The sequence below is a fragment of the Micromonospora sp. ATLC16 genome (assembly GCF_057196645.1).
Genome location: NZ_JBXUOW010000014.1, coordinates 53,877 through 94,621, shown reverse-complemented (window position 1 = coordinate 94,621; position 40,745 = coordinate 53,877). Strand labels below are relative to the sequence as shown.

General features: G+C 72.6%; 38 protein-coding genes, 2 pseudogenes and 1 riboswitch. Of the genes and pseudogenes, 26 read left to right on the top strand and 14 right to left on the bottom strand.

Annotated elements, in window-relative coordinates; genetic code table 11:
• The 3 genes from AC2CHE_RS08915 to AC2CHE_RS08905 all read right to left on the bottom strand — a co-directional run.
• A partial coding sequence (locus AC2CHE_RS08915) for a thiamine pyrophosphate-dependent enzyme (protein WP_484504420.1) occupies positions 1 to 1,843 on the bottom strand: 1,843 nt, incomplete at its 3' end.
• Between the two features lie 37 nt (positions 1,844 to 1,880).
• Positions 1,881 to 2,372 carry a MarR family winged helix-turn-helix transcriptional regulator gene (locus AC2CHE_RS08910; RefSeq protein WP_484504412.1) on the bottom strand — a complete coding sequence of 164 codons (492 nt, stop codon included), beginning with the start codon at positions 2,370 to 2,372 and terminating at the stop codon, positions 1,881 to 1,883.
• A gap of 129 nt (positions 2,373 to 2,501) precedes the next feature.
• Complete coding sequence (locus AC2CHE_RS08905; RefSeq protein ID WP_484504411.1) at positions 2,502 to 2,906, bottom strand: secondary thiamine-phosphate synthase enzyme YjbQ; 405 nt, start codon at positions 2,904 to 2,906, stop codon at positions 2,502 to 2,504.
• 162 nt (positions 2,907 to 3,068) lie between these two features.
• Between AC2CHE_RS08905 and aceE the strand changes: the two genes are divergently transcribed.
• Positions 3,069 to 5,813, top strand: coding sequence for a pyruvate dehydrogenase (acetyl-transferring), homodimeric type (gene aceE, locus AC2CHE_RS08900; RefSeq protein ID WP_484504410.1), 2,745 nt, complete (start codon positions 3,069 to 3,071; stop codon positions 5,811 to 5,813).
• Between the two features lie 136 nt (positions 5,814 to 5,949).
• A complete protein-coding gene (locus AC2CHE_RS08895; protein ID WP_484504409.1) occupies positions 5,950 to 6,201 on the top strand; it encodes a hypothetical protein in 252 nt (83 codons plus the stop codon).
• Between the two features lie 96 nt (positions 6,202 to 6,297).
• Here AC2CHE_RS08895 and AC2CHE_RS08890 read toward each other — a convergent pair whose 3' ends face one another.
• The gene (locus AC2CHE_RS08890; RefSeq protein WP_484504408.1) at positions 6,298 to 6,744 is read right to left on the bottom strand and encodes an SRPBCC family protein; all 447 of its coding nucleotides are present in this window, start codon (positions 6,742 to 6,744) and stop codon (positions 6,298 to 6,300) included.
• A 186-nt stretch (positions 6,745 to 6,930) separates the two neighbouring features.
• Between AC2CHE_RS08890 and AC2CHE_RS08885 the strand changes: the two are divergent.
• The 3 genes and pseudogenes from AC2CHE_RS08885 to gltX form a co-directional block, all read left to right on the top strand.
• A pseudogene (locus AC2CHE_RS08885) lies at positions 6,931 to 7,231 on the top strand (family 1 glycosylhydrolase); the annotation flags it as partial.
• A 90-nt stretch (positions 7,232 to 7,321) separates the two neighbouring features.
• Positions 7,322 to 7,474: pseudogene (locus AC2CHE_RS08880) on the top strand (MFS transporter); the annotation flags it as partial.
• Positions 7,475 to 7,524: 50 nt separating this feature from the next.
• Positions 7,525 to 8,934: a glutamate--tRNA ligase gene (gltX, locus tag AC2CHE_RS08875; RefSeq protein WP_484504407.1), complete on the top strand. Its 1,410-nt coding sequence runs from the start codon at positions 7,525 to 7,527 to the stop codon at positions 8,932 to 8,934.
• A gap of 30 nt (positions 8,935 to 8,964) precedes the next feature.
• Here gltX and AC2CHE_RS08870 read toward each other — a convergent pair whose 3' ends face one another.
• Positions 8,965 to 9,135, bottom strand: a complete 171-nt coding sequence (locus AC2CHE_RS08870; protein WP_484504406.1) for a hypothetical protein — start codon at positions 9,133 to 9,135, stop codon at positions 8,965 to 8,967.
• 224 nt (positions 9,136 to 9,359) lie between these two features.
• Between AC2CHE_RS08870 and AC2CHE_RS08865 the strand changes: the two genes are divergently transcribed.
• Positions 9,360 to 10,007: a hypothetical protein gene (locus tag AC2CHE_RS08865; protein WP_484504405.1), complete on the top strand. Its 648-nt coding sequence runs from the start codon at positions 9,360 to 9,362 to the stop codon at positions 10,005 to 10,007.
• A gap of 74 nt (positions 10,008 to 10,081) precedes the next feature.
• Here the strand turns inward: AC2CHE_RS08865 and AC2CHE_RS08860 are convergent, their stop codons facing one another.
• Entirely contained in the window at positions 10,082 to 10,447 is a 366-nt protein-coding gene (locus AC2CHE_RS08860; RefSeq protein WP_484504404.1) for a hypothetical protein, read from the bottom strand.
• Between the two features lie 96 nt (positions 10,448 to 10,543).
• Here AC2CHE_RS08860 and AC2CHE_RS08855 point away from each other — a divergent pair, with 96 nt between their 5' ends.
• The 5 genes from AC2CHE_RS08855 to fabF all read left to right on the top strand — a co-directional run bounded on the left by AC2CHE_RS08855 (position 10,544) and on the right by fabF (position 15,411).
• A complete protein-coding gene (locus tag AC2CHE_RS08855; protein ID WP_484504419.1) occupies positions 10,544 to 11,863 on the top strand; it encodes a PucR family transcriptional regulator in 1,320 nt (439 codons plus the stop codon).
• Between the two features lie 78 nt (positions 11,864 to 11,941).
• A complete protein-coding gene (locus AC2CHE_RS08850) occupies positions 11,942 to 12,922 on the top strand; it encodes an ACP S-malonyltransferase (RefSeq protein WP_484504403.1) in 981 nt (326 codons plus the stop codon).
• The gene (locus AC2CHE_RS08845; RefSeq protein ID WP_484504402.1) at positions 12,919 to 13,860 is read left to right on the top strand and encodes a beta-ketoacyl-ACP synthase III; all 942 of its coding nucleotides are present in this window, start codon (positions 12,919 to 12,921) and stop codon (positions 13,858 to 13,860) included. The genes AC2CHE_RS08850 and AC2CHE_RS08845 overlap by 4 nt, the downstream gene beginning before the upstream one ends.
• Before the next feature lie 83 nt (positions 13,861 to 13,943).
• The gene (locus AC2CHE_RS08840) at positions 13,944 to 14,183 is read left to right on the top strand and encodes an acyl carrier protein (RefSeq protein WP_007072348.1); all 240 of its coding nucleotides are present in this window, start codon (positions 13,944 to 13,946) and stop codon (positions 14,181 to 14,183) included.
• A gap of 1 nt (position 14,184) precedes the next feature.
• Complete coding sequence (gene fabF, locus AC2CHE_RS08835; RefSeq protein WP_484504401.1) at positions 14,185 to 15,411, top strand: beta-ketoacyl-ACP synthase II; 1,227 nt, start codon at positions 14,185 to 14,187, stop codon at positions 15,409 to 15,411.
• A 104-nt stretch (positions 15,412 to 15,515) separates the two neighbouring features.
• Here fabF and AC2CHE_RS08830 read toward each other — a convergent pair whose 3' ends face one another.
• The gene (locus AC2CHE_RS08830; RefSeq protein ID WP_484504400.1) at positions 15,516 to 17,249 is read right to left on the bottom strand and encodes a glycoside hydrolase family 3 protein; all 1,734 of its coding nucleotides are present in this window, start codon (positions 17,247 to 17,249) and stop codon (positions 15,516 to 15,518) included.
• A 62-nt stretch (positions 17,250 to 17,311) separates the two neighbouring features.
• Complete coding sequence (locus AC2CHE_RS08825; RefSeq protein WP_484504399.1) at positions 17,312 to 17,803, bottom strand: DUF3145 domain-containing protein; 492 nt, start codon at positions 17,801 to 17,803, stop codon at positions 17,312 to 17,314.
• A 305-nt stretch (positions 17,804 to 18,108) separates the two neighbouring features.
• Here AC2CHE_RS08825 and AC2CHE_RS08820 point away from each other — a divergent pair, with 305 nt between their 5' ends.
• Positions 18,109 to 18,438 carry a hypothetical protein gene (locus AC2CHE_RS08820; protein ID WP_484504398.1) on the top strand — a complete coding sequence of 110 codons (330 nt, stop codon included), beginning with the start codon at positions 18,109 to 18,111 and terminating at the stop codon, positions 18,436 to 18,438.
• Positions 18,439 to 18,566: 128 nt separating this feature from the next.
• Here the strand turns inward: AC2CHE_RS08820 and AC2CHE_RS08815 are convergent, their stop codons facing one another.
• Positions 18,567 to 18,758: a hypothetical protein gene (locus AC2CHE_RS08815; RefSeq protein ID WP_484504397.1), complete on the bottom strand. Its 192-nt coding sequence runs from the start codon at positions 18,756 to 18,758 to the stop codon at positions 18,567 to 18,569.
• A 172-nt stretch (positions 18,759 to 18,930) separates the two neighbouring features.
• Here AC2CHE_RS08815 and AC2CHE_RS08810 point away from each other — a divergent pair, with 172 nt between their 5' ends.
• The 5 genes from AC2CHE_RS08810 to AC2CHE_RS08790 all read left to right on the top strand — a co-directional run bounded on the left by AC2CHE_RS08810 (position 18,931) and on the right by AC2CHE_RS08790 (position 24,827).
• A complete protein-coding gene (locus tag AC2CHE_RS08810; protein WP_484504396.1) occupies positions 18,931 to 19,854 on the top strand; it encodes an alpha/beta fold hydrolase in 924 nt (307 codons plus the stop codon).
• 115 nt (positions 19,855 to 19,969) lie between these two features.
• Positions 19,970 to 22,057: a HelD family protein gene (locus AC2CHE_RS08805; RefSeq protein ID WP_484504418.1), complete on the top strand. Its 2,088-nt coding sequence runs from the start codon at positions 19,970 to 19,972 to the stop codon at positions 22,055 to 22,057.
• Between the two features lie 81 nt (positions 22,058 to 22,138).
• On the top strand, positions 22,139 to 23,056 hold the full coding sequence (locus tag AC2CHE_RS08800) for a cation diffusion facilitator family transporter (protein ID WP_484504395.1): 918 nt from the start codon (positions 22,139 to 22,141) through the stop codon (positions 23,054 to 23,056).
• Between the two features lie 152 nt (positions 23,057 to 23,208).
• Positions 23,209 to 23,340, top strand: a riboswitch (cyclic di-AMP (ydaO/yuaA leader).
• Between the two features lie 4 nt (positions 23,341 to 23,344).
• Positions 23,345 to 24,496 carry a coiled-coil domain-containing protein gene (locus AC2CHE_RS08795; protein WP_484504394.1) on the top strand — a complete coding sequence of 384 codons (1,152 nt, stop codon included), beginning with the start codon at positions 23,345 to 23,347 and terminating at the stop codon, positions 24,494 to 24,496.
• A 109-nt stretch (positions 24,497 to 24,605) separates the two neighbouring features.
• Positions 24,606 to 24,827, top strand: a complete 222-nt coding sequence (locus tag AC2CHE_RS08790) for a hypothetical protein (protein ID WP_484504393.1) — start codon at positions 24,606 to 24,608, stop codon at positions 24,825 to 24,827.
• A gap of 28 nt (positions 24,828 to 24,855) precedes the next feature.
• On the opposite strand, the gene AC2CHE_RS08785 is transcribed toward AC2CHE_RS08790, so the two are convergent.
• Positions 24,856 to 25,221, bottom strand: coding sequence for an STAS domain-containing protein (locus AC2CHE_RS08785; RefSeq protein WP_484504392.1), 366 nt, complete (start codon positions 25,219 to 25,221; stop codon positions 24,856 to 24,858).
• 338 nt (positions 25,222 to 25,559) lie between these two features.
• Between AC2CHE_RS08785 and AC2CHE_RS08780 the strand changes: the two genes are divergently transcribed.
• The 4 genes from AC2CHE_RS08780 to AC2CHE_RS08765 all read left to right on the top strand — a co-directional run bounded on the left by AC2CHE_RS08780 (position 25,560) and on the right by AC2CHE_RS08765 (position 27,860).
• Positions 25,560 to 25,700 (top strand): hypothetical protein, encoded by a 141-nt coding sequence (locus AC2CHE_RS08780; RefSeq protein WP_484504391.1) that lies wholly within the window; start codon positions 25,560 to 25,562, stop codon positions 25,698 to 25,700.
• A 197-nt stretch (positions 25,701 to 25,897) separates the two neighbouring features.
• A complete protein-coding gene (locus tag AC2CHE_RS08775) occupies positions 25,898 to 26,311 on the top strand; it encodes a hypothetical protein (protein WP_484504390.1) in 414 nt (137 codons plus the stop codon).
• Positions 26,312 to 26,544: 233 nt separating this feature from the next.
• Complete coding sequence (locus AC2CHE_RS08770) at positions 26,545 to 27,234, top strand: BON domain-containing protein (protein WP_484504389.1); 690 nt, start codon at positions 26,545 to 26,547, stop codon at positions 27,232 to 27,234.
• Positions 27,235 to 27,308: 74 nt separating this feature from the next.
• Positions 27,309 to 27,860 carry a DsbA family protein gene (locus AC2CHE_RS08765; protein WP_484504417.1) on the top strand — a complete coding sequence of 184 codons (552 nt, stop codon included), beginning with the start codon at positions 27,309 to 27,311 and terminating at the stop codon, positions 27,858 to 27,860.
• 91 nt (positions 27,861 to 27,951) lie between these two features.
• Here the strand turns inward: AC2CHE_RS08765 and AC2CHE_RS08760 are convergent, their stop codons facing one another.
• Positions 27,952 to 30,681: a winged helix-turn-helix domain-containing protein gene (locus AC2CHE_RS08760; RefSeq protein WP_484504388.1), complete on the bottom strand. Its 2,730-nt coding sequence runs from the start codon at positions 30,679 to 30,681 to the stop codon at positions 27,952 to 27,954.
• A gap of 245 nt (positions 30,682 to 30,926) precedes the next feature.
• On the opposite strand from AC2CHE_RS08760, the gene AC2CHE_RS08755 reads away from it, so the two are divergent.
• The 5 genes from AC2CHE_RS08755 (at position 30,927) to serS (ending at position 36,290) form a co-directional block, all read left to right on the top strand.
• Positions 30,927 to 31,364 (top strand): hypothetical protein, encoded by a 438-nt coding sequence (locus AC2CHE_RS08755; protein WP_484504387.1) that lies wholly within the window; start codon positions 30,927 to 30,929, stop codon positions 31,362 to 31,364.
• Positions 31,361 to 32,515, top strand: coding sequence for an alcohol dehydrogenase catalytic domain-containing protein (locus AC2CHE_RS08750; protein ID WP_484504386.1), 1,155 nt, complete (start codon positions 31,361 to 31,363; stop codon positions 32,513 to 32,515). Before AC2CHE_RS08755 ends, AC2CHE_RS08750 begins: the two co-directional genes overlap by 4 nt.
• A 42-nt stretch (positions 32,516 to 32,557) precedes the next feature.
• Complete coding sequence (locus AC2CHE_RS08745) at positions 32,558 to 33,745, top strand: saccharopine dehydrogenase family protein (protein ID WP_484504385.1); 1,188 nt, start codon at positions 32,558 to 32,560, stop codon at positions 33,743 to 33,745.
• A gap of 33 nt (positions 33,746 to 33,778) precedes the next feature.
• Positions 33,779 to 34,870 (top strand): DNA polymerase III subunit beta family protein, encoded by a 1,092-nt coding sequence (locus AC2CHE_RS08740; protein WP_484504384.1) that lies wholly within the window; start codon positions 33,779 to 33,781, stop codon positions 34,868 to 34,870.
• Between the two features lie 139 nt (positions 34,871 to 35,009).
• Positions 35,010 to 36,290, top strand: a complete 1,281-nt coding sequence (serS, locus tag AC2CHE_RS08735; protein ID WP_484504383.1) for a serine--tRNA ligase — start codon at positions 35,010 to 35,012, stop codon at positions 36,288 to 36,290.
• Positions 36,291 to 36,464: 174 nt separating this feature from the next.
• Here the strand turns inward: serS and AC2CHE_RS08730 are convergent, their stop codons facing one another.
• The 3 genes from AC2CHE_RS08730 to AC2CHE_RS08720 are packed head-to-tail and all read right to left on the bottom strand — an operon-like array spanning position 36,465 to position 40,373.
• Positions 36,465 to 37,055 carry a TlpA family protein disulfide reductase gene (locus AC2CHE_RS08730; RefSeq protein WP_484504382.1) on the bottom strand — a complete coding sequence of 197 codons (591 nt, stop codon included), beginning with the start codon at positions 37,053 to 37,055 and terminating at the stop codon, positions 36,465 to 36,467.
• A gap of 55 nt (positions 37,056 to 37,110) precedes the next feature.
• Positions 37,111 to 38,571, bottom strand: coding sequence for an NADH-ubiquinone oxidoreductase-F iron-sulfur binding region domain-containing protein (locus tag AC2CHE_RS08725; protein WP_484504416.1), 1,461 nt, complete (start codon positions 38,569 to 38,571; stop codon positions 37,111 to 37,113).
• Between the two features lie 2 nt (positions 38,572 to 38,573).
• A complete protein-coding gene (locus AC2CHE_RS08720) occupies positions 38,574 to 40,373 on the bottom strand; it encodes a ferric reductase-like transmembrane domain-containing protein (protein WP_484504381.1) in 1,800 nt (599 codons plus the stop codon).
• Positions 40,374 to 40,745: the final 372 nt, after the last annotated feature.

Sequence of the window (40,745 nt, the reverse complement as noted above, 5' to 3'; positions counted from 1 at the left end):
CCCGGGGCACGGCGTCGGGGCCGGCGGCGCGGGCGCCCGCGTCGGCGACCGCCAGGGCGACCCGCACCGGGCGGCGCGGTGCCAGCGGGGCGATCACCTCGGCGGCGTCGGCCAGCTTCGGCTCGTCGAGCACCTCCTCGGCGATCCGGCGGACCTGCCAGCCGATCTCGTCGTAGCGGTCCAGCAGTTCCGGCCCGCTGGCCAGGCCCGCATCGACCAGCCGCCGGGCGGTGGCCACCACCGGATCGCGGGCCACGTCGGCGGTGATCTCCGCGACGGGGCGGTACGCGCTCTCGGCGTCCGCACCGGCGTGTCCCATCAGCCGGACCGTGGTCAGGTGCAGCACGGCCGGACGTCGGTGCCGGCGTACCCAGGCTGCCGCCTCGGCCGCCACCTCGTAGGTGCCGACCAGGTCGGCACCGTCGGCGGCGAAGTACCGGATGCCGGGCTTGGACCGCAGGGCCGTCGCCACCCACCCCTGCGGCGACCGGACACTGATGCCGAGCCCGTTGTCCTCGCAGACGAAGAGCACCGGGATGCGCAGGCCGGTGTGGTCGTACCAGCCGGCGGTGTTGAACGCGGCCGTGGCGCTGGCGTGGTTGATCGAGGCGTCCCCGAACGAACAGACCACGATGGCGTCGGCCGCCCAGGGCGTCGGCTCGGGTTCCGCGCCGGGTCGGTTCGCTTCTCCTCGGGAGTCCAACCGACGCAGCCGTTCCACGGCGAGACCCATCCCGACCGCGCGGGGCAGGTGCGATGCGATGGTCGAGGTCGTCGGGACCACCGCGAGGTCGGCGCGGCCGAATACCTTGTGCCGGCCACCGGCGATCGGCTCCTGGCTGGAGGCCACCATGCCGCGCAGGACGTCCCGGGCCGCCTCGGCGTACGCCCGGGGCAACGGCCGCTTGACCCCCGTCGTCCGGATCCCGTCGGAACCGGCAGCATCCGGCCCGGGGATCGGCGTGGTCACGGTGGCCGGTCGGGAGTCGGTCAGTGGCACCGCTGCCGGTCGGTCCCCGGCGGCGGCTGCCCGCCCCTGCGGGTGGACGCCGGAGTCGGCAACCGGCGGCAGGTCGGCGGGGTCACCGTCCCTCTGGTCGATCACCGTCGGGTCGGACCCGCCGCCGGACGGGTCCGCGTCGTTGGACAGATCCGCGCCGCCGGACGGGCTCGCGCCGCTCAGCGAGTCGGTCTCCCCGGTGACCGGACCGCTCGCCGGCTCGCCCGGCGTTCCGGGGGCAGCTCCCCGTCCGCCGGTCTCCGGCAGGTCCGAGGCGGGCGGCTCGCCGGATCTGTCGGAAGGCTCAGCCTCGGCGGAATGGCCGGTACCCGCGGCGTCCGTAGCCTGGCCGGCCCGCGCCTCCGCGGCGGTCCGGGCGGACATCTGCCCCGGCGGCACAGCCGGCGCGGACGGCGGAACAGCCGGCGCGGACGGCGGCACAGCCGGCGCGGACGGCGGAACAGCCGGCGCGGAGGGCTGCGGCGTCGGCGCGGACGGGTCGGTCTGTGCGGCGCGGACGCAGTAGAAGGCGCCGGAGCGGTAGTGCAGCAGTACCGGGTCCGTGGGCCGCAGGGCCGCCGCCACCGCGGCATTGCCCTCGTGACCCGCGGAGCCGATGGTGTAGTAGCCCTCGCCGAAGCTGCGCAGCCAGCGACCGGCCAGATCGAGTTGCCGGCTGGTGACCTGGGCGTCGAAGAGGTCCAGCAGTTGGGCACCGGTCAGTGTGCTGTCCTCGGCCACCGGCCGCGTCGGGTCGCCGCGGCGCCGTGGCGCGGCGAGGGCGGCCAGGGACTCCCGGAACCGGTCGTCGAGATCCTGCGGGGTGGTCACGTCCGACAGCATTACCGACCGGGGCACGCCTCGCACAGTCGAGTGTCCCTCACGCCTGCCCGGTCTGGACGCAGTCCGCCGGGCAGCCGCCATCGGAAACCTTCCACACCAGATCACGCAGGGCGGCGAGTTCCTCGTTGTCGAGCGGGGTCAGCAGCCGGGAGTCGGAGAGTACGAGATGGACCCGCTGGCGCATCCGCCGACCGGCGTCGGTCACCACCAACGTCTTCTGCCGCCGGTCTGTCGGGTCGACCCGGCGCTCGACCAGCCCGGCCTGCTCCAGCTTGTCGACCAGAGCGGTGACGTTGGACCTGTCGCAGCGCAGCTGGTCGGCGAGCTCGCGGGCGGGCAACGGACGGTCCGGGTCGAGCTGGTACAGCGCGCGGGCCACGGCCGGGGTCAGGCCCAGCGCGGCGATATCGAGACCCTGGTGGTGCCGCAGGACGGCGGCGACGTGCATGATCCGGCGTACCGTCTCACCGGCCAGCCGGGCGCGGTCGGCCGGTTCGGGGCCAGCCGGGGCGATGATCGGCCGTGACATGGTCACATCCTAGGTGGCGGGCCCCTGCGACCTCGTCCGACTGGAGACGGTGTCGGGCTGCCGAGAGGTGCGTCGGGTCTGCTCCGCTCGGCCGTGTTCGGACATCGTGCGGCGACGAGGGGAACGGGATCAGCCGGACAGGAAGGAGAAGCGGACCTGCCGGGTGGGATTGTCGCCGTTGGTGTCGACCAGGCAGATCGACTGCCAGGTGCCCAGGGCCAGCCGCCCGTCGAGGACCGGCAGCGTCGCGTACGGGGCGACGAGGGCGGGCAGCACGTGATCTCGGCCGTGTCCCGGTGAGCCGTGCCGGTGCCGCCACCGCTCGTCGGTCGGCAGCACGGCGTCCAGCGCGGTGAGCAGGTCGTCGTCCGAGCCTGACCCGGTCTCGATGATGGCCACACCGGCGGTGGCGTGCGGCACGAAGACGTGCAGCAGCCCGTCGCCGCAGCCGGCGACGAACCGCTCGGCCTCGGTGGTGATGTCCCGGACGGTCGGCCGGGAACCGGTCCGGACGGTGATCAGCTCACTGCGCACACCCGCATCCTTCCGTACTGGGCAGCGGCCCGCCGAGACCGCAGTGAACTGGTTAGTAACTGTGTCGAGCGTCGCCCTTAGGTCGGGTGGACGTGACGGCGAGTGCCACGACGGGGCAGGATAGCGCTAGAGACCTACCCACACACTACCGAGGGAACGCCTGTGGCCACGGAACGCAAGCGCCCGGTGATCACGGCCGGCCTGCCGAGCCAGCTTCCGGACATCGACCCCGAAGAAACCAGCGAGTGGGTCGAGTCGCTCGACGGTGTCATCGGCGACCGTGGCACCAAGCGAGCCCGCTACGTCATGCTGCGGCTGTTGGAGCGCGCCCGGGAGCGCCAGGTCGGCGTGCCGTCGCTGACCACCACCGACTACATCAACACCATCCCGCCGGAGCGCGAACCGTGGTTCCCCGGCGACGAGCACGTCGAGCGCCGGATCCGCGCGTACGTGCGGTGGAACGCGGCGATGTTGGTGCACCGCGCGCAGCGGCCGGAGATCGGCGTCGGTGGCCACATCTCGACCTACGCCAGCTCGGCCTCGCTCTACGAGGTCGGCTTCAACCACTTCTTCCGGGGCAAGGACCACCCGGGCGGCGGCGACCACCTCTTCTACCAGGGGCACGCCTCCCCCGGCATGTACGCGCGGGCGTACCTGGAAGGCCGGCTCAGCGAGAACCAGCTCGACGGCTTCCGGCAGGAGTTGTCCCACCCCGGCGGTGGCCTTCCCTCGTACCCGCACCCCCGGCTGATGCCGGACTTCTGGGAGTTCCCCACGGTCTCCATGGGTCTGGGTGGTCTGAATGCCATCTACCAGGCCCGGTTCAACCGGTACCTGCACCACCGGGGCATCAAGGACACCTCCGACCAGCACGTCTGGGCCTTCCTCGGCGACGGCGAGATGGACGAGCCGGAGAGCCTCGGTGCGATCGGGATGGCCGCCCGCGAGGAGCTGGACAACCTCACCTTCGTGATCAACTGCAACCTGCAACGCCTGGACGGGCCGGTACGCGGCAACGGCAAGGTCATGCAGGAGCTGGAGGCGTTCTTCCGGGGCGCCGGCTGGAACGTGATCAAGGTGGTCTGGGGGCGGGAATGGGACCCGCTGCTCACCGCCGACACCGACGGCGCGCTGGTCAACCTCATGAACACCACGCCCGACGGCGACTACCAGACCTACAAGACGGAGTCCGGGGCGTACGTGCGGGAGCACTTCTTCGGTCGTGACCCGCGTACCCGCAAGATGGTCGAAGGGCTGACCGACGACGAGATCTGGAACCTCAAGCGGGGCGGGCACGACTACCGCAAGCTGTACGCGGCCTACAAGGCGGCGACCGAGCACACCGGCCAGCCGACCGTGATCCTGGCCAAGACGATCAAGGGCTGGACGCTTGGCTCGCACTTCGAGGGCCGCAACGCCACGCACCAGATGAAGAAGCTGACGCTGGAGAACCTGAAGACCTTCCGCGACCGGCTCTACCTCGACATCCCGGACTCGGCGCTGGAGGAGAACCCCTACCTGCCGCCGTACCTGCGGCCGGACGAGAAGTCCGACGAGATGCAGTACCTGCACGAGCGGCGCAAGCAGCTCGGCGGCTACCTGCCGAGCCGGCGGACCAGTGTCAAGCCGCTGACCATCCCCGGCGCGGAACGCTTCGCCGACGTCAAGCGCGGTTCGGGCAAGCAGAAGGTGGCCACCACGATGGCCTTCGTACGCCTGCTCAAGGACCTGATGAAGGACAAGGAGTTCGGTAAGCGCTGGGTGCCGATCATCCCTGACGAGGCGCGCACCTTCGGCCTGGATTCCATCTTCCCGACCGCCAAGATCTACTCGCCGCACGGCCAGCGGTATACGTCGGTGGACCGGGAGCTGTTCCTGTCGTACAAGGAGTCGACCGCCGGGCAGATCCTGCACGAGGGGATCAACGAGGCCGGTTCGGTCGCCTCGTTCACCGCGGCCGGCACGTCGTACGCCACCCACGACGAGCCGATGATCCCGATGTACATCTTCTACTCGATGTTCGGGTTCCAGCGCACCGGCGACGGCTTCTGGGCCGCCGCCGACCAGATGGCCCGGGGCTTCGTGCTCGGCGCCACCGCCGGCCGCACCACGCTCAACGGTGAGGGGCTCCAGCACGAGGACGGGCATTCCCTGCTGCTGGCCGCCACCAACCCGGCGGTCATCGCATACGATCCGGCGTTCGCGTTCGAGATCGCGCACATCATGGAAAACGGCCTGCACCGGATGTACGGCGCGGAGCCGGAGAACGTCTTCTACTACCTCACCGTCTACAACGAGCCGATTCACCAGCCGGCGGAACCCGACGGCGTGGACGTCGAGGGCATCGTCAAGGGCATCCACCGCTACTCCCCCGCGCCGTCGGTGGACGGGGACGCTCCCCGGGCGAACCTGCTGGCCTCCGGCACCGGCGTGCAGTGGGCGCTCAAGGCGCAGCAGTTGCTGGCGCAGGACTGGGGGGTGGCCGCCGACGTCTGGTCGGTCACCTCGTGGACCGAGCTGCGCCGCGACGCGGTGGAGTGCGAGGAGTACAACCTCCTGCACCCGGGCGCCGAGCAGCGGGTGCCGTACATCCAGCGCAAGCTGGCCGACGCCGACGGCCCGAAGGTGGCGGTCAGCGACTGGATGCGGGCGGTGCCGGACCTGATCTCCCGGTGGGTGCCGGGCGACTGGACGTCGCTGGGCACCGACGGCTTCGGGCTGTCCGACACCCGGCACGCGCTGCGGCGGCACTTCCACGTCGACGCCGAGTCGGTGGCGGTCGCGACGCTGCGGCAGCTCGCGCTGCGCGGGGCGGTGCCGGCCCACGTGCCGACCGAGGCGGCCAAGAAGTACGCGATCGACGACGTCAACGCCGCCCCCGTCGGCGAGACCGGCGGCGACAGCTGAGCAGTTCCACTCCAAAGGGCCCGGCGCGCACACCGCACGCCGGGCCCTTCCACATCCCCACCCACCCCACCCACCCCCAGTCTCGTTGATCATGAGGTTGGCGGCGTTTTGAAGATCGACTACTGCCGCCAACCTCATGATCAACAGAGCTGGGGGTGGCTCGGGCACGCCGGGCGGCCGGTCGACGACCTGCAACGGCATCTGGGCGCGTACGGGCACCTGGCGGCGCTGCGCCAGGGCGATCTGGCGTATTTCGGCGGCGGCCAGCCAGCCCAGCTCGGTGGTGGCGTTCGGCGTCACCGTGCCGTCGGCCGGCACCTACCGGCCGTTCTTCGAGTTTCGGCACCTGGACGAGGTACGCATCGCCGCGTTCACCGTGAACGTGTGAGTCGCGCTCCGGCACCGACGAGCGGTGGCGGCCCGGGTGCCCCTGGCGGGGACACCGGGGCCGCCACCTTCGCGGGTGACGCCGGGACGCGGCCCGTCAGCCGACGGCGGCCAGATCGGTCAGCCGGGCCAGCGAGTCCTCCAGGTCGGCGCCGACCCGACGCAGGCCGAGCCGGAGCAGGGCGGCCTTGACCGGGCCGGCCGGCCAGCGTACGACGATGAGCCGCACGACCGTGCCGCCCTCCTGTTCGTCGGGTGTGAGCTGGACATATATCTCGGTGCGCGCCTCCGCTCGGGCACCGGCGCCCTTGGCGCGCTCGCGCCAGCCGATCAGGGTCGGCTCCTGATAGGCGATCACCTCGGCCTCATGCGCGGCACCGCGTCCGGCCTGGACCAGCTGCCGCCGACCGAAGCCCTCCCCCGAGAGGACCTCGGCCGCACGGACCCCGGCCAGCCAGGCCGGCAACTGCTCGGCCCGCTGCACCACGTCCCAGACCGCTTTCACCTGCGCCGCCACGTGCGCGCTGCGTTCCACGAGGATCATTTCCGTCTTCCTCCAGTGAGGACATCCCGCAATATTCGGCACTCTATGCGCAAAAACGGACGTATATGGACGGGTTCGTAAAAGACACGCCGAAAGGTATTGCGCCTGGCCGCTCGGGAGCCTATGGCGCACGGTCTCGCAGCCCCCTAAAGTTCCGAGCACGTCTCGCGTTCACCGGGAGGGCGCATGCTGACCGCACCGATGCCCGAGTTCCCCACCGGCTTCCGCTGGGGCGTCTCCACCTCCGCGTACCAGATCGAGGGCGCCGGCGGAACCGACGGACGTGGACGTCCATCTGGGACACGTTCGCCCACACCCCGGCCGGATCGTCGACGGCAGCACCGGCGACGTGGCCTGCGACCACTACCACCGGTTGCCGGTCGCCACCCTCTTCCACTGGGACCTGCCCCAGCCGTTGGAGGACGCCGGGGGCTGGCTGAACCGGGACACCGCACACCGCTTCGCCGAGTACGCGGACGTGGTGGCCGCCCGCGGTGCTCGGCGCGCTGGCACTGGCCCTGCTGGCTCAGGCCCGCACCGTGCTCGGGGTGACCGTCGGCTGGGTGGCCGCTCAGGCAACACCGCCGGCTCCGCGCCCCAGGTGCTCGGTCCGGCCGTCTCCGCCCCGATCGTGGTGCACCTGGGCGGATACCCGGCGCTCTACGCGACCACCGCCGCGGTGACCCTGCTCGGTAGCGTCCTGGTCCTGAGGATCCGCTCGGTGCCCTGAGGCGTACCCCTTGGCCGGATGCGGTAGCGCGTCGCCGTAGGCTGGAGGTCGTGACGGTACGTGTGCGCTTCGCCCCTTCCCCGACCGGTATGTTCCACGTCGGCGGTGCCCGTTCGGCACTCCAGAACTGGATCTACGCCAGGCAGCAGAGCGGGGTGTTCGTGCTGCGCATCGAGGACACCGACGCGGCCCGCAACAAGCCCGAGTGGACCGAGGGCATCCTCTCCGCGCTGGACTGGATCGGCATCGAACGGGGCAGCTACGAGGGGCCCCACTTCCAGTCCTCGTACGCCGGTGAGCACCGGGCCGCCGCGCGGCGGTTGTACGAGGCGGGCCGGGCGTACTACTGCGACTGCACCCGCGAGGCGGTGCAGGCCCGCACCGGCAACCAGTACACCGGTTACGACGGCTACTGCCGCGACCGGGCGCTGTCGCCCGGTGAGGGCCGGGCGCTGCGCTTCCGCACCCCCGACGAGGGCGCCACGGTGGTGACCGACCTGATCCGGGGCGAGCCGACCTTCGAGAACAAGCTCATCGAGGACTTCGTCATCGCCCGGGGAGACGGCTCCCCGGTCTTTCTGCTGGCCAACGTCGTGGACGACATGACGATGGGGATCACGCACGTGATCCGGGCCGAGGAGCACCTGCCGAACACCCCGAAACAGCAGTTGCTCTGGGACGCGCTCGGGGTGAAGCCACCGATCTGGGCGCACGTGCCGGTGGTGGTCAACGAGAAGCGGCAGAAGCTCTCCAAGCGCCGCGACAAGGTCGCCCTGGAGGCGTACCGCGACGAGGGGTACCTCGCCGAGGCCATGCGCAACTACCTGATGCTGCTCGGTTGGGCACCCTCCGGTGACCGGGAGATCGTGCCCTGGTCGGTCATCGAGGACGAGTTCCGCCTGGCCGAGGTCAACCCCTCGCCCGCGTTCTTCGACGAGAAGAAGCTGCGCGCGTTCAACGGTGAGTACATCCGGGCGCTGCCCGTGGCGGAGTTCATCGAGGCGTGCCGGCCCTGGCTGACCGGCACCGGCACCATCGCGCCGCCACCCTGGCAGCCGGCCGAGTTCGACCCGGCCGTGTTCGCCGCGGTGGCCCCGTTGGCGCAGACCCGGATCGCGGTGCTCAGCGAGATCGTGCCGAACGTCGACTTCCTCTTCGTCGAGTCCCCGTTGATCGACGAGGCGGCCTGGACGAAGGCGATGAAGGAGGGTTCGGCGGAGTTGCTCGACGCGGCCATCGCCGCCTTCGAGACGGTCGATTCGTGGGACGCGGAGACGCTCAAGGCAACGCTGGAGGCGGTCGGCGCGGAGCGCGGCCTCAAGCTCGGCAAGGCCCAGGCACCGGTGCGCGTCGCGGTCACCGGCCGTACCGTCGGCTTGCCGCTGTTCGAGTCGCTGGAGGTGCTCGGGCGCGAGCGCGCCCTGACCCGGATGCGCGCGGCCCGGGTCCGTCTGGTCTGACTCGCGGCGGACCCGCCGGGCCATCCGCGCTCAGTCGCGGCGGGCGGCGCGGCGGCGGATCGGTCGGGCAGCGGCCAGCACGGCCAGCAACAACAGTCCCGCGACGGGCGACCGTACCGCCGGCATCGACAACGACACGCCGAACGCCACGCCCAACACCACTGCCCAGGAAAGCGTCGAACGCGCTACCCTGCCCCCCATCACGGCCCCCGCAAAGGTAAAATCCGCCCACTGCGTCGCGGCTGGTCGTTGACCGAGTCGCAATCACAGATAGTTCCAATTAGTGTTCCATCAGCTGCAACCGATCGGCGTTCCGCGGAGTCTTTGAGTGGGTACCTGTCCTGTGGACACGGTCACCACCGTCGGCCTTCCAACGTGTGTGACCCCTGCAGCACGGCCACCCATCGACGGGGCGAGGAGGCGGCATGGTCCGACGGATGAGGCGACTGGCGGGTGCGACGGCAGGTGCGGTGGCGGCGCTGCTGCTGTCGCTCACCTCTGCCGAGGCGGCCGGGGCGGCGCCGAAGAAGCCACCGGCTGGCGTGGACATCACCGGGCACGGGCTGGCCGAGCCGTTGCGCCTGCGCGCCGACACCCACCCCAGCCATGTCGTCGCCGTCATCGAGCAGGTCAACCACAAGGGCCTGGTCCGCCAGTCCGGCGGCCCGGAGAAGGACGACCTCGGTCCGAAGTACACCGTCCTGGTGCTGGCCGGTGACGCTCCGAAGCAGACCTACGACCTGTACCCGAAGGCGGTCGGCGGACCACGCGTGTACCGCCCGGCGAAGCAGCCCGACCGGAAGGTCAGCGCGGCCTGGTACCTCGGACGGGTCAGCATGTCCGAGACGCTGCGCACCGCCGGTGTGCCGCTGGAACGGACCTACGAGGCGGTCAGCGGGGGTGCCGGCGGGGGTGAACGCATCATTCCGGAGGACGCGCTCGACCCCGCGCAGGACATCAACGAGGCGTTCAGCGAGCTGCGCCGCCTGCTCCTGCTCAACGTCGTGGTGGTGCTGGTGATCACCTTCGGGCTCGCCGGGATCGCCCTACTGATCCGTCGCCGCACCCGCTGACGCCATCTCCCGGCGGGGGTTCGCGGTCCGCCGGGCGAACGCGCCGCAGCAGCCTGGCTTGCCTGCCCGGCCGCTCAGCACCAACGACCCGGCGGGCGTTCCCGCCGCAGGCTGCGGTGGGCCGGACGAACCGGACCGTGCCGGTGCGCACCGGCCCAGCCGGGCAGGTCGCTGCGGCACCCGCCGGCTGTCGGGTCACTCTGCCCGGCCGGGGACGAGTCGATGGCGCGCGGGCGGGGCACCGGTGGGTCGCCACCGCGCTGCCGGCCGGCGGCGGGATCGTCCTCGGGACGTTCCGCCATCCGACCGGTGCCCGGCTCGACCGGATGCGCCAGGCCGGGCGGCCGACGGTGGTGCTTGGCGAGGGCCGGCTGCTCGTGCGGGCCCGGTCGGCACGGCTCCCCCTGGGCACAGCCGTGGTCGGCCTCCCCGTACGCCATCGGCGTCTCCTCACGCTCGCCCTCACCCGTCGGCGCCCACCCGACGTGCCCTGTCACCGTACTGGCCGGCTCTGACCGGCGGCGCAGCGCGTACCGATTGACCTGCCGGCGGTGCCGTTGTCGACGCCTGCCGTCGAGGGCCAGCTCAGCGCATGTCAGGCTAGGCGGGTGAGCGAGTCGGGTGGCACGGACCTGTCAGCCACGCTGCGCCGGATCGAGCGGGCGGCCGGCGCGCTGGCCACTGCGAGCGTGGTCCGGATGGACGAGACCCTGCTCTGGTTCCGGGAACTGCCGGCCGATCAGCGCTCCTGGGTGATGCTGGTGGCCCAGGCCGGTGCCCGCTCACTGGTCCAGTGGTTGCGCTCCGGCGGCGGGGCCGCCGAGGGCACCCAGGAGGTTTCCGACGAGGTGTTCGCCACCGCGCCGCAGGCGCTGGCCCGCTCGATCACCCTCCAGCAGACCGTCGCCCTGATCAAGGTGACCATCGACGTGGTCGAGGAGCAGGTCAGCGACCTCGCCGCCCCCGGCGAGGAGCCGCAGCTGAGGGAGGCGGTGCTGCGGTACTCCCGGGAGATCGCCTTCGCCGCCGCCCGGGTCTACGCCCGGGCCGCCGAGTCGCGCGGTTCCTGGGACGCCCGGTTGCAGGCCCTGTTGGTGGACGCGCTGCTGCGCGGCGACTCGCCGGACGTGCTGGCGAGCCGCGCCGCCGCGCTCGGCTGGACGGACGCGCCACCGGTGGCGGTCGCGGTCGGTCCCTCCCCCGGCGGCGAGGTCGCCGCGGTTCTGCACACCGTCTATCGGCAGGCTCGGCGGATCGGTGTCGAGGTGATCGGCGGCGTGCACGGCGACCGCCTGGTGATCGTGCTCGGCGGGGCGGCGGACCCGGTCGCGGCGACCGGCAAGCTGCTCACCGCCTTCGGCGACGGGCCGGTGGTGGTCGGTCCGGCGGTGCCGAGCCTGGACGAGGCGACCGAGTCGGCCCGGGCGGCGTTGGCCGGATACCGGGCCGCTCCGGCCTGGCCGGCGGCGCCACGCCCGGTGCACGCCGGTGACCTGCTGCCCGAGCGGGCCCTGGCGGGCGACGCCGAGGCCCGTCGGCGGCTGCGCCACGACGTGTACGCGGTGCTGGTCCGCGCGGGCGGTGAGCTGCTGGAGACGTTGGACGCCTTCTTCGCCGCCGCTGGCACGCTGGAGAGCGCCGCCCGAGCGCTGTACGTGCATCCGAACACGGTGCGCTACCGGCTGCGGAGGATCTCCGAGGTGACCGGTTTCAGCCCCCTGGCGCCCCGGGACGCCTTCGCGTTGCGGGTTGCGCTGACGGTCGGCCGGCTCGATCCGGTGGTACCGACCCAGACATTGGCCCCACCAGTCAGTAAAAGTTCACAGCAGGGTGATGACCAGCGTCAGTCTTTGTAGGATCCCTCCAACTGACCTAGTGCGGTTTGGTGCCAGCCGGCACAGCGCAACCCATGGGTATCCAGGAGAGTCATAGACGTGCTCGCCGTACTCTGCCCCGGCCAGGGTTCCCAGAAACCCGGCTTTCTGACCCCCTGGCTCGACCTGCCCGACGCCGAGGCTCGACTGCGCTCCTGGTCCGAGCTGGCCGGCGTCGACCTGGTGCACCTGGGCACCACCGCCGACGCCGACGAGATCCGGGACACCGCGCGCACCCAGCCGCTGCTGGTCGCCGCCGCGCTGCTCGCCGCCGCGCAGCTGCCGATGCGCCAGGCCGCGGTGACCGCCGGGCACAGTGTCGGTGAACTCGGCGCGGCTGCGCTGGCCGGAGCGCTACCGGCGGAGGCGGCGATCACCCTCGCCGGCGTACGCGGCCGGGAGATGGCCGCCGCCTGCGCGCTGGAGCCGACCGGCATGGCCGCCGTGCTCGGTGGCGACGCCGGCGAGGTGACCGCCGCGATCAGCGCACACGGGCTGCACGCCGCCAACCGCAACGGCAAAGGCCAGGTCGTCGCCGCCGGGGCGCTCGACGGGTTGGAGAAGTTGGCCGCGGAGCCCCCGGAGCGGGTCCGGGTCGTCCGGTTGCAGGTGGCCGGCGCGTTCCACACCCCGTACATGGCTCCGGCGGAGGCGGCGCTGGCCACCGTCGCCGCCGGGATCACCCCGAACGATCCGGACCGCATCCTGCTGTCCAACCTAGACGGGACAGCTATCGACAGCGGTCGCGAGCTGCTCGAACGGCTGGTCCGCCAGGTCACCGCCCCGGTCCGCTGGGACCTGTGCATGGCCACTCTCGCCGGTCTCGGCGTGACCGGCGTGATCGAGCTGCCGCCTGCCGGCACGCTCGCCGGCCTGGTCAAGCGCGAGCTTGCCGGTGCCGGCGCGCCGGAGATCGTCACCTTGAAGACCCCGGACGACCTGCCCGCCGCCCAGGAGCTCATCGCCCGGCACGGCACGGTCAACGGAACCAGTCCGCACACGTCTCGCGACAACACCGACGCTGGGGAGGCCTCGTCATGACGGGCAGCCGTATCCTGTCCCTCGGGCACTACCAGCCGTCCCGGGTGGTGACCAACGACGAGATCGCCCAACTGGTGGAGACCAGCGACGAGTGGATCCGGGACCGGGTCGGCATCGCGGCCCGCCGGATCGCCGGTGAGGAGACGGTCGCCGACATGGCCGCCGCCGCGGCGGACAAGGCTTTGGCGAACTCCGGCCTGACCGCCGCCGACATCGACCTGGTCGTGGTCGCCACCTGCACCTCGATCGACCGCAGCCCGAACGTGGCCTGTCGGGTGGCCGCCAAACTGGGGATCAGCGTTCCCGGGGCGTACGACGTGAACACCGCCTGCTCCGGCTTCGCGTACGCGCTGGGCACGGTCGACCACGCGATCCGCGCGGGCGCGTCGCGCAACGCCCTGGTGATCGGCGCGGAGAAGCTGTCCGACTTCACCGACTGGACCGACCGCTCCACCTGCATCATCTTCGGCGACGGCGCGGGCGCGGCCGTGGTCGCCGCCGCCGAGGACGAGCCGGCGGGCGTCGGCCCGGTGGTGTGGGGCTCGGTGCCGGAGCGCGGCGACGCGGTACGCATCGAGGGTTGGCGGCCGTACGTCGCCCAGGAGGGTCAGACGGTGTTCCGCTGGGCCACCACGGCGCTGGCACCGCTCGCCCTGCAGGCGTGCGAACGGGCCGGTGTCGATCCGTCGGAGCTGGCCGCCTTCATCCCGCACCAGGCGAACACACGGATCATCGACGGCATCGCGAAACGGCTGAACATCCCACAGGCGATCATCGCGAAGGACATCGTCGAATCCGGCAACACCTCCGCGGCCAGCATCCCGCTGGCCCTGTCCAAGCTGGTGGAGCGTCGTGAGGTGCCCTCCGGCGCACCGGTGCTGCTGTTCGGCTTCGGCGGCGGCCTGACCTACGCCGGTCAGGTCGTCCGCTGCCCCTGATACCCCCACGGCGCGCGGCGCCGAGGAGCGACGGGTGGCGTCGCCGCCCCGTCGAGAGAACCCGATGAGAGGAACCAACCGCAATGACCCGTGACGAGATCACCGCCGGCCTCGCCGAGATCCTCGAAGAGGTTGCCGGGGTGAACCCGGACGACGTGGCCGAGGGGAAGTCCTTCACCGACGACCTGGACGTCGACTCGCTCTCCATGGTGGAGGTCGTGGTCGCCGCCGAGGAGAAGTTCGGCGTCAAGATTCCCGACAACGAGGTGCAGAACCTCAAGACCGTCGGGGACGCCGTGAGCTACATCGAGGCGCAGTCCTGACATGAGTCGCATCGACGTCGTCGTCACCGGGCTCGGCGCGACCACCCCGCTGGGCGGGGACGTCGCGTCGACCTGGGACGCCATGCTCGCCGGCCGCTCCGGGGTGAGTCCGCTCGCCCAGGAGTGGGCCGCGCAACTGCCGGTCCGGATCGCCGCCCAGCTCGCGGTCGACCCGGCCGGCCTGCTGGACCGGGTCAAGCTGCGCCGGTTGGACCGTTCCGAGGCGATCGCGCTGATCGCCGCCCATCAGGCCTGGTCGGACTCCGGCCTGGCCGACTCCGGGCTCGACCCGGAGCGGCTCGGCGTGAGCATCGGCTCGGGCATCGGTGGGGCGGTGACCCTGCTCGCCCAGGACGACATCCTGGAGGCGTCCGGTCCACGGCGGGTCTCCCCGCACACCATCCCGATGCTGATGCCGAACGGCCCGGCCGCCTGGGTCGGCCTGGAGTTGGGTGCCCGCGCGGGCGTGCACGCCGTGGCCAGCGCCTGCGCCACCGGCGCGGAGGCGATCGCGCTCGGCCTGGACATGATCCGTGCCGGCCGCGCCGACGTGGTGGTGGCCGGCGGCACCGAGGCGGTCATCCACCCGCTGCCGATCGCCGGCTTCTCCTCCATGCGGGCGATGTCGACCCGCAACGACGAGCCGGAGCGGGCCTCCCGCCCGTGGGACAAGGGTCGCGACGGCTTCGTGCTCGGCGAGGGCGCGGGCACCGTCGTGCTGGAGCGCGCCGACCACGCCGCCGCCCGGGGTGCCCGGGTGTACGCGAGGCTCGCCGGCGCGGGCATCACCTCCGACGGCTTCGACATCGTCCAGCCACACCCGGAGGGTGCCGGCGCGATCCGGGCGATCGCGAAGGCGATCTCCGACGCGGACGTGGCGAAGTCCGACATCGTCCACGTCAACGCGCACGCCACCTCGACTCCGGTGGGCGACTTGGCGGAGATCACCGCGTTGCGGGCCGCGCTGGGCGACCATCCGGTGCTCACCGCCACCAAGTCCATGTCCGGTCACCTGCTCGGCGCGGCCGGCGCGCTGGAGTCGATCGCCACCATCCTGACGATCCGCGACGGCGTGGTGCCGCCGACGATCAACCTGGACGACCCGGACGACGGTCTCACCCTGGAGGTGGCGGCCAACAAGGCCCGGCACATGGACGTGCCCGCCGCCCTGAACAACTCGTTCGGCTTCGGCGGTCACAACGTGGCGCTGGTCTTCACCCGGCCCTGAGCCAACCCCCGTTGATTGTTGATCATGAGGTTAGCGGCAATAGTCGATCTCTGGGCTGCCGCCAACCTCATGATCAACTGCGTGGGAGTGGGGGTGGGATGGGGTCAGGACGAGCAGGTGGTGGGGGGTAGGCCGGGGATCTTGACCGGGGAGCGGCCCGTCGGGCGGGTCTTGCCGGCAAGCACGTCGGCCAGCGCGGTCATCGAGGCTCGGCTCGACGAGTAGGTGGCCAGCAGCGTGGCCGACTTCGCCTTGGCCAGCACGTACGGGGTGTCCATGGCGACCGTGACCGCCGCGTCGGTCCGCAGGTCCTTCGAGCCGTCGCCGTAGCCGACCAGATGCACGACGGCGCCACCGCTGGGCACCACCTTCACGCCGGCCGAGGTCAGCGCCTCGGTCAACGCCGCCCGGGTGTGCGCCCGCCCGCCCGACGAGGTGACGGTCACCGGACCACGGACGCCGGTGGTGTCGCACCGGCCGCGCAGCACGGACACCGCGCCGGCAGCCAGCGCGTCGACCGCCTCGCGGTGCGCCGGTGCGCCCAGCACGGACAACTCCGGTGCGGGTGGGTCGCCCAGGGTGAACTTCATGGTCAGCACACGGGTGGCCGCCTCGACCAGCCGGCTGCGGGGCAGCGTGCCGTCGCGCAACGCGGTCAGCAGCCCCTCGTACGCCTGGCCGACGTGCGGCGGCATGAGGATCAGGTCGTTGCCGGCCTTCAGCGCCCGCACCGCCGCCTCACCGGGCGGGAAGCGCCGGGCCGGCGGCATGTTCATCCCATCGGTGATCACCACACCCTGAAAACCGAGTTCGCCACGCAGCACCTCGGTGAGCAGCTTGTGCGAGAAGGTGGCGGCCACCCCCGGGTCGACCGAGCGCACGTCGAGGTGGGCGGACATCACGGCGAGCGCGCCGGCCTCGATGCCGGCGGTGAACGGCGGCCACGCCTCGGCCGCCAGCTTGCTGCGGGACTGGGCCAGCTGGGGCAGATCCTTGTGCGAGTCGACGGCGCTGTGGCCGTGGCCCGGGAAGTGCTTGAGGGTCGCGGCCACCCCGGCGGTCTGCAACCCGCGTACCGCGCCGCCGACCTGGTCGGCCGCCTGCTGGGGATCCGAGCCGAACGAGCGGGACCCGATCACGGTGCTGCCGGTCACCAGCACGTCAGCCACCGGCGCGAAGTCGACGTTGATGCCCATGGCGGTCAGTTCGGTGCCGGCGGCACGCCAGGCGGCCTCGGTCAGGTCCGGGTCACCGGCGGCGCCGGCGCCGAGCGCGCTCGGCAACAAGGTGACCCCGTCGGTGATCCGAGTGACCACCCCGTACTCCTGGTCGGTGCCGATCAGGAAGGGTGCCGCGCCAGCGGGCAGCCGCCCGGCGGCCTCGCGCAGCCCGGTGGTGAGCCTGCGGACCTGCTTCGGGTTGTCGACGTTGGTGGTCTCCTGGTTGCCCTGGGTGGGGTCGTCCGCGCTGAAGCCCACCAGGATCAGCCCGCCCAGGCGGTACCTCTCGACCATCTCGGCGGGTGTGTCCACTCCGGCCAGCTTCCGGTTACCGGCCGCCGAACCGGTCGACACCTTCGTCGCGTGGTCGCCGTACGCGTACGGCATCAGCACCTGGCCGACCAGGTCCTCGTCGGCAAGTTCGGCGACGAGCGCGGCGGCCCGGGTGGCCGGGTCCTCGGATGGGACGCTGGACGGCGGCGCGGGCTCCGTGACCGGGGTCGAGGCGGGGCCCGCCGAGGGGCGTTGGCCAGCCTCGGAACAGCCGGCGACGAGCAGCGCGGTCACCAGGACGAACGCGGTGGCGACGCGCCGAGGGGTAGTCGACACGCCGACCATCCCACCAGTTCACCGCGTACCGAGCAACTCGACCGCCGCCTGCGCGGGGCCGGCGCACCTGCCTATCCGACCCGGGTGAGCAGGGTCACCGGCGCGCCGTCCCCGGCGTGGCGGTACGGCTCCAGTTCGGCGTCCCACGCGGTGCCGAGCGCCTTGTCGAGGGCATGTGCCAGGGCCTCCGGCGCCCGTGCGCCAGCCATGATGCTGCGTAGCCGGTCCTCGCCGAGCTGAATGTCCCCGGCGGCGCCCACGGTCGCCCGGAACAGGCCCCGGCCCGGCACGTGCATGAAGCGCTCGCCGTCGACGCCGGGACTGGGCTCCTCGGTGACCTCGAAACGGATCATGGGCCACTGCCGGAGGGCAGCGGCCAACTCGGCGCCCGTTCCCGGGCTACCGGACCACCCGCACTCGGCCCGGCGGGCGCCGGGATCGACGGGCTGTGCCGTCCACTGCAGGTTGACCGGCGCGACGAGGACGCGCGCGATCGCCCACTCGACGTGCGAGCACACGGCGAGTGGGGTCGAGTGGACGTATACGACGCCACGCGTTGGCACGGTGACCTCCCGGAGTGCGAGGTGCGTCTTCCCCTACGACCTCGCCCGACCCGGGCTTGTGGAACACATGATGACTGCTGTGACGGATGGTACGCCAGGGAATCGGAAAATCCGCCGCTCGGAATACCCGGACAGGTGACCGCGGTTCCACCTCGTGACGCCGCGATGACCAGCCGGCATCGTGGCTCGTGTACAGTTCCATCGGCGGCCTGTGCCGCGTAAGCCTCCGCGGGTCTCGCCTTACCCGGCGTCCGCAACAGCCCCCGGACGTTCCGTCCTCCGTACGTCTTTCAAGGAGTACCTCCGTGGCGAGCAACACCTCTAAGACCGCGCGCGCGTCAGTCCGGGCCGGCCAGGCTGGCCAGGGTGGCGCCCTCAGCGTGCTGGGCGAGTTCAAGTACGTCATCCCGCTCAACGGCGGCAAGCACGCCTACGTGCGGAACCTGACCAACGGCAAGACGGCGCACCTGCGCACCGACTCCGAGGCTTTCGTCGAGGAGATCCGGGTGCTGGCAGCCGCCGGCCACGCCACCAAGATCCGCGCCGAGCTCAACGGTCTCAACGCCGCCCACCCGGGCGACGGCTGGGACGCCACCGAGAAGCGCCTGGTCGAGGCCGGCGTCTTCGAGGCCTGATCGGCCGAGGGCCGCGGTGTCCTCTCCGTACCACCTGTGAACGCCCGTCGGGTCTCGCCCGTCGGGCGTTCGCCGTCTCACGCCCGTTCCGACGGGTCCAGCAGGACGACCTCGTCGGCGGCAAGGTCCTAGACGGCTCCGGTGACGGCGACCCGGCCGACGGCGACCCGGCCGACGGCGACCGACGGCGCCAGCCTCGGGTCGGCGCGCAGCGTGGCCACGGTACGGATCGCGTGCCGGCGGACCGCGAGGGGCAGCAGGTGCGGATCGTCCAGCCCCACCTCGCTGACCGCCGGCGCGATCCGGTCGATACCGCCCAAGCACCACGGCGTACGGCTGCTGGTCGCCGGAGGCGGTCGCGGCCGCCGCCCGGGCGGAGCCGATCGACGAGATCTTCTCAACACCCCGGTTGACGTGTTGTCATGACGGGTAGCCGGTGTTACCACCGGGTATACCCGTTGTTACGCATCCGTGCGCCGTGGGGAGGTGGCGATGCCAGAGCCGACCGAGGTACGGCTGGGCGACGACGTACGCCTGCACGTGGAGACCGCCGGCCCGACCGACGCCGAGGTCACCGCCGTGCTGCTGCACGGCTGGACCCTGGACGGGCGCAGTTGGCACCGGCAACTGGCCGCCCTCCGCGAGACGTTCGGCTCGGTCCGGGTGGTCACCTACGACGCGCGTGGGCACGGCCGGTCCAGCTGCATGGCGCTGCCCACGGCCACCCTCGCCCAACTGGGTGACGACCTGGCCGCGGTGCTGGACGCGGTGGCGCCCACCGGCCCGGTGGTGCTGGTCGGCCACTCGATGGGCGGCATGACGATCATGGAGTACGCGCACCGCCACCCGGACCACTTCTCCCGGCGCACCGCCGGTCTGGTCTTCGTCTCCACCACGGCGGAGGGGCACACCCATACCGTCTATGGTCTTTCGCCCCGGATCGCCCGGATAATCCGGCTGGCCGAGACCACCGGAGCCGGGGTTCTCGCCCGCTGCGGCGCGTGGCGACCGCCGCTGGCCCTGTTGCGCGCCCTCCGCCCGAGCATCCGGTGGATCCTCTTCGGGGACCGTTGCGACCCCACGGACATCCGGCTGGTCACCTCGGCGGTGGCCCGGGCCTCGCTGCGGTCGATCGGCGGGTTCCGGGCCTCCATCGGCACCCAGCACCGGCTGGCCACGCTCACCGCGTTGGCACACCTGCCGGCGGCGGCGCTGGTGGGCGACCGGGACCGACTCACCCCACCGCCGTGCGCGGAGTCGATCGCCGCCGCGCTACCCGCCACCGAACTGACCGTGTGCCCCGGCGCCGGGCACATGCTGATGATGGAGCGGCCCGAGGAGGTCAACGCCGCTCTGGCCGGCGTGTTGCGCCGGGTTCTGGATGACCTCCCGGCCCGACAGCACGTCCGCCCCTGACCGCCCCACGCAGTGCCGTTCCGGCCAGGTCCGACGCGGGGCGTAATCTCGTGCGGTTGGCCGGGCGGCGTCACGAGGAGAGCGAGCGGTGGACCAGAGCATCCTGGATCGGGAGATGGCCGCCGAGCAACGGCATCTCGACCGGGTGTACGCGCGACTGGCCGAGCTGCGCCGATCCGCGGTTCGCGCGGAACGGGACGGCTACCGGCTCGCCCGGGTCGGCAACTTCGGTGCGCTGGTCGAGCGGGACGCGATGGTCTTCCACGCCGCACAGCGACGTCACCTGCTCGACGCCGAGTACGAGGGGCTGGTCTTCGGCCGACTCGACCTGCGGGACGGACAGACCCTGTATGTCGGGCGACTCGGCATCCGCGACGAGAACGCCAGCACCCTCGTCGTGGACTGGCGAGCCCCGGCCGCCGCCGCCTTCTACCAGGCCACCCCGGCCGAGCCGCTCGGCGTCGTCCGCCGCCGGACGATCCAGTCCAGCGGTGAGCGGGTCACCCGGATCGAGGACGACCTGCTGGACCCGGACGCCGCCCCGCCGGACATGCCGGTGGTCGGCGACGGTGCGCTGCTGGCCACCCTGTCCCGGACCACCGGTCGGGGCATGCGGGACATCGTGGCCACCATCCAGCGCGAGCAGGACGAGGCGATCCGCTCCCCCGGTTCGGGGGTGACCATCGTCTCCGGCGGCCCGGGCACCGGCAAGACGGCGGTGGCGCTGCATCGTGCGGCGTACCTGCTCTACGCCGACCGCAGCCGGTACGCCGGTGGCGGCATCCTGGTGATCGGCCCCTCCGCGGTCTTCGTCGAGTACATCGCCTCGGTGCTGCCGTCGCTGGGCGAGGACACCGCCACCCTGCACTCGCTGGGCACCCTGTTCCCCGGGGTGGTGGCCACCCGCACCGACCCGCCGGAGGTGGCGGCGGTCAAGGGTTCGCTGCGGATGCGCCGGGTGCTGGAACGGGCGGCCCGGGACGCGGTGCCCGACTCCCCGACCGAGTTGCGCCTGCTGTACCGGGGCACGCTGCTGCGGTTGGAGCGGGCCGAGCTGGACGCCATCCGGGACCGTGCGCTGCCCCGTGGCGCCCGCCGCAACGAGGTGCGTCGGGCCGGCTTCGACGGTGTGCTCGCCGCGCTCTGGTCGCAGGCCCGCCGGCTGGGCATCACCGGGCTGCCCGAGCAGCGCGCCTTCGAGGACGAGCTGATCGACCGGACGGACTTCCGCGACTTCCTGAAGGCGTGGTGGCCCCGGCTGCACCCACGGCACGTACTCGCCTGGTTGGCTGATCCGCAGCGGCTGCGCCGGTACGGCGGGGGCCTGCTCTCCGGCACCGAGATCCGGCTGCTCGGGGCGGCGTACCGGGGGCTGGCCACGGAGGGCCCGACCGCCGCCGACGTCGCGCTGCTGGACGAGTTGGACGCGCTGCTCGGCAAGCCGATGCGCCCCGCCCGGCCGAAGCGCGACCCGTTCCAGTTGGCCGGTGGGGTACGCGAGCTGAGCACCTTCGCCGACCGGCAGCGGGCTACCCGGCAGGCCGCCCGGGAACGGCCCGAGGACTACCGCGACTACGCACACCTGGTGGTCGACGAGTCCCAGGACGTCTCACCGATGCAGTGGCGGATGGTGGGCCGACGCGGGCGGCTGGCGTCCTGGACGGTGGTGGGTGACCCGGCGCAGACCGCGTGGACCGGAGATCCGCAGGAGTTGGCCCGGGCCCGCGACCAGGCGCTGGGACGCCGCCGCCGGCACCGGTTCACGCTCACCACGAACTACCGCAACTCGGCGGAGATCTTCGCGGTGGCGGCGGCCGAGATCCGGCGGGCGTACCCGGATCTCGCGTTGCCCACCGCGGTCCGTTCCACCGGGATCGACCCGCTCTCGTTCGAGGTGCCGGCAGCCGAGCTGGAGACCAGCGTCGTGACGGCCACCAGCGCCCTGCTCGGCGAGGTCGAGGGCACCGTCGGCGTGATCACACCGGTGCCCCGGCGGGACCAGGTCGCGGCCTGGTTGGGGGCGCTGGGCGGGCAGCGGTTGCAGGTGGTGACCAGCCTGGAGGCCAAGGGCATGGAGTACGACGGTGTGGTGCTGGTCGCCCCGACGGAGATCCGGGCGGAGCCCGGCTCCGGGGTCCGAACCCTTTACGTCGCGCTGTCCCGGGCCACCCAACGGTTGACCACCGTCGACCCGACCGGTTGAGCCCTAACACCCGACGATTGCACACATAGCGATGTTGGCATAGCTCCCTCCCCGGCCTGGCGGACGACGCAAGGTGTCTGGGTGGGCGCCGGCCAAGACCACCACCATGCTGCGGTGTCGAACGCCGCACACCGCCACTCCGGCCGGCTGTGGGCGGCGTTCGCCCTGCTCAGTTCGCTGATGGTGGTTGAGGCGGTCACCGCCTTGCGGACCGGCTCGTTGGCCCTGCTCTCCGACGCCGGGCACATGTTCACCGACGTGCTGGGCATCGGGATGGCCCTCGCGGCCGTAGCCGCCACCCGGCGGGCCGACACGGACCCGCAACGCACCTTCGGGCTCTACCGACTGGAGGTGCTCGCGGCCCTGGCCAACGCCGTCCTGCTCTCCGGCGTGGCGGTGTACGTGCTGGTCGAGGCGGTACGCCGCTTCGGCGATCCGCCCGAGGTGCTCGCCGGCCCGGTCCTGGTGGTGGCGGCACTCGGCCTGCTCGCCAACGTCGCCGCGTTCGCCCTCCTGCGTCCCGGGGCGCGGCAGAGCATCAACCTGCGCGGGGCGTACCTGGAGGTGTTGGGGGACCTGCTCGGGTCGCTCGGCGTGATCACGGCCGCCGCGCTGATCGCCGTCACCGACTGGTGGTGGGCCGATCCGCTGGTGGCCGTCGCGATCGCCACGTTCATCCTGCCCCGGACGTGGCGCCTGGGCCGGGCCGCGGTACGCATCCTGGTCCAGGCCGCTCCGGAACACCTTCAGGTCACCGCGGTGCACGACCGGCTGGCCGCGGTCCCGGGCGTGGCCGGCGTCCACGACCTGCACATCTGGACGTTGACCTCCGGCATGGAGGTCGCCTCGGCGCACCTGACCGTACGCCCGGGCACCGACCTCGGCGCCGTGCTGGCGGCGGCCCGCGCGGCACTGCACGAGGACTTCCAGATCGAACACGCGACCCTCCAGATCGAGCCGCGATCGGATCCCGGGCCCTGCGGGGCGGCACAGTGGTGACCAGATGAATCAGACAAAAAGGTATATTCGCCGCTTTTACTCTGGTCTACTGGTCAACAACCGAACACCAGCAGTACCAGCAGCTGCACCGGTCACCTGGGCACCGGTAGGCTCTGACCCGGCCATCGCCAGGCGGCACCCACCGGTGCCGGCGGCGGCCGCCGCCTAATCGCCCGCCAGGGCGAACCGGGGAACCGCGTTCCTGGGGTGTATCCGCGCAAGCGGAAGGGATCTTCCGTCCCGAACCCGTCAGCTAACCCGGTCGGCGGCTGACGGAAGGACATGTGCATGCCAGCAGTGGCAACGGTAAGACCGGCCGCCCCCACGGTGGCCCTGATCGCCGCCGCGCTCGCCCTCGCCCTCGGGGTCGCGCTGGCCCCCTTCACCCCCGCCGCCGCGGCACCGCCGCCATCGCGGGCGGCAGCCCCGGGCGATGTGGACGACGAGGGTGGCACCCCGGCCCTGCGCGCGCAGCTGGAGGCAGCCAGCAAGGGCTACCTCGACGCCAAGACGGCGCTCGACCGCTCGGTCAAGCGCCAGAAAAAGCTTGCCGAGCAGCTCAAGACGACCGAGAGCCAGGTCGCCGAGCGCGGCACAAAGGTCGCCGAGATCGCCGCACAGGCGTACCGCACCGGGCGGCTGGGCGCCGCGTCGGCGCTGCTCAACAGCGGTTCACCGGCCGGCTTCATGGACCGGGCGGCGGCGCTGGACGCGGTGGCCGCCAACGAGGACCGCGCGTTGCGTGAACTTCAGACCGCCCGGGACGAGGTCAGCGCCACCAAGCAGGCCCTGGACGTGGAGATCCAGGAGCAGCGCAAGCAGGTGGCCGTGATGGCCAAGCGCAAGGACCAGGCCGAGCGAGCGTTGACCGTGGCCATCGAGCGGGACGAGGCGGCCGAACGGGCGCGGGCCGCCAAGCGGGCCGCCGAGCGGGCCGCCGAGCGCGCCGCCAAGCGGACCGCCGGACGGGCCGCCCGCCCACCGTCGCGTAGCAGCGGGTCGAGCCCTACCGCCAAGCCCGCCCCCCGCAACTCCAACGGGTCGTGGCCCTCGGAATCGTGCAGCGTCAACGACCCGACCCCGGCCAACGGCTGCATCACCCCACGCACCCTGCACGCGCTGAAGCAGGCCAAGTCGGCCGGCTTCACCAGGTACGTCTCCTGCTACCGCCCCGGCGGCTCGGGCGAGCACCCGAAGGGCCGGGCCTGCGACTTCGCGGCCCAGAAGAAGGGCTTCGGCGGGGACGCGACCGGAGGTGACCGGACCTACGGCAACAACCTGGCGGCGTACTTCGTCAAGAACGCCGACCGGCTCGCGGTGCTCTACGTGATCTGGTACAGGCAGATCTGGCTGCCCAGCAGCGGCTGGAAGTCGTACAGCGGCGCCCGGGGTGACCCGTCCAGCGACCACACCAACCACGTCCACCTGTCGGTGTACTGACCTGCTCGTCACGCCGGGTGAACCACTCTTCACGAGCGGTTCACCCGGCGTTGCGTTTCCCGTCGGCCGGCGGGGCGCCCTCCCTCGACGCGTCTTCTTGGTTACCGTCGTGCCAGGAAGCCAGGCCACCCTGGCGACCTTCGGCCAGGTGCAAATGACCGTCGCCGAGTCCGGACACGGCTTCGTGCGCACGTCTCTCGAGGAGTCGGGCCAGTCGGTACAGCCCGGTACGGACCTGGCCCTGCTCGCCGACGGCTACGCCTCGGTGACCGCGGTGCGGGCGGTCACCGAGGTGGCCGACGTGGACCTGTCCGGCCTCGGCACGGAGTGACCCGGGCCCGTCGGCCAGTCACGGCGGGTCAGACCCCGGGGAGCACCTCGGGGGCCGTGGCGGCCCCGGCGTAGTAGGGCTCGGGCGCGCCGAAGAGACCGAGCAGGCCGGTCACCCAGAGCTGCCGGTGGACGAACCGGCTCGGCTCGGTGACGATCAGCTTCACTCCACTGACCTCGGCGGTCTGGAAGCCGGCGACCATCGCGCTGATGCCCACCGAGTCGATGAAGGTGACCAGCCGCATGTTGAGCTCGATTCGGGCCGGCCGCCCCTTGACCAGCACCTCGGCGATGGCCTCTTTCACCTCGTACGCGGTGTCGACGTCGATCTCGCCCCGAGGGGCGATCTCGATGACACCACCGGTCCGAACCGTCTGCAGGATCGACAGGCTCACGCGAGCACCTCCACTCGCCCGTACGACGGGCGCCTCATCAGTACGCGGGCCGCGACCGACAGTATTCCTTCAACCGCCTCGGTCGCCACCCCTCGGGATGAGCAATTCACGGATCCGGGCGCAACAAATCACCCATATCCGAACTTTATTGGCCTTATCACTGAGCGCTAGGCTGCCGCCTACGCCGCCGAACCAGGGTAGCGGGCCGACGCCGTTCCCGTCGTTTCCCAGCACTGCCGGCGTGCCCACAGACAACGGCCCTGACCTGCGCTGGACGCGCGACGGTGGCACGGTGTGCCTAGCATCACGGGTGACCCTGTGACGGGAGGACGACATTCATGCTCCGCAGACTCGCCGCGCTCGCCGGAGTCAGTGCCCTACTCGCCCTCGTACTGGCCTGCGGGTTCGGCGGCGGTGACGGCGATGACGACGACGATGACTTCGCCCGTGCCGCGGTGGTGGCGGTCGTCGTCCGCTGACCCCCCGGTGCGGCGAACCGGGTCCGGCCTGGACCGCGCCCCGGGGACGCACTGCCCTTCCGGTCGGGGCGAGAGTTTCGATGGTTTGCATCCAAGTCGGTGTGGGCACAGGCTCGGATGCGAACCGCCAACGGCCGGACAACGCCGCCGACAGCTGATGCGTGCACCGGCTCCGGCACTGTCGAGGAGGGAACCACATGTTCGGAACACATCTGCTGGAGCGCCGCAGCAAGCCGGAGCGGATCGCGGACCAGGCGTGGCAACACCTCGTCTCGGCGGTGAGCAACGCCGGCGACAGCATCCGCGATACCGCCCGCACCGCCCGCCACAGCTCCGCCGGTTTCGCCGACGACGCCGGTGATCTGGTCGAGTCGGCCGCCGAGGAGGCGCGTCACCGGGCCAGCCGCGCCTTCGACGCGCTCGCCGGACGCCGCCCGGCGCTGCCGTGGACGTTGCTGATCGGCGCCGCCCTGGTCGGTGTCGCGGTCGGCTGGGCCGCCGGCACCGCCGCACGTGCCGCCGGGAGCCGTGACCGGGCCCTGGAGGACATCGAGTTCGTCGACGTGGACCGCCCCGACTCCCCCACCGACCCGACGAATCCCGTCAGCTGACGGTCTCCGTGACGACGGGCCCCACCGACCGAGGCGGTCGGGCGGGGCCTGTCGTGCTTGTCATCCCTCCGCCTCTCACCGGCCGGAACCCTCCGAGCGGCTCCGGTCGGGGCGGCCGGCCTCGTTCGATCCGGGTGAGGCCAACTCACCCGGACGGTCACTAGGCTCGGTCGCGGCGGACCAGGCATGCCGGCCCGCCGGTCCGCGCCGTCACGGTGAGAGGGGAGCGACCGATGGCCAGCATCTCGACGATCAACCGCATCGACCAGGACATCCAGTCCGCGGTGCTGGACGAACTCGACTGGGAGCCCCGGGTCCGGCCGCACGAGATCGGGGTGGCCGTCACCGAGGGCGTGGTGACGCTGACCGGGCGGGTGGACAGCTACGCCAAGAAGTGGGCGGCCGAGCGCGCCGCGCACCGGGTCGCTCAGGTGCGGGCGGTGGCCAACGACCTGGCGGTGCGACTGGTGACCGGCGCCGAACGCACCGACCCGGAGATCGCCGCCGCGGTCCGGCACGCCCTGCAGTGGCAGGCGTTCGTGCCGGTCGACGCGCTCGACGTCACGGTTTCCCAGGGCTGGGTCACCCTGCACGGCGAGGTCGAGTGGGAGTACCAGCGCCGCGCCGCCGCACAGGCCGTCGGCCAACTGAGGGGCGTACGCGGTTTCAGCAACGGCATGAGCGTCCGGCCTTCGGTACGCCCGGATGGCGCCCTGCTGGCCCGGCGCATCGTCGACGCGCTGGCCCGCAACCGGGCCACCGACGCGGAACAGGTGACGGTACGCGTACACGGCGACACGGTACTGCTCGGCGGACTGGTGCACTCGATGCCCGAACGCGCCGAGGTGGAGCGGGTCGTCTGGTCCGCCCCCGGCATCCGTGAGGTGCAGAACCACATCGCGGTCGCCCCGGTGCTCCGCTGAGTCGCCGGAACCACCCGGGTCGGGTGAGTCGCGCTCACCCGACCCGGTCCGAGGCTGGTGGTATGACCGACCAGCTGACCACGCCCCTACAGGTCACTGCGCGACTCCGCGCACCCGTCACCGAGCACGACCACATCCGTGGTCCGCTGGACGCGCCGGTGACGATCGTCGAGTACGGCGACTTCCAGTGCCCCTTCTGCGGCCTCGCCCACGCCAATCTGACGGAGGCGCTGCGGCAGCGCGGCGACACCGTCCGCCACGTCTACCGTCACTTCCCGATCACCAACACCCACCCGTACGCCGAACGGGCCGCCGAGGCCGCGGAGGCCGCCGGGCGGCGGGGTCAGTTCTGGAAGGTGCACGACTGGCTCTACGAGCACCAGGACCAGTTGGATCCGGTGCACCTGACGCTCGGTATCGAACAGCTCGGCCTGCCCGTCGACGAGGTGGAGGCGGAGATCGGACGGCACGCCCACGGCGACCGGATCCGGCACGACTTCGTCGGCGCCATCCGTAGCGGCGTGGACGCCACACCCACCCTCTTCGTCAACGACATCCGCCATAACCGCGATTTCGCCCCAGCCACCCTCCTCACCGCCATCGACACCGCCAACCCCCGAGCCTAGTTGATCTTGAAGTTGTAGTCGCGCCACACCGCGGCGGGGCACACCAACTCCATGATCGACGGAGATCGGGAGGCGGGCGGGGGTGGGCAGGTCAGATCAGGTGGAGTTGGCGGGCGCGGCGGACGGCGTCGCGACGGCGGGTGGCGTCGAGTTTGCGGTAGATGTTGCGGACGTGGGTCTTGACCGTGTTGACGGAGACCGACAGTTCGGCGGCGATCTCCACGTTGGACAGGATGCTCTGGAGGTAGCGCAGGATCGTCAGCTCCCGCTCGGTGAGCGGCTCGTCCAGCGGCGGCACCGCCGCGTCGGCGGTGGCCGGACCACCCGCCGGCCCGGCCGGTGCGTCGACCGCGCGCACCAGGTCACTCACCAGTGGCCAGTGGGCGGTGCCGGAGTCGAGGTGGGCGGTGAGCAGTTCCCGCAGCCCCGGCTCGGCCTGTCGGAACGGGCGACGGTAATCCTCCGGAGCGGCCAGGTCGAGCGCCTGCTCCAGCAGCCGGCCCGCCCGACGGTCGTCACCGGCGCGGATGGCCAGCACCGTGGCCAGCAGCGCGGCGTCGAGGCGTACCGGCAGCGGCCAGTCGGCCGCCGGTGCGGCGGTCCAGTCCGGCAGCAGACGGTCGGCGGCAGGTGGGTCACCAGCCCGCAGTTCGGTCCGGGCCGCCGCGACGGCCAGCGCCGCCGCCGCACCGGTCGTCGGCCCCGACGACGGCTCACCGGCCAGTTCCCGGGCGGTCTGCACATCGCCCCGCGCGCTGTGCAGGTCCAGTTCGGCGGCGCGCAGCCACGAGCCCAGCTCACCGCCGCGCGCGCCCCATCCGGTGCGGGCCTCCACCAGCAGCCGGTGACCGACACTCGACGCCCCCTCGTCGAGGCGCAGATACGCGCGGCACCAACCGGCCACCACGCCGGGCACCGGTTCCGCCCCAGCCGGCGCGGCCAGGCCCAGGTGCGCCTCGGCCTCCGCCGGCTGGTTTCGGTGCAGCGCCACGACGGCCAGCGCCAGATGCGCGTACCCGCAGTCGAGCAACGCCGCCCAGCCCTGACCGGACGGCAGGGCCAACGCCGCCCGGGCCAGTTCCTCGGCGGCGCGCAGCTGCCCACGCTGCGCCGCCACCAGGGACCAACGGCTGGCGCAGACCAGTTCGGTGCGCGGACGTGCCGCCTCCCGGGCGGCCGCCAGCGCTTCGGCGAAGCCGGTCGCCGCCCCGGTCAGGTCGCCGTCGTCCAACGCCAGCAGGGCGAGCGCGGTGCCGGCCACGGCCCGCACGTCGGCGTCCTCACCGGCGTGGGCGGCCCGTGGGTCGCCGGTCGGTTGTCCACCATCCGTGGCGAGCAGCCGGGCGGCGGCGTCGCGTACGGGCTGCGGGTCGCCGGCCAGTCGGGCCAGGGTGAGTTCGACCGCGGCGACCAGCCGGTCGAACCGGGACCGACGCGGTTGCGGCAGCCGGCGGGTGTGCCCGCCGGCCAGCCGCAGGAAAGCCTCGGCAGCCCCGGTGTCGCCGCCGAGGGCCCGTTCGGCGGCGCAGGCCAGCGCGAGTTCCGGGTCGCGTTCCACCGCCTCCGGCGGGGGTGGCGCGGGCACCGGGCCGCCGCCGGCCGGTCGCTCGTAGGGCACCAGTTCCGGCCACCGGACCACGAACAGATCGGTGGCGGAGGTCCAGTCACCAGCGGCGAGCGCGTGACGCAGAGCGGCTGTTGGTCGGCCGTTGCCGGCGTACCATCCGGCCGCCCGCAGGTGCAGGTCGCGCAGTTCCGCCGGGGGCAGCCGGACCAGTTCGCGGTGCAGCAGGTCGGCCAGCAGCGGATGGCACCGGTACCACACCGGCCGGCTGCCGTCGTGGTGGAGCAGACCGTTGTCGTCGGCAATGGCGCGCAGGCGTTCCTCGGCGTCCGCGTCCCCGCTGAGCGCGGCGGCCAGGCCGGCGCAGACGGCATCGACGACCGCCGCGCGGCGCAGCAACTCACGGTCCGTCGACTCCAGTCCGGCCAGCGGCTCCGCTCGCAGGTAGCCGGCGACCTCCGGCTGGTCGGCGCCGAGTTCACCGATCCAGCGTTCCGGATCCGGCTGGTCGCGCAGGGCGAGGGCGGCGATCCGCAGCATGGCCGCCCATCCCCCGGTCCGCTGCCACAGCCGGGCCACCGCCGCGGCCGGCACCGCCACCCCGTGCGCGGTGAGCAGGTCGGCGGTCTCGTCGCCGGTGAAAGCCAGGTCATCCGGGCCGATCTCGGTCAACTCCCCGGCCAGCCGCAGCCGGTGCACCGCCAGCGGCGGGCCGGTCCGTCCGGCCGCCACCAGCCGTAGCCGCTGCTCGCTGTGGCGTAGCAGGAACTCCAGACCGGCCAGCGCCGCCGGTTCGGTGATCCGGTGCAGGTCGTCCACGATCAGTACCACCGGCCGTTCCCGGGCGGCGAGGGCGGCGGCGACGATCTCCAACTCGTCCGGTCGCGGTGCCCGGTCGGGCAGCGGTGTCTCCGCCGGATCCGCCACGGAGCGCAACGCGGCGCCCAGATACGACCAGAGGCGGTCCGGATCGTCACCCGCCTCGACCGACACCCAGGCCGGTGCCGGGGCCTGCGGTTCTGCCTCCTGCCGCGTCCGTCGCCAGGTGGCGAGCAGCGTGGTCTTGCCCCAGCCGGCGGGTGCCCGGAGCAGAGTGACCGGGCGGGTCACCGCCTCGTCGAGCAACCGGGCCAGCCGGGGCCGCAGCACCATCGCTCCTCCCGGCACGGCGGGCGCGAGGCGAGAAGCCAGCAGGGGTGGGCCGCCCGGTGCGCGGACCGCCGCGTCGGCCCGGACGGTGCTGCGGTCATCCGGCATCCGGCCCACCCCCACGGACGCGTGTTTCCTCCCCCGGTCCTACGGCGAACGGTTACCCGACCCGCGCCGGTTCACCCCTTCCGGGGGAACCGGGTTCACCCGGCCAGCGGCGAGGCTGGCAATGAGCTGGGCGGACGCGTCGCGGATCCACCCGGCCACCCACCGACGCCGTTCGGCGGGACGGACCACCCGGTGCGCAAGCGGGATCGGAGGTACGAGTGGGACAGGTCGGGACTGTTGTCGCGGTGACCGGTGCCCTCGGCGTGGCGGTCGCCAGGGCCGCACGCACCGCTGTCACCCGGCGGCGGCCCCGGTCCGTCCGACACCCGGAAGGTTGGCAGGTGGTGACGGTCGATCGGCCACCGGAGCAGGTGCTGCCGACCGGGGCCTGGCCGCCGCCGCTCCGCCGCCTCGACGGCGCCGTCGAGGTCGCGGTGGCACGCGCACCGGGCGGCCGGGGTACCGAGCTGGCGGCCCGGCCACGACCGCACGCTGCCTGGCCCGGACTCGTCGCGCACCTGCTGGGCGACGATCCTGGCCTGCTGGTACGGCAGGCGCTCTGGCAGGTCAAACAGCTGGCCGAGACCGGCGAGGTGCTGCGTGCCGACCGGACCACCGGCGAGCGCGGGCCGGTGGTACCGCTCGACATTCCCCGGTCGCGAACGAACGGGCCGCCACGGTGAAAGCGCTCTGCTGGACCGCTGGCGGCGAGCTGGCCGTGCGCCAGGTGCCCGATCCGGAGCTGCGCAACGACCACGACGTGATCGTCCAGGTGCGGCGCAGCGCCACCTGCGGTGCCGACCTGCCGCTGCTGACCGGGCAGGCGCCGGGCCTCGCCGCCGGTGACGTGCTCGGCCACGAGTTCCTCGGCGACGTGGTCGAGGTGGGCGCCGCGGTGCGCCGGCACCGGGTCGGCGACCGGGTGGTGGTCTGCGCGTCGGTCGCCTGCGGCGCCTGCTGGTACTGCCGGCGCGGGCTCCCCTCGTGCTGCGACAACGGCAGCAGCGACCCGGCCGCGAGCGAGGCGGAGTGGGGGCACCCGGTGGCGGGCGGCTTTGGCCAGCCCCGGGCCGCAGGTGGTTTCGCCGGCAGTCACGCCGAGTACGTCCGGGTGCCGTACGCCGATGTCGGGGCGTTTCCGGTGCCGGAGTCCGTCGGCGACGACCGGGCCGTGTTCGCCTCGGACGCCGCACCGGCCGGCTGGCTGGGTGCCGAGGGAGGCGAGGTGCAGCCCGGTGACGTGGTGGCGGTGTGGGGCGCGGGTGCGGTCGGTCAGCTGGCCGCCCGGGCCGCCTGGCTGCTCGGCGCCGAGCGGGTGGTCGTCGTCGACCGGCACCCCACGCGGTTGCTGCTGGCGCGGCAGCACGTCGGCGCCGAGACCATCGACCGGCGGGACACCGACGTCGCGGCGCAGCTGCGGGAGTTCAGTGGTGGGCGGGGACCCGACGTGTGCGTCGAGGCGGCCGGCGGTCCGGCGGGGGAACACCGCTCACTCGCCGACCGGTTCACCGGCCGCGCCCGGGTGCCGGAGGCGGTCCGGGAGGCGGTGTACGCCTGCCGCAAGGGTGGCAGCGTATTCGTCCTCAACGGCGGCGTCCGGCATGTCGACGCCTTCCCGGCCGGCGTCGTCGTGCACAAGGGACTGACCGTGCGCGGTGGACGCCAGCACGGCCAGCGGCACATCCCGATGCTGCTGGACCGGATGGCTCGCGACGAGCTGCGTACCGAACACCTGGCCACGCACCACTTCCCGCTGGAGCGGGCCACGGAGGGGTACGCACTGTTCCGGGACCGGCCCGAGGAGTGCCTCCGCGCCGTGTTCACCCCGCACTGACCGCAACGGGCAGATCGGCCGCGGCGGTGGCATGATCGCGGGATGGCTGCCCAACGGTCGTACGACGTGGTGCTGTTCGGGGCGACCGGGTTCACCGGTGGGCTCACCGCCCGCTACCTGGCCCGGCACGCGCCGCCAGGGCTGCGCTGGGCGATCGCCGGCCGCAACCCCGACAAGCTGGCCACGGTCCGGGACCAGGTGGCCACCATCGACCCGGCGCTGGCCAAATTGCCGCTGCTCACCGCCGACGTCACCAACCCGGCCTCGTTGCGTGCGGTGGCCGCCGACGCCCGGGTGGTGGCCAGCACCGTCGGGCCCTACGTCCACCACGGCGAACCGCTGGTGGCTGCCTGCGCCGCCGCCGGCACCGATTACCTCGACATCACCGGCGAACCGGAGTTCGTCGACCGGATGTACCTGCGCCATCACGCCGAGGCGGTGCGCACCGGCGCCCGGCTCGTGCACGCCTGCGGCTTCGACTCCATCCCGCACGACCTCGGTGTCTGGTTCACGATCAAGCAACTGCCCGCCGACGCCGCGATCACCGTGGACGGGTACGTGCGGGTGAGCGGCCGGTTCTCCGCCGGCACGTACCACTCGGCGCTGACCGCCTTCTCGCGTACCGCCGAGGCGTCGCGGGCGGCCCGCGAACGCCGCGCCGCCGAGCCCCGCCCGGTCGACCGCCGGGTCCGGGCCGTGCCGGGCCGGCTGGCCCGCTCACGGGACCTGCCGGTCTGGGCGGTGCCGCTGCCGACCATCGACCCGCAGGTGGTCCGCCGCTCGGCGGCGGCCCGCCCCGAGTACGGTCCGGATTTCCGGTACCGGCACTTCGCAGCCGTGCGGCGGCTGCCGACGGTGCTGGCCGCCGGCGCGGGGCTCGGTGCCGTGGCCGGGCTGGTGAAGCTGCCGCCGACCCGACGCTGGCTGCTCGGCCGGCTCGCCTCCGGGCAGGGCCCGAGTGCCGAGCAGCGGACGAAGTCGTGGTTCACGGTGCGTTTCGTCGGCGTCGGCGGCGGCCGCCGCGTGCTGACGGAGGTGGCCGGTGGCGACCCCGGCTACGACGAGACCGCGAAGATGCTCGCCGAGTCGGCGCTCTGTCTGGCCTGCGACGACCTGCCGGCCACCGCCGGTCAGGTCACGCCGGTCACCGCGATGGGCGACGCGCTGCTGCACCGACTCACCGCCGCCGGCATCACCTTCCGGGTGCTGCAGGAGGAGCCGGTGGCTTGACCCTCGACCAGGTCGAGGGGGCAGGATCGGGTGGTGAACAGTGACCTGCGCAGCATCGGCGAGCTGGCTCGGGCCAGCGGGCTGACGGCGAGCGCGCTGCGGTTCTACGACGCCGCCGGGGTGCTGGTCCCGGCCCTGGTCGACCCGGTCACCGGATACCGGTGGTACGCCGACGACCAGGTGGCGCCGGCCCGGCTGGTGGCCGGGCTGCGCCGGATCGGCCTGCCGGTCGCCGAGATCGCCCGAGCGGTACGCGCGGAACCCCCGATGGTGCACCGGCTGCTCGACGCGCACCTGGGGCGGCTGGCCGACGGGCTGACCGAAGCGCGCCGCGAGGCCGACCGGATCCGTCGCCTGCTCGCCGCCGACCGCCCCCCGTCGGCCACTAGCCTCGTCCTGACCGGGCATGAGCTGTCCACCGCCGTGGACGCCGTCCGGTTCGCGGTCGGCTCCGACCCGACGCTGCCGGGGTTGGCCGGCGTGCTGCTCGACGTGGCCGACGAGGGCATCCGGCTGGTGGCCACCGACCGGCACCGGCTGGCGGTGGCGACGGCCGGCGCGGCGGTGCACGGTCCGGCGGTGCGTGCGCTGCTGCCCGTGGCCGCGGTCGACCGGCTGCGCCGGCTGTCCGGCGAGGCGGCCACCGGCAAGGTGCGGCTGACCCTGGTCGGACGGCAGGTCGTCGCCGACGTCGCCGGCCACCGGTTGCGGGTGACCACCCTGCCGTACGACTTTCCCGACTACCACGCTCTGCTGCCGGCTGCGACCGGCGGGCCGGCCCGCCGGGTGCCGGTGGACGCGCCGTGGCTCGTGGCCGCGCTACGGTCCGGATCCCCGACGGTGACCCGAGAACATGCGGGTTGCCCGCTGCCGGTCACCGTGCTGGGGTTGGGCGGCGGGGACGCACTACGTCTGCTCGGCGCGGACGAACTGGCCGACGACCCGGCCGGTCGGGTCGGCACCGAATTGCGGGTCGGCGTCAACGGGGGGTACCTGCTCGACGCGCTGCACGCGGCGGGCGGTGGGCGCCTGATGCTCGAAGTCGACGGCCCGGTCAGCCCGCTGGCGATTCGCCGGCCCGACGATTCGGCGGCCTTCTCCATCCTGATGCCGATCCGGCTCTGACCGCGGCGACCATCCGGTCCGGCTCGGACGTCGGAGACCGCCGGTCCGGGGTGGTTCGGGTGCGGGAGGCGGGGCGATTCGGGCGCGACGGTAGCATCTGGAGGTCCACCCGAGCCCGGACGGAGGCATACGGAGCAGCATGCTCGACATGGAGTTGATCCGGAAGGATCGCGACGCGGTGGCGGCCGCGCTGGCGAAGCGGCTCGACGCCGCCGACGTCGACCGGGCGCTGGACGACATCCAGCAGCTCGACCGGGAGCGCCGCCGGCTGATCAGTGAGATCGACGGGGAGCGCCAGCGCCGCAAGGCCGAGGCGCGGGCGTACGCGCAGGCGAAGCGGGCCGGTGTCGAGCCGCAGGTCACCTCCGACGACGGTCGGAAGCAGGTGGCCGAGCTGGAGGCGGAACTCGACGAGGTGCAGGCGCGGCTGCGCACCACCATGAGCGAGTTGCCCAACCTGCCCGCCGAGGACGTGGTGCCCGGCGGCAAGGAGGCCAACCGGGTGGTGAAGACCTTCGGAGCGCCACCGGTCATCGAGAAGGTCCGCGACCATGTCGAGCTGAGCCGGATGCTGGGTCTGGTCGACCACGAACGCGGCGTCAAGCTCGGCGGCTCCGGCTTCTGGATGTACACCGGGCTGGGTGCCCAGCTGGAGTGGGCGCTGATCAACTGGCTGATCGAGCGGAACATCGAGGCCGGGTACGAGTTCCTCCTGCCGCCGCACCTGCTGCTGGACAGCGCCGGATTCGCCGCCGGCCAGTTCCCCAAGTTCTACGACGACGTCTACCACCTGGACAAGCAGTCCGCGCCGCGCGGGCAGTTCCTGCTGCCCACGGCGGAGACGGCGATCCTCGGTGCGTACCAGGACGAGATCCTGGAGACCGCGAAGCTGCCCCTGAAGGTGTTCGCCTACACCCCGTGCTACCGGCGCGAGGCGGCCGGCTCGCACTCCGACGAGCGGGGCACCGTGCGGGGCCACCAGTTCAACAAGGTGGAGATCTTCCAGTTCATTCTGCCCGAGCAGGCCGACGCGGCGCTGGATCAGATGGTCAACCACGCGGAGAGCCTGGTCGAGGCTTTGGGTCTGCACTACCAGCGCAGCCTGCTCGCGGCCGGCGACTCCAGCGCGTCGATGCGCAAGACCCTCGACATCGAGGTGTGGATGCCCAGCACGGGCAAGTACAAGGAGGTCTCGTCGGTCTCCTGGGGCGGTGACTACCAGGCCCGCCGGGCGGCGATCCGCTACCGCGAGCCGGGCGGCAAGCAGACCCGCTTCGTACACACTCTCAACGGCTCCGCCCTGGCCACCAGCCGCCTCCTCCCGGCCATCCTGGAACAGTTCCAGCAACCCGACGGCTCAGTCCTCGTACCCGAAGTCCTCCGCCCCCGCCTGTCCACCGACCACCTAACCCCCCGCTGACCCCCACCCCCACCCCCACCCCCACCGACCCGCTCGTGTTGATCATGAGGTTGGCGGCAGTTTCTGAGATCAACAACGCCGCCAACCTCATGATCAACGGGGCGGTGGGGGTACGGGGTGGGCGGGTTAGGGGGTGGGCGGGTTAGGGGGTGGGCGGGTTAGGGGGTGGGCGGGTTAGGGGGTGGTCAGGGCGGTTACTCGGCGGGTGAGGTCCTCGCCGTCGAGCCAACCCTGGTGGATGATCCGGCCATCGCGGTCGATGATGACGAAGGTGCTCTGCTCGACGACCTCGAAGCGCCGCCAGATCGCCCCCGCGCGGTCCTCGATCTGCGGCATCGGGCCCAGCTCGAACTCGGTGACGAAGTCGGTCATCGCCTTGCGCTCACCGAGCCCCGCGACACCGATGATCGGCACGGTCTCCCGGAAACCGGGCTCGATCTCGGCGATCGTCCATGCCTGGCTGGCGCAGGCGGCGCACCACGGCGCCCAGAACCAGAGCACCACCGGTCGGCCAGCCAGGGTGGCGGCGTCGAAGGCCGCGCCGTCCAGCGTGGTGCCGGTGAACCGCAAGGTGCCCGGCACCGGGCTGGCAGACCCGGTCGACGGAGCCGCGGTGCCGACCGTGGTGGACGCCGGAGCACCGGCCGGTGGGGCCGCCTCGGCGTCCGGACCGGTACCGCACCCGGCGGTGGCCAGCACGGCGGCGAGCAGGGCGGCGGTGACCGCCGCCCCGGTGGACCCTCCCGTCGTCGAAAGCGATCCCATCCGCGTCTCCTTCGGTTCGCCCCCGCCGGACGGCCGCACCGCCCCGGTCGGCGGCTCAGGCCTTGGTCAACCGCAACGCCAGCGCGGGGCAGACCTCCACCGCCTTCGCCGCTCCCTCCCGCAGCCAGGTCGGCACGGGGGTGGGCGGGAAGGCGGGGTATCCGTTCTGGTCCAGCCGGATGAAGTCCGGCACCACGTGGGCGCAGAGACCGTGCCCGTCGCAGCGGGACCAGTCCAGGACCAGCTTCTGCGGGTCGGGGTCGGGAGCGCCGGGCAGACCCATCATGCCTATGACCCGCCGTCCACAGCCCTCGCCGGTGGTGTGCTTCTTCAGGTCGTCGGCGAAGACCTCCATCGCCGAGAGCGCGAAGCGGGACGTACCGTCGGGGTGGCTGCACGCGCCGCGCCCCTTGACGTCGCCGGCGGCGGCCCGGACGATCTCCACCGGCGCGCTGCCGGACACCGCCAGGTCGACGGCACGGGCAAGGTCGGGCAGACCCCGCTTGCACGGGCCGCACTGCCCGGCCGACTCGCCGGCCAGGTAACGGACCACCTGCGCCGCCTCGCCGAGTGGGCAGGTGTCGTTGGCCAGCGGGACGATGATGCCGGCACCGAGCGTGCCGCCGACCGCAGCGAGCCCCTTGCGGGAGACCTCGGCCCGCTCCGCCGCCTCCCGCGTGATCCACTTGCCGTGGTAGCCGCCCATCAGGATGCCGGGACCGTCCGGCACCTCGCACAGTTCGAGGATCTCGGCCAGCGGGGTGCCGGCCGCGCACTCCACCACCGCGTGGCGTTTCGCCGCGCCGGTGATGCTGAGCAGCAGCGTGCCGGGTTCGTCGTCGGTGCCGAGCGCCGCGTACTCGTACGGGCCGAGTCGGGCGGCGATCGCCATCTGGGCGTACGTCTCGGCGTTCGACAGCAGGGTCGGCATCCCGCCGACGCCGGAGTCGCTGGAACGCTTCTTGGTGCCGGGCGGGATGTGCGGCAGGCCGTTGATCCCGTTCACCAGCGCGCCACCCTCACCGCTGATGAACCGGTGCGGCACCGTCACGACGCTTGTCGGTGCCGGCATCCGCCGCTCATCCAGGGCCTCCAACAGGGATTCCCGGCCCACCAGGTCGTCGGCCACGCAGAGCACGATCTCCTCGGCGTCCAGCGCGAACGCGGCCAGGGCAGCACCGTCGAGAATCAGGTGCGGTGCCCGGGTGAGCAGGACCTTGTCCTTCCAACTGGCCGGCTCACCCTCGCTGGCGTTGACCACCACCACCGGCGGTAGATCCTGCCGTTCACAGGACTCCAGCACCGCCCGCAACTTCCTGCCGAACGGGAAGCCGGCACCGCCCTTGCCCTTGAGCTGGACACCCTCGGCCAGCCGCAGCAGGTTGGACGGCTCCATCGGACTGATCGGACCGTGCACCATCTCGTGTGCGCGCAGGTCAAGCCGGCCGAACTCGGCGAAGCCCGCGGTGATCCGGGGCTCACCGACGGCGGCCACCGGCGGAACGGTCGTTCGCATCGTCACTTGGCCTCACCCCGCAGCCCCGCCCAGTAGGCGCCATCCACCGAATCCGGGTCGGCCCGGCGGCGGCGCCGGCTCTCCGCCGCCGACGAGGCCCGGCGGGCACGTCGGGAGGCCAGGTCGACCAGGGTGGGGGTCTCGTCGTCGGCCTCGTCGTCCGGGGCGTACCGGGCCGGCGGGCGCCAGTAGTCGGCCTCCGCCTCCGGCACGTCGTCCTCGGCGCTGTGCCGCCCACCACCGCTGCGGGGCGCGGCGGAGATCGGCGAGCCGGAGATGGGTGCACCGGAGATCGGGTCGGCCGAGATCGAGGAGGTCGACTCCCACCGACGCGGGCTGTCCCAGGGCTCCTCCGGCTCGTCCTCCATCCGCTGCGGCGGCGCCGAGTACCGGCTGTCGGCCTCGGCCCGAGACCGGCGGGAACGGCCGTACTCCTCCTCGTCGTCGCGACGGCGGCGACGCACCGGCTCCTCGTACTCCACCAGGTCGTCGTCGCGACGGGCCGCCCGACGCCCCACCGACTCGCGCTCCTCCTCGCGCCGCGACCGGCGGCCGGTCGGCTCCTCGTCGCGCCGCGACCGGCGGACCACCGGCTCCAGTTCCTCCTCGACCCGTGCCGAGCGCCGCCCGGTGGTCTCCACGTCCTCGTCCCGGCGCGAGGAGCGCCGGCCGACCGGGTCGGCGTCGCGACGACGACGCGCCACCGGCTCCAGCGCCTCGGTCTCGCGGCGTACGACCCGCTCCAGCTCCTCCTCCTCGCGGCGCGAGGCACGCCGGACGACCGGCTCGAACTCCTCGTCGCGACGGTCCCGGCCGGGGCCCGGCTCGATCAGGGAGCCCGGCTCAGGGACCACCGGCACGGTGAACCGTTCCGGGTCGTTGCGTCGGATGGTGGGGCTGGCCCAGGTCCCGGAGGTGCTGTCGGCCCAGCTGGTGTCGCGGCGAACCCGCTTCTCGCGACCGTCGTCGGCGGCGCCGCGGCCGGTCAGGGTACCCAGCAGGTTCTTGCCGTGGGTCTCCTCGGTGGACTTGCTGCCGCTCATCACCTCGTTCAGGACCGCAGCCTGCTGCCGCTCGCGGCTGCGCCGTTGCAGGGTGACCGAGAGCCGGACCATCAGGGCAATCACGACCAGCAGCACGCAGGCCAAGTAGCTCAGCCCCACCCAGGTGGCGGGCGGGCGGCCGGCGAGCAGACCGTGGGAGAGCGCGAACGGCCAGCAGACGTACGCCATGGAGTGCAGGGCACGCCATACCCATTTCGGGCCGACGTCGGCGAACCGCGCCCGGATGATGCCGGTCCAGAGCACACCCACCATGAGCAGCGCGGCGATCGTGCCCAGCCCGATGTAGAGGCCCCGGCCACCGACGAACGGCACGGCGGCGTCGGTCACCCCCGCCCGACCGCTGACGATCTTCGTGATGACGTGGAAGACCAGCCCGGCCACGCCGAGGATGCCGGTCGCCCGGTGCGCGGACTGCAACAGCACCCGGTGCCGGATGAGCAGCACCAGCCGGTCGGTGGCGACCAGCCCCATCATCACCGTGACGCTCAGCGCGACCAGCGCGATCACGCCGCCGAAGAACTCGGTGAAGAAGAAGCCCATCGCGTACATCTGCCGACCCGCGCCGGTGAGCATCGTCAACGCCCAGAAGGCGGCGAGCCCGGACGCGGAAAGCGCCATAATCTGGCCGCGGGACCGGACGCGGATCCCTCGACTGCTGCTGCTGGTACGTACGGCAGCTGCCTTCTCGTTCTGCGTTGCCCGGACCATCTGCTCCTCGATCGTCTCGCGGCGGCGCACCGCCGGCCGACCCTGTTCCCCACTCCAGTACGCAGCGCGGCTCCGGTCGGATCAGTGTCGTAAGAAAAAATCTCGCCGAGTTGTCGAACCGCCCTGCCGCCCGGCGCGTTGTAATGGCCCGCCGCCAACCTCTTCGAGTGGAACTGACCCTCGGTCGCCAGCCGAGTGCACCAGCACCCTCGACCCGAAGGGCTGCCGCTGCGCCAGGTGTCACCACCACAGGAGCACGTACCCGGCAACCAGTGGTGGGTGGCCTACCAGCCGGTTCAGCTGCCGGATCGATTCCCGCAAGGGCACCCGCGCGCAGTTGCAAGTCCATGGTCGACACCTGTCACGCAGTCTGGTCGCCGCGGGCCAAATCCTGACGCGAAC

Coding starts and splice junctions, on each gene's coding strand:
- AC2CHE_RS08745 (WP_484504385.1), top strand. CDS start 32,558: ATGGCTGCCCAACGGTCGTACGACGTGGTGCTGTTCGGGGCGACCGGG.
- fabF (WP_484504401.1), top strand. CDS start 14,185: ATGAGTCGCATCGACGTCGTCGTCACCGGGCTCGGCGCGACCACCCCG.
- AC2CHE_RS08860 (WP_484504404.1), bottom strand. CDS start 10,447: ATGGCGTACGGGGAGGCCGACCACGGCTGTGCCCAGGGGGAGCCGTGC.
- AC2CHE_RS08895 (WP_484504409.1), top strand. CDS start 5,950: ATGATCAACAGAGCTGGGGGTGGCTCGGGCACGCCGGGCGGCCGGTCG.
- AC2CHE_RS08780 (WP_484504391.1), top strand. CDS start 25,560: ATGCTCCGCAGACTCGCCGCGCTCGCCGGAGTCAGTGCCCTACTCGCC.
- AC2CHE_RS08760 (WP_484504388.1), bottom strand. CDS start 30,681: ATGCCGGATGACCGCAGCACCGTCCGGGCCGACGCGGCGGTCCGCGCA.
- AC2CHE_RS08830 (WP_484504400.1), bottom strand. CDS start 17,249: ATGGTCGGCGTGTCGACTACCCCTCGGCGCGTCGCCACCGCGTTCGTC.
- serS (WP_484504383.1), top strand. CDS start 35,010: ATGCTCGACATGGAGTTGATCCGGAAGGATCGCGACGCGGTGGCGGCC.
- AC2CHE_RS08870 (WP_484504406.1), bottom strand. CDS start 9,135: ATGGGGGGCAGGGTAGCGCGTTCGACGCTTTCCTGGGCAGTGGTGTTG.
- AC2CHE_RS08795 (WP_484504394.1), top strand. CDS start 23,345: ATGCCAGCAGTGGCAACGGTAAGACCGGCCGCCCCCACGGTGGCCCTG.
- AC2CHE_RS08730 (WP_484504382.1), bottom strand. CDS start 37,055: ATGGGATCGCTTTCGACGACGGGAGGGTCCACCGGGGCGGCGGTCACC.
- AC2CHE_RS08725 (WP_484504416.1), bottom strand. CDS start 38,571: ATGCGAACGACCGTTCCGCCGGTGGCCGCCGTCGGTGAGCCCCGGATC.
- AC2CHE_RS08840 (WP_007072348.1), top strand. CDS start 13,944: ATGACCCGTGACGAGATCACCGCCGGCCTCGCCGAGATCCTCGAAGAG.
- AC2CHE_RS08805 (WP_484504418.1), top strand. CDS start 19,970: ATGGCCGCCGAGCAACGGCATCTCGACCGGGTGTACGCGCGACTGGCC.
- AC2CHE_RS08845 (WP_484504402.1), top strand. CDS start 12,919: ATGACGGGCAGCCGTATCCTGTCCCTCGGGCACTACCAGCCGTCCCGG.
- AC2CHE_RS08810 (WP_484504396.1), top strand. CDS start 18,931: ATGCCAGAGCCGACCGAGGTACGGCTGGGCGACGACGTACGCCTGCAC.
- AC2CHE_RS08865 (WP_484504405.1), top strand. CDS start 9,360: ATGGTCCGACGGATGAGGCGACTGGCGGGTGCGACGGCAGGTGCGGTG.
- AC2CHE_RS08775 (WP_484504390.1), top strand. CDS start 25,898: ATGTTCGGAACACATCTGCTGGAGCGCCGCAGCAAGCCGGAGCGGATC.
- AC2CHE_RS08770 (WP_484504389.1), top strand. CDS start 26,545: ATGGCCAGCATCTCGACGATCAACCGCATCGACCAGGACATCCAGTCC.
- AC2CHE_RS08910 (WP_484504412.1), bottom strand. CDS start 2,372: ATGTCACGGCCGATCATCGCCCCGGCTGGCCCCGAACCGGCCGACCGC.
- AC2CHE_RS08890 (WP_484504408.1), bottom strand. CDS start 6,744: ATGATCCTCGTGGAACGCAGCGCGCACGTGGCGGCGCAGGTGAAAGCG.